Genomic DNA, 57,671 nt, shown 5'->3' with positions numbered 1-57,671 from the left:
GGCTGGAAAACCTGGCTCGTATGCGCAAACAAGATATTATCTTCTCTATCCTCAAACAGCATGCGAAGAGTGGAGAAGATATTTTCGGAGATGGTGTGCTGGAGATATTGCAGGATGGATTCGGTTTCCTCCGCTCAGCAGACAGCTCCTACCTTGCAGGTCCCGATGATATCTACGTTTCTCCTAGTCAAATTCGCCGTTTTAATCTCCGTACAGGTGACACTATTTCAGGTAAAATCCGCCCACCAAAAGAAGGTGAACGTTATTTTGCTTTGTTGAAAGTTAATGAAGTTAACTTCGATAAACCTGAAAATGCCCGTAGTAAGATCCTGTTTGAGAACTTGACTCCTCTCCATGCTAACAGCCGGTTACGTATGGAACGTGGTAATGGTTCTACCGAAGATTTGACTGCTCGAGTTCTGGATTTGGCAGCGCCTATTGGTCGTGGTCAGCGTGGTCTGATTGTTGCTCCACCAAAAGCGGGTAAGACCATGTTACTGCAAAACATCGCGGCTAATATTGCCCACAATTATCCAGATTGTGTGTTGATGGTGCTGCTGATCGATGAACGCCCAGAAGAAGTCACCGAAATGCAGCGTCTGGTAAAAGGTGAAGTTATCGCTTCTACTTTTGATGAGCCGGCTTCCCGCCACGTTCAAGTGGCTGAAATGGTGATCGAAAAAGCAAAACGTCTGGTTGAACACAAAAAAGACGTTATTATCCTGTTAGACTCTATAACCCGCCTGGCTCGTGCTTATAACACCGTTGTTCCGGCTTCCGGTAAGGTATTGACTGGTGGTGTGGATGCAAATGCGCTGCATCGTCCAAAACGCTTCTTCGGTGCAGCTCGTAATGTTGAAGAAGGTGGTAGCTTGACCATCATCGCGACAGCTCTGGTTGATACCGGTTCTAAGATGGATGAGGTTATTTACGAAGAATTTAAAGGTACAGGTAACATGGAGTTACACTTGTCCCGTAAGATTGCGGAAAAACGTGTTTTCCCTGCTATCGACTATAATCGCTCCGGTACACGTAAAGAAGAGTTACTCACTGCACAAGACGAATTACAGAAGATGTGGATATTGCGTAAAATTATTCATCCGATGGGTGAAATTGATGCAATGGAATTCCTTATCAACAAGCTGGCTATGACAAAAACAAACGAAGAATTCTTCGACTTTATGAAACGTTCGTAGTCTGTAAACAAAAATTCGCACTCCATAAATAAAAATAGTTAAGCGATCACTTCTTTAAAACGCCACTTTTTGTGGCGTTTTTTATTGATGGTTTAATTTAATCGCAAAGATGGCATGTATTTTGCTTTTCTTTTTTTAGATACGTGTTCCCTGACGGTGCTTCATAGATACTCCGCAAATAATGATTGATCACGATCTATGACTGTCTTTACTAATGTGTAAATTTCTTACATTGTAGGCATCTTTTTGTTGACTAGGTACTTATTGAGTGAGTTTGATATTAAAGGAAATATAAGAGTCAATGAATACTAGATGACCTACTGTTATTTTTGCAGAGAGTTATTATTGTGAATATTCCCAGTATAGCTGCTGAAATCTTATGCGTATTTATATTCTCATTTATATTTTTGTTTGTGGCGCGTAAGTTAGCACAGCGGATCGGTCTTGTTGATAAGCCTAATTATCGTAAATGTCATCATGGAGTAATACCTCTGGTAGGGGGAATATCTATCTTTTTTGGGATTTGTTTTGGTTTTGCTATAACAAAAGAATTTATCCCTCATAAGTGGGTGTACTTATCTTGTGCGGGGGCATTAGTTTTTGTTGGTGCATTGGATGATCGCTTTGATCTTAGTGTAAAAATCCGGGCAACAATCCAAGCTTTAGTAGGTATTAGTATGATGTATTTCTCTGGGCTTAAGTTAGAAAGTTTGGGGGATGCGTTTGGACCATGGGAGATGGTATTAGGCCCATTTAGCTATGTGGTTACACTGTTTGCGGTTTGGGCTGCCATTAATGCTTTTAACATGATGGATGGCATTGATGGTTTATTGGGGGGATTGTCTTGCATCTCTTTCGGTGCATTAGGTATTTTGCTTTATGAAAGCGGCAACACTGCTTTGGCATTTTGGTGCTTTGCATTTATAGCTGGGATATTGCCTTATATTTTTCTCAATCTGGGCCTGCTTGGTAAACGCTTCAAAGTCTTTATGGGGGACGCTGGAAGTACACTAATTGGTTTCACCATCATCTGGCTGTTGACTGAGGTGACTCAAGGGGAAAATCGTTCTATTAACCCTGTGACAGCATTATGGATCATTGCTATCCCATTGATGGATATGGTTGCGATTATGTACCGCCGACTGCGCAAGGGCATGAGTCCATTTTCACCGGATCGTCAGCATATTCATCACCTGATCATGCGCGCAGGTTTTACTTCCCGTCAGGCATTCGTCTTAATTACTGCGGCAGCAGCTTTGCTGGCTGGAGTGGGCATTATAGGTGAACGGTTAAGTTTTGTGCCTGAATGGGTAATGTTGGCATTGTTTTTGCTTGCATTTATATTGTATGGCTATTGCATCAAAAGAGCATGGCGGGTTGCTCGTTTTATCAAACGGTGTAAACGTCGGATGCGTCGGGTTGCAAGCCATCATTAAAAATAATCGGCTTATCAAAGAGGTTTGGCGCAGTGAAAAACTCAGAAACGAAATCTAATCAGGGTCAGGCAGCTATAGAGCATGAATTGGATATTCGTGCACTCTGTTATGCTCTGTGGCGTGGAAAGATATGGATTATCGCACTGGCAATTATTTTCGCTGCTGTCGCTCTGGCTGCATCGTATCTGATGCAGCAAAAATGGAGCGCAACCGCTATTGTAGATTTACCGACGACGAATAATCTGGGGAGTTATTATTCACAACAGCAATTTCTGCGCAATTTAGATACTCACATTAATGCTTCGCCGGAAGCCCAGTTACCGACTATTCCCGATGGTGCATATAAAGAGTTCATGACGCAAGTTGAAGCATATGATACCCGTCGTGAATTCTGGCTTCATTCCAATTATTACAAACAGCGCCGAGAGGGTAATAGTAAAGCGGATGCCGTGTTACTGGAAGAATTGATCAACAATATTCAGGTGACACGCCGTAATGAGAAAAATGCGCAGAATGAACACATTAAATTAACGGCAGAAACAGCAATAGATGCCAACCGACTGCTGCGGGAATATATTGCTTTTGCTAATCAACGCGCCAGTACCCACCTGAACAATGAAATTAAAGGTGCGTGGGCTACACGTACTCAATCAATGAAAGCGTTGGTCAAACGACAAGAAATGGTGGCCAAGGCAATGTATAACCGTGAGTTGAATGTCTTGCAGCAATCATTGAAGGTTGCTGAAAAACAGGGCATTCAACGTAATCAAACGAACATCCCTCTTGATGAACTGCCTGAATCTAAAATGTTCATGCTGGGAGTACCATTGCTGCAAGCACAACTCGAAACTTTGCAAGCTATCGGTCCCAATTACAGCATCGATTATGATCAAAATATAGCAATGTTGGCGACCCTAAATGTTGGCCCTACTTTGCAGAATATTTTTCAGACCTACCGTTATCTCAGAACACCTGAAGAACCTGTCAACAGAGATAGTCCTCGCCGTGCATTTATGATGATTCTGTGGGGAGCTATCGGTATGTTGGTTGGTGCTGGAGTCGCATTAGCGAGGCGTTCGCGCACATAATTTTATATATATGATAACTATGTAAATTTCATTTATCGCAAGAAAGTAACCGCAACAAATATCCCTTTGTGGAATTACCAGCAATGATTGACAAAATAAGAGAGTCACTGTGAAAGTGTTGACTGTGTTTGGTACTCGCCCGGAAGCCATCAAAATGGCACCATTGGTACATGCTTTGGCCAGGGATAATGCTTTTGAGGCAAAAGTTTGTGTCACTGCACAGCATAGGGAAATGTTGGATCAAGTACTGCACTTATTTGGGATCAAGCCTGATTTTGATCTCAATATTATGAAACAAGGACAGGATCTCACGGATATTACCTGCCGGATACTTGAATCCATGAAGCCTGTATTAAGTGAGTTCAAGCCAGATGTGGTGCTGGTGCATGGCGATACGACAACGACAATGGCAACCAGTCTGGCCGCTTTTTACCAACGTATTCCGGTAGGTCATGTTGAAGCCGGATTGAGAACTGGTGATCTGTACTCTCCGTGGCCGGAAGAGGCCAATCGTAAGATTGCTGGTCATCTGGCGACGTACCATTTCGCGCCGACGGAGAACTCTCGCAACAATCTCTTGCAAGAATCAATTGCAGATAACGCTATTTTTGTCACGGGAAATACGGTCATTGATGCTTTACTTTGGGTACGTGACCGCATTATGGATGATGCAGTGTTGAGCGAGCAATTTGCTGAGCTTTATCCTTTTATTGATCCCAATAAGAAAATGATCCTGGTGACAGGTCATCGTCGTGAGAATTTTGGTGGCGGGTTTGAACGGATTTGTGAAGCGTTGGCACAAATTGCCAGAATGCACCCTGATGTGCAGGTCGTTTATCCTGTTCACCTGAATCCTAATGTGTGTGAGCCAGTAAAACGCATTCTGCATGATATTGATAATGTTATTCTTATCAATCCACAAGACTATCTGCCATTTGTTTATTTGATGGATCATGCCTATCTGATACTCACCGACTCAGGCGGGATTCAGGAAGAAGCGCCTTCACTTGGAAAACCTGTTCTGGTCATGCGTAATACCACAGAGCGACCAGAAGCAGTTGATGCTGGTACAGTGCGATTGGTAGGAACAAAAACCCAAACTATCGTTGATGAAGTCACACGCTTGCTGACGGATGACTCTGCTTATCAACAGATGAGCCGGGCTCATAACCCTTACGGTGATGGCAAGGCTTGTCAGCGAATTCTGGAAGTATTGAAGAAAAATCAGGTGACATTATGAACTTTGAAACAATTTCTGTGATCGGTCTTGGTTATATTGGCTTACCTACTGCGGCAGCATTTGCGTCTCGCCAGAAAACGGTTATTGGTGTTGATGTTAATCAACATGCAGTGGAGACGATTAATCGTGGAGAGATCCATATTGTTGAACCTGATTTGGATAAAGTAGTCAAAACTGCTGTTGAAGATGGCTACCTGAAAGCAGTGTCTTCCCCGCAACCCGCCGATGCATTTTTAATCGCGGTTCCCACGCCTTTTAAGGGAGATCACGAGCCTGATATGGCTTATGTTCGCGCAGCGGCAGAATCTATTGCTCCTGTTTTGCAAAAAGGAAATTTGATTATTCTGGAATCAACATCACCTGTTGGCGCGACTGAACAAATGGCAGAGTGGCTGGCAGAAGTTCGTCCCGATCTTTCATTTCCACAGCAGGCAGGGGAAAATTCAGACATTGATATCGCGTATTGCCCTGAGCGAGTATTACCGGGACAAGTCATGGTGGAGCTGATCAAAAATGATCGCGTTGTGGGTGGTATGACACCAAAATCGTCTTCCAGAGCAAGTGAACTGTATAAAATTTTCCTTGAAGGCGAATGTGTTGTCACCAATGCCAGAACTGCGGAAATGTGTAAACTGACAGAGAACAGTTTTCGGGATGTTAACATTGCATTTGCTAATGAACTTTCGCTTATCTGTGCCGAACAGGGGATTAATGTCTGGGCATTAATCAGTCTGGCCAATCGGCATCCTCGCGTTAATATCCTGCAACCAGGCCCTGGGGTTGGTGGTCATTGTATCGCCGTCGATCCATGGTTTATTGTGTCACAAAATCCTGCACAATCCCGTTTGATCCACACTGCCCGCCTTGTGAATGATAGCAAGCCACTCTGGGTCGTTGATCAAGTAAAAGCTGCGGTGGCGGACTGTTTAGTTGAAAGCGGCAAACGGGCAAGTGAAGTTAAAATCGCCTGTTTTGGTCTGGCATTTAAATCAAATATTGATGATTTACGGGAAAGCCCGGCAGTTCATATCACCAAAATGGTCGCACAGTGGCATGCTGGCTCCACCCTCGCGGTTGAGCCGAATATTCATAGCTTGCCTTATTCACTGAAGGGCGTCGTGGAACTGGTAGATTTACAACAGGCACTGGAAGAGGCCGATGTTGTGTTAATGCTGGTGGATCATAGCCAGTTTAAGGCCATTAATGGCAAACAAATAAAACAAAAATGGGTTGTTGATACCAAAGGAGTTTGGCGTTGAAACGTATTCTGATTACTGGTGGTGCAGGTTTTATCGGCTCAGCGGTGGTTCGTCATATTATTAATCATACTGAAGACAGCGTCGTTGTTGTCGATAACCTAACTTATGCTGGCAATCTTGAGTCACTGGCTCCGGTTGCCGGGCATCCTCGTTATGCGTTTGAGCGGGTGGATATCTGTCATCGTGATGCTTTAGATCATATCTTTCAGCAATATCAACCTGATGCAGTGATGCACTTGGCGGCAGAAAGTCATGTTGATCGCTCCATTGATGGGCCAGCGGCTTTTATCGAAACCAATATTATTGGCACTTATACCTTATTAGAAGCTGCCCGGACTTTCTGGCAGCAATTGGATCAGGATAAGCAGGCTGCATTCCGTTTCCACCATATTTCAACCGATGAAGTATATGGTGATTTGCACGGTGATGAGGGCTTTTTCACAGAAACGACACCTTATGCACCGAGCAGCCCTTATTCTGCATCGAAAGCATCCAGTGATCATCTGGTCAGAGCGTGGCGTCGTACCTATGGTTTACCGACAGTGATCACTAACTGTTCGAATAACTATGGACCTTACCATTTCCCGGAAAAACTGATCCCTCTGATGATCCTGAATGCGTTGGCAGGTAAACCTTTGCCCGTTTACGGTAAGGGAGAGCAAATCCGTGATTGGCTGTATGTAGAAGATCATGCACGGGCACTACATTTGGTGGTTACCAGGGCAAGACCTGGTGAAACCTATAATATTGGCGGCCACAATGAGCGCCGGAATATTGATGTTGTGGAAACTATCTGCCAATTACTGGAAGAGTTGCGTCCGGAAAAGCCAGCAGGTATTGCCTTTTATCGTGAGCTTATCACTTATGTCACCGACCGTCCGGGGCACGATATGCGTTATGCCATTGATGCAGCGAAAATTGAGCGTGAGTTAGGATGGACACCACAGGAGACATTTGAATCTGGTATTCGTAAGACGGTGCAATGGTATCTGGAAAATGAGAGTTGGTGGCGTAGTGTTCAGGACGGCTCTTATGCAGGAGAACGTCTTGGTTTGGTTGATCACTGCGGGAATGAATAAACCCGTCTGGGGGATAGCATGAAAGGAATTATACTGGCAGGTGGCTCTGGTACTCGTCTCTATCCAATAACACGTGGTGTATCAAAGCAGTTACTGCCTATTTATGATAAACCAATGATCTACTATCCATTGTCAGTCTTAATGCTGGCAGGGATACGCGACATACTGATTATTTCTACTGCGGAAGATCTGCCTGCTTTCAAACGGTTATTGGGTGATGGTAATCGTTGTGGTATTCACCTGAGCTATGCAGTACAACCTTCACCGGATGGTTTGGCACAGGCATTTCTGATCGGCGAGGAGTTTATTGGCGATGATGCCTGCTGTCTGGTGCTTGGTGACAATATCTACTTTGGTCAGGCATTCAGTCCGAAACTGCAAAGTGTTGTGGCTCGCGGGCACGGAGCAACAGTATTCGGTTATCAGGTTATGGATCCTGAACGGTTTGGGGTTGTAGAATTTGATGAGCAGTACCGTGTACTTTCCATTGAAGAAAAGCCAGCGCAGCCAAAATCAAATTGGGCAGTCACCGGACTCTATTTTTATGACAACAAAGTCGTGGATTTTGCTAAACAGGTGAAACCTTCCGCCCGTGGTGAACTGGAAATTACCAGCATTAATCAAATGTATCTGGAGTGCGGAGAACTGAATGTTGAACTGTTGGGGCGTGGGTTTGCTTGGTTGGATACTGGCACGCACGATAGCCTGATTGAGGCCAGTATGTTTGTTCAGACAGTCGAAAAACGGCAAGGTTTCAAAATTGCCTGTCTGGAAGAGATCGCATGGCGCAATGGCTGGATGGATGAGGAACAAGTAAGAGCCTCTGCGACAGAGTTGGCAAAAACAGGTTACGGTCAATATTTGCTGGATTTACTCCATGTCTATTCATGTTGAACCTGTTTACGCTGATATTGAGCCTTTGGCATGGGATAGCCAGTTTTTTGGCTTATCTACTGCCCGTCTGAATTTCGTATCGGCGTTTTCGTCGACTAATAAGGGGCAAATAACGACAGCTCAGTTGGACGAATATGCGTTGGTACAGGCGAAAGTTCCCGCGCAACAACTCTATTTGGTTGATCAGTTATCTGCTCTGGGTTTCTCTCTGGTGGAAGGCGAAGCGGATTTACTGCTGTCTGTTAATTCATCATCTGTCAGTTCGTTACCTGCCAGTTCAGAAGAATGTAATAAATATCAGGCGTTGATAACCGCAACACCATTGGATATTCCGGTATTGAAAGCTGTAGCGTTGCGCGCGTTTGCAACCAGCCGCTTTCGTGCCCCTTGGTATCAACCAAATGACAGTGGCCGTTTTTACGCGACTTGGGTTGAAAACGCGGTTCTGGGAACTTTTGATCACGAATGTTTGCTCGTTAATGATGAGTGTGGTGGGCTTGCTGGCTTTGTCACTATGAGAAACATAGGTTGCCACGAAGCACGAATAGGTTTACTGGCGGCATTACCGGGAAAGCATCACCAGGGGATTGGAAAAAAATTGATGTCGGCGGCGCAGCAGTGGTGTCAGAACCATAGGATACAACGGCTGAGAATTGCAACACAGATCAGTAACATCACAGCCTTGCGCCTTTATACACGTCGTGGTGCGATAATCGAAAGCACTGCATATTGGTTATACAGAGGACGAAATGATTCCATTTAACAAACCACCGGTAGTTGGCACTGAACTGGAATATATGCAACAGGCGATGGCCAGTGGAAAATTGTGTGGTGATGGTGGTTTTACCAAACGTTGTGAAGAGTGGATGGAGAAGCGTTTTAATTATTCAGGCACTCTTCATAGTTTAAAAGTGCTGTTGACCCCCTCTTGTACCGCTGCATTAGAAATGGCGGCAATACTGCTGAATATTCAGCCGGGTGATGAAGTTATCATGCCCAGTTATACATTCGTTTCGACTTCCAATGCGTTTGTGCTGCGTGGAGCGACAATTGTATTCGTGGATATCCGTCCGGATACGATGAATATTGACGAAACCAAGATTGAAGCTGCTATCACGGATAAAACCCGTGCTATCGTGCCAGTGCATTATGCAGGGGTAGCATGTGAAATGGATACCATCTTGGCACTGGCAGAAAAATACAATCTGTATGTCGTGGAAGATGCTGCACAGGGTGTCATGTCCACTTATAAAGGCCGTGCGTTAGGAACCATTGGTCATATTGGCTGTTTCAGCTTTCATGAGACTAAAAATTACTCTTCGGGAGGTGAAGGCGGGGCAATATTGATCAACGATAAGTCCATGTTCTCCCGCGCAGAGATTGTTCGTGAAAAAGGGACTAACCGTACGCAGTTCTTCCGTGGGCAAGTGGACAAATACACATGGCGTGACATTGGCTCCAGCTATCTGTTGTCTGACTTACAGGCCGCTTTCCTGTGGGCACAATTGGAAGTTGCTGAAAAAATCAATCAGCACCGCCTGACCTTATGGGATAACTACTATCGGGCCTTGGAGCCATTGGCTGAGAAGGGGCTTTTAACTCTGCCGATTGTGCCAGAAAATGTAGAGCACAATGCGCATATGTTCTATATCAAACTGAGAGATGTGGAAGAGCGCAGCGAGTTTAATAGCCATATGAAAGCGGCGGATATTCTGACAGTGTTCCATTACGTAGCGTTACACACCAGCCCTGCCGGTGAGAAGTGTGGTCATTTTCATGGTGAAGACCACTTTACCACCAGCGAAAGTGAGCGTCTGGTGCGTTTGCCGATGTTTTATAATATTACTGATGAAGAACAGCAGGTAGTCATCAGCCGCATTAAGGAATTTTTTGCCTGATGTCACTTGCCAAAGCCTCAGTCTGGACGGCGGGCTCTACACTAATCAAGATTAGCGCCGGGTTACTGGTCGTAAAACTTCTGGCCGTCTCCTTTGGCCCGACAGGGGTGGGGCAGGCGGGCAATTTCCGCCAACTCATTACTGTTCTGGGTGTATTGTCTGGTGCGGGGATCTTTAACGGTGTTACCAAATACGTTGCGGAACACTATGTTGCGGAACATTATGCTGTAAAACACCATCAGCAATCGGCAAAGCTCAGAGCAGTATTGGGAACATCATCCTCAATCATTTTGGGGTCTTCTACTCTGCTGGCGATAGTTTTCTTCTTATTCAGCGACACCATCAGTATCAGTTTATTTGGTCATAACCATTACAAAATGGTTGTGCAGGCGCTCGCATTTATTCAAATGGGAATCGCTTATGCCAACTATTTTCTGGCTATTTTGAAGGGACTTCGCGATGCTCAGGGAAACGCATTGGCGATAATACTGGGTAGCTTGGTCGGTGTAATTGCCTATAGCCTTTGTTATTGGTTAGGGGATTATGAAGGCGCTCTGATAGGGTTGGCTTTAATGCCCGCTTTGGTAGTGTTGCCGGCAGTGGTTATCCTTCTGCGTCGTAAAGTTATTGCGTTTTCGGCATTGAAACCCATCTGGGATCGTGCCATTGCAAGCCATTTGGGGAAGTTTACTCTGATGGCGTTATTGACTTCTATCACACTGCCAGTTGCCTACATCATGATGCGAAACTTGATGGCAGAACGTTATAGCTGGGAAGAGGTTGGTATCTGGCAGGGAGTGAGCAGTATTTCAGATGCTTATTTACAATTTATCACGGCCTCTTTCACGGTTTATCTACTGCCGACCCTTTCCCGATTGGAAAATAAAAACGAGATTGCCAGTGAGATAGTGAAAGCGTTGAAATTTGTCTTACCGGCCGTGGCAGTTGCCAGCTTTTCAGTTTGGTTATTGCGTGATTTTGTTATTTGGCTACTGTTTTCTGATAAATTTACCGCAATGCGGGATCTATTTGCATGGCAGTTGGTAGGTGATGTTCTGAAAGTGGGTGCTTATGTTTTTGGTTATCTGGTGATAGCGAAAGCAGCATTGCGTTTTTATGTATTGGCTGAAGTCAGTCAATTTCTGTTGTTGACCAGTTTTTCTCATTGGCTGATCCCCGTTAATGGGGCGTTGGGAGCAGCTCAGTCATATATGGCTACTTATATTGTTTACTTTATTCTTTGTTGTAGCGTATTTATTATTTATCGCGGACGAGCATGACAACCTTAATCCACGTTTTGGGATCGGATATCCCACATCACAATCAAACGCTACTGCGTTTTTTTAATGACGTCTTGGCACAGGAAATAAATTTTCCAGCCAAACCGTGTTTTATGGTGGTGGCGAAAGAGCATTCATGGATAACAGCGAATTATCCTGCTTTAACCATCTCTATTTATGAGAGTAAAGCGGCACTGTCGAAGGCCGTCATAGCACAAGCGCAAGAAGACAGAGCCAGACGTTTCTTTTTTCATGGACAGTTCAATACAGGATTATGGATAGCTTTATTGATTGGAAAAATTAAAAGTCATCAATTCTGGTGGCATGTATGGGGAGCTGATCTTTATGAGGATTCCCGTCAGCTTAAATTTCGTTTTTTCTATCTGTTACGTCGTTTAGCACAGAAACGGGTAGGAAAGGTGTTTGCTACACGTGGCGATCTCAATCATTTCGCAGCATTCAACCCTAATGTACCGGCTTCTCTGCTGTATTTCCCAACGCGTATGGCACCTTCACTAGTGGTGAAGGAAAAATCCTTTTCATCTGAAGGGGTCACTATTCTGTTGGGAAATTCAGGAGATAAATCTAATCGTCATATTGAAGCATTGCACAAAATTCATCGTCAATTTGGCACAGAAGCCTGTCTCATTTTGCCAATGGGTTATCCTGGTAATAATCAAGCCTATATCCAACATGTAGAACAAACTGCATTGTCGTTATTCCGGGCTGAGAATATCCGGATATTGAAAACAAAACTGGCTTTTGACGATTACTTGTCATTGCTGCGTCAATGCGATTTGGGCTATTTCATTTTTAAGCGTCAGCAGGGAATAGGAACTCTTTGCCAGTTGATCCAGTCAGGTATTCCATTTGTTTTGAGTCGTCAGAATCCATTCTGGCAAGACTTAGCCGAGCAGCAAATCCCCATTCTGTTTGATGGTGACGAGCTGAATAAGCACTGGGTGCAGGAAGCACAGCGTCAGATGCTGTTTCTTGATAAAAAGGCGATAGCCTTTTTTGATCCTAATTTTGTAGAAGGGTGGAAAATTGCCTTGTTGGAAACATCTGGAGAGTTTCAATGACTTTGGCGCAATTCGGTGGGTTATTTGTTGTTTACACCATCTCGCTGATCTTCATTCTTACATTGATGTATCGGGAGTTTCGACGTGTTCAGTTTAACTTCAATATCTTTTTCTCATTGCTTTATTTGCTGACATTTTATTTTGGTTTTCCACTGACGAGCCTATTGGTTTTTCAGTTTGATGTACAGGTAGTGCCGGTAGATTCATTGCTACATGCAATGCTGGCGTCGGGCTGTTTTTATGCCATTTATTATGTCAGTTATAAAATACGGCTCAGGTATCGAATTCCTGACGATGATAAAACATCTATTAAGGTTGTATCTCGTAAGCCTTTGTTCACCATGAATCGGGTAGAAACCAATCTGACTTGGCTACTGTTGGCAGGTATTGCGATCTTCACTGTTGCCTCTTTCTTTCTGCAAAACGGTTTTCTGTTATTTAAGCTACAGTCTTATAGTCAGATATTCTCCAGTCAAGTTTCCGGGGTGGCACTTAAGCGCTTTTTCTATTTCTTCATCCCTGCCATGCTGGTAGTGTTTTTCCTGAAACCAACTAAGATCCGTTGGCTGTGCTTTTTAGTGGGAACGGTTGGGTTTGGTATTCTGACTTATGTCATCGTCGGAGGAACACGGGCCAATATTATTATTGCGTTTGCATTATTCCTGTTTATTGGCATTGTCCGGGGTTGGATCACCCTATGGATGTTGCTTGTGGCGGGAGTCATGGGGATCGTTGGTATGTTCTGGCTGGCATTGAAGCGCTATGGCCTTAATGTGAGTGGTGAGGAAGCCTTTTATACCTTCCTGTATCTGACCAGAGATACCTTTTCTCCGTGGGAGAATCTTGCTCTGTTATTGGATAACTACCGTAAAATTGATTTTCAGGGTTTGGCGCCGATAATCCGTGACTTCTATGTCTTTATTCCTGGCTGGGTTTGGCCGGACAGACCTAATCTGGTCTGGAATACAGCCAACTACTTTACGTGGGATGTACTGGATAATCACTCTGGTCTGGCGATTTCTCCGACGTTGATCGGTTCATTGGTCGTCATGGGCGGGGTGTTCTTTATACCACTTGGTGCAATTGTCGTTGGTATGATTATCAAGTGGTTTGACTGGATCTATGAAGCAGGAAAACAGGAAACAAACCGTTATAAGGCAGCCATTTTACAGGCATTCTGCTTTGGAGCGATCTTCAACATGATAGTCCTTGCCCGTGAAGGTGTGGATTCTTTTGTCTCCCGTGTTGTGTTCTTTGGTATCGTCTTTGGCCTGTGCCTGATAGCCGCGAAGTTACTGTTTTGGCTATTCGATAGTGCAGGTGTTGTCCGAAAGTTTGTCATCAATAATTTGTCTGCATCACAAAAAATACCTGTTCTGGTGAATGTAAGGAGAAAAAATGGTGATGAATAACATTCCTAAATATCGTATCCGCGGACTCAGTCTATGGGGATTTCGTGGAATACCACATTTTCTTGATCACCTTTTTCAGGATGGGCAGGTAAAAACAGGAACATTGGTGGCAATCAATGCAGAAAAAGTGCTCACTGCGGAGAAAGATAATGCGCTGAGCATGTTGTTGGATGAAGCAGAATATCTTTATGCGGATGGTATCAGTATCGTACGTGCTATCCGGCGTAAGTATCCTAATGCACAGGTGTCCCGCATTGCGGGAGCTGATTTATGGGAATCTTTGATGGAACGTGCTGGGCGCGAAGGTACACCCGTATTTCTGGTGGGTGGAAAACCAGAAATTCTTACCCAGACAGCAAATAAACTTCGCAAGCAGTGGGGCGTTAATATTGTTGGTAGTCAGGATGGTTATTTTACTGTTGAAGAACGTGATGCGGTATTTGCACGAATTCAGGCCAGTGGCGCGCAAATAGTCACGGTAGCAATGGGATCACCAAGACAGGAGATTTTCATGCGTGATTGTCGAAAAGTGTATCCTGGCTCACTGTATATGGGGGTTGGAGGGACGTATGATGTGTTCACCGGACATGTCAAACGTGCGCCGAAAATCTGGCAGAACTTAGGTTTGGAATGGCTCTATCGTCTGTTATCACAGCCCAGTCGTATCCACAGGCAAATCAAGTTATTGAAATTTCTTTGGTATTATTACAACGGTAAACTGTAAGTTACGATTTGATTGCTATAACCCACTGTATCCGGCTTAATATTGGTGCTTGATACGGTGGATTGCCTTATCTTGGACTATCTCTATTGACTCTATTTTACAATTTTTTATTTCACTGATGGGCAAAACGTGCTTTGATCCCTGCCTTTTTACGACTGATCTTCACAACCATTGATTATCAATTCCTGTATTTTTTCTATTTGCAAATATAGACATCATAAAAATGGATAGGGAGTTTTATGAGTGATTCAAAACAGAGTCTGCAAAGGGGACTTGAAGCGCGCCATATTGAGTTGATTGCACTAGGCGGCACAATCGGTGTTGGGCTGTTCATGGGGTCCGCCAGCACACTGAAATGGGCTGGCCCATCGGTATTACTGGCTTATATTATTGCTGGTCTTTTTGTCTTTTTCATTATGCGGTCAATGGGAGAAATGTTGTTCCTTGAACCTGTCACTGGCTCATTCGCGGCTTTTGGGCATAAATATCTTAGCCCTTACTGGGGATGCCTGACAGCCTGGGGCTACTGGTTTATGTGGGTTTCAGTAGGAATTTCAGAGATTACCGCAGTGGGGGTTTATGCTGAACTCTGGTTCCCTGATTTGCCCCAATGGGTTTCTGCACTGACCGCTGTTGGTCTGGTCGCGTTGGCTAATCTGGCTGCTGTGCGATTGTATGGAGAGTTGGAATTTTGGTTTGCTATGATCAAAGTCACCACGATTATTGTGATGATCTTGGTTGGTATCGGGCTGATATTTTTTGGGTTAGGTAATGATTGGCAAGCTATTGGTTTAGATAACTTGACTGCTCACGGTGGTTTTTTCTCTGGTGGCTGGCAAGGTTTCCTGTTTGCCCTGTGTATTGTGGTTGCTTCATACCAAGGGGTAGAGTTGGTTGGTATTACCGCAGGTGAAGCCAAAAATCCACAAATTACGCTGAAAAAAGCGATCAACAATATCCTGTGGCGGATTTTGATCTTTTATGTCGGAGCGATTTTCATTGTTGTAACCTTGTTCCCGTGGACAGAAGTGGGCACGCATGGCAGCCCGTTTGTGATGACTTTTGCTAAAGTTGGTATTACTTCTGCGGCGGCAGTCATCAACTTTGTTGTATTGACTGCGGCGCTTTCGGGATGCAACAGCGGAATGTACAGTGGGGGCAGGATGCTGTATGCCTTGGCTGCAAACCGTCAATTGCCGGCTTCATTGCTTAAGCTTTCGAAAAATGGTGTACCTGTAAGATGTATCGCGATCACCATTGGCTGCCTGATTGCAGGTTCCAGTTTGAATTATTTGATCCCGGAACCACAGGCTGTTTTTGTTTATGTTTATAGTGCCAGTGTACTGCCGGGAATGGTGCCGTGGTTTGTTATTCTGGTAAGCCAGTTGCGTTTCCGCCAACATCATCAGGAAGCGCTGAAACAGCATCGGTTTAAGTCGATACTTTTCCCTTACGTCAATTACCTGACATTGATTTTCCTGTCTTGTGTATTGATTGGCATGGCGATTAATCCGGATACCCGTTTTTCATTGATTGTTGGTGGTGTCTTTTTGCTGATCGTGTCACTCATTTATTGGTGGGCAAAGTTTATCCGGGGAAGAAAACCGATAGAAAATGTAGTTTGATTTTTCATTGATGAAACAATTTGCGGTGGAAAAACGCTGACTTTATCAACTAAATGAATAAAGCATAATCAAACACATCATTTCTTTTAAAAAAGCACTGGACAGTTGGAGATTAAATCCGTACTATCCTCCACCGCAACGGCGTTAAGCGCCCGTAGCTCAGCTGGATAGAGCGCTGCCCTCCGGAGGCAGAGGTCTCAGGTTCGAATCCTGTCGGGCGCGCCATTTAAAGCGTGCAAGAGCAGTGACGATGAGTTATCGTGGTCAGCGGCATTGTAGTAGTAAGAAAATTAGTAGAAAGAAAAGATAGTTGTTATGGTGGCTATAGCTCAGTTGGTAGAGCCCTGGATTGTGATTCCAGTCGTCGCGAGTTCGAGTCTCGTTAGCCACCCCATCTTTTTTATGACATGCGAGGGTGGCGGAATTGGTAGACGCGCTAGCTTCAGGTGTTAGTGTCCTTACGGACGTGGGGGTTCAAGTCCCCCCTTTCGCACCATAAAAAAGAGATAGATATATTAAGAGATAGATATATTAAAAGTATATTCGGCGAGTAGCGCAGCTTGGTAGCGCAACTGGTTTGGGACCAGTGGGTCGGAGGTTCGAATCCTCTCTCGCCGACCAGATTATGAAGAAATAGCCCTGTAAAAAACAGGGCTTTTCTCGTTGTATTCAACAGAAAATCTTCTCTTTTTTCTTGCCATTTCTTCCCTTTCTTATAATTAATTATTTTGAAATTAATTGTTTCTATATGTTTACAATTATATTAACTTTTTGTTTTTAAAGTTATTCGATGTTCAGTGTTGTATTTCAACGACAAACCATACCCTCTTGTGTCTCCAATTAGAGACATTTAACTAATTGATTGAATTTACCTATATCTAACTTCTGGAATGGACGTCTCAAATAAGAGACGGTATTTAGCATGTTTTATGAAAAGGTGACATATCAGTCTCATATTCCGGCCATATAATCTGGAAGAAATTTTCTTATGATTATTGTTGTATCTTGATAGTAGGTTAGGAGATTCGCGAGGTATAAGAAAATTGGCATGAAAAGTGCTTTATTAAATTTGTAGATACTCATCCGACTCCTTATGACAGCGTAGCTTCATAAACCTCAGGATGATGTAGAGCTAATTGCCAGTGCCTATGGTCCACGTTATAGATGAGTAAGCGTATGGTCTTTTCATCACAAACCGGACACAACGTTGAGTGAGGCACTATATCGTCTGTAGACCTGATTGTATTTATACACCTGTCTTATTTGACAGGTGTTTTTTTATCTTTATATGTATATGTACATGTGTATCGACATTTTTACCATGGTTAACAATTCAGATTAAGAATTATTGTTAACCATGGCTATTTTTAATTTAAAGGAAAATATTTATTCTTCTGTATCACTTTCACGTTTCAGTGTCAGCATAAAGCCTTTAGTGCGTATTTGAGCGGCTTCTTCACGTTTGTGTAATTTGTCCAGTGCATCGGCAAGCCAGGCGTAATCATGAGCATCAGGACGTTGTGCAAGAGCTGCCTTAAAGGCGGTTTCTGCTTTTGCCCATTCCCCATGACGCAATGCCACTTGCCCCAACGTACTGTTAAGTAAAGGTGTTGCACCATGTTGTTTCAACAAATGTGAAAGCGATTTTTGCACAGCCTCAGCATTATCTGCCTTTAAGTGAGGGAGTAACAGTAACAGCCGTTCATCGTATTGCTGTTTTAATCCATTGAGAATAAGCTGTTGTGCAGTTTCATGATCATTACATTCAATCAGGTGTTCAGCCATGGCAACCTGTAATGCAATGTCATTGCGAACTTTGCGACTTTGATCTTTCCACCATACTTTCAGTCCAGCACTGCCTTTTTCTGCCATGATTTGATTCATCAAGCCGATATAAGCTTGCTGACGCAATTGAGCCACATATTCTTCATCATGCAGACTAATTTTTGTTATCGAAGGTAAAATATCAATCAGGGATTGGTAGGCACCTGAACGTGTATATGCCTGCTCAGCCAGCCGCAACACTTCAGTATGTCGTGGGGCTTGATTGAGTAATTTATCCACACCGTTACGGGCTGCATGAATTTCTCCCTGCGCTAATTGGATACGCACACGGGTAATATCGACAGGGAGTTGATCTTTATCAGCCACTTCTGCGGCACGCTCGATATATTGATGGGTACGAAAATAATCGCCACGTTGTTGGGCAGCTTCCGCAGCAAGCAGATAGTTAACGACAGGGTTTTCTGCATGATCAACATTGCGGGTCAATAAGTGTTCTACCTGTTTAAAATCTCCTTCAGCCAGCTTAAGCAAAGCTTGCTTAGTCTGTAACCGAGCCCGGTTGCGCTTATATCCACCAAAGATCCAGCTATGAGTAAAAGTACCGGTACGTTTTAATCTGCGGTAACACCAACCAATGAGAATCAGCAGGAATTGCAGTAAGAGGAACATAATCACCAAACCAGTAACGCTGGTAGTGATATCGTAATTGTCTGTCTGAATAAGAACATATCCCTGATGCCCGGATAACAAAGGGCCAAGCACAACACCTATGATAAGGACGATGAACAGCAATAATATTTTTAGCATGTTCAGCCCTCCTTAGTGGATGTTTCAGCCTGATTAGAGCCTTCTTCAGATTTCGGCTGAGGCTGAATTTCTGGTTGAACTTGGGGCTGATAAAGCGGCTGGTGTGGCAAGTTATAAATACGCTTGCGCATTAAATCTGCTAGCACAGTCTGGCTATTTAATTGTTCCGGTATATCAATGGAAAGTGGTCGTTTTTCCAGTTTATCTACCTCATTCAGGAAAGTTACCGTATCTGGCATAGATGTATCAAAATAAGCTCTTACCCAGGTTGAAACAGATTTTAGTGATTCCTTATAAGTATCAATTTGTCGGCGAGGAGCTGCCTGGGCTGCTATCAACAGCTTGGAGCGGATATTTTCCCGTAGATAGATTTCCTGTTTTGGTGCCAACAGTGGCTCTTTAGAGCCATCACGCGGTTTGATGGTAATGAAATTATCCATAAAGCTGTGCCAGCTTTTGCTCAGATTTTCGCGCCAATCAGAGAGTGAAGCACTAATCCCTTTATCGTCTCCATCCATCGGTTTCCCTTGTTCCACACTATCAACCAGCGGCAAGTTATCTACCTGATTTGATAGCTGATTCAAGGTTAGAATAATGCCATCTATATCTACCTGATTGATTTTGGATAGCATGTCGATATCTTGCATAATCGTTGAGCGGGCATGCAATAAACTAGGATCATTCATTTCTGTAAGGCTGCTGTCTGCATCTTTTAGCAGAGCGATCGCGGTAGCAATATCCTGATCACTCCATATCTTGCGGCTTGCCATTTTTACGAGAAAATTTGCCTGTGCCAACCGCCAGTTTTCGATATCAGAATTTGTAATTGCGGACATTCGATCCTGAAGTTCTGCCATGCGGCTGTCTAATTGCTGTCTTTGCGTATTGGCTTGCTCCAGGGCATTTTTCATTGCTTCAATTTTGTCATCTGCATCTTGTTTATCCGCAGACTGTTGTTGCACGAAAGAAGCCACTTGCTGTTGTAGCGCGAGGTTTTCGGCTTCTAATTCTGCATTCTGTTGTTTACCATGATAAAAAAGATAAATTCCACCCGCACCTACTGCCAGCGTAATAGCAATTGAGAGTGTACTGCCCACCCACCCGTCACTTCTGGATTTACGAGGAGCCTTTTTAGGCTTCTGAGGGAGTGTTGTCTCAACCGCATCAGTGGATTTCTTTTGTTCCGTCATAATGGACATCCCATATTGGTTTATTCCAGCGCCTGCATTAAGGCGTCATTATCTGCACTCTTAGTGACTTTTATTTCTTGCCAGCCCAGTGTTCGGGCAATATTGGCGAGGCGTTCACTGACCACAATCAGCCGGCAACCTAATAACCACGCTTTGCCATTACCACTACTCTCAGTGCTACCATCTTCACTGTCATTACCTTCAGTAACTAAGTTATATAACAGTTGCAACATTTCGCCACTTGTAACAACGATGGTTCTTATACCACATTGTTGCCAATGATGATTGAACTCAGTTGTACGATATTTGACTGGCTGACGTGAATAACATTCACAGTAATCAATTGCTCCTCCCCGCATCTTTAAGGTTGAAGCAATCACCTCTCGGCCACCATTGCCGCGAAGTAATAAAATCTTTTTATTCTCCATTTTTTGTAAAGCAGGGAGTTGCAGGAGATCTTCACTTGTTTCTCCTTGCTCTGACCAGAGAATGTTTTTTCCCGTTTGTTGATGAAAGAGCAAGGACGTCGATTTGCCGATACCATAATAGGATAGCTTGTCAGGCCATGAGAGGCCTTCTTGTACAAGCTGTTCGTTGGCATAATGCACGGCATTTTTGGATAGCAGAAAAACGAAATCACCCGCTGATAGCTGTCGCAGTTTTTGTGTCAGTAAGGGCAGCTCAGTACCAGGGTAAATTGCAATAAGTGGCGCACTGAATGCTGTTTTACCGATAGATCTTAACTGATTGACCAACGCTTCTCCTGCGGGGGCAGGACGGGTGACTAAGATGCTCATGCAGGTGGGTTCCTTTGATATACGTCAGCCAGGATCTGGCGTGCACCTTTCTCTAATAACTCTTCTGCCAATGACACACCCGCCTGGCGGGCCTCTTCACTACGAATAAGTCTTTCGCCACGAATAATGGTACTGCCATCAGGTGCGCCAACAAGGGCACGTAACCAGATGTTACTGTCCTGCCAAATGGCATAGCTACCAATGGGAACCTGACATCCCCCTTCAAGGCGGGTGTTCATGGCACGTTCAGCGAGGACACAAATCTCTGTTCTTTGATGATTTAAGGGAGCAAGCAGCTCACGAGTCTGCATATCATTCAGGCGACATTCAATACCAACAGCGCCTTGACCGACAGCAGGAAGCAGCAATTCCGGTGCCAACGGCATTCGGATACGCTCTTCCAACCCTAGTCTTTTCAGGCCCGCAGTTGCAAGGATAATGGCGTCATAATCACCATTATCGAGTTTGCTCAAACGGGTGCCGACATTGCCACGTAAGTCGCGGATCACAAGATCAGGACGCAGATGGCGAAGCTGGCACTGGCGGCGTAAGCTGGATGTTCCAACAATACTGCCAGCGGGCAGTTCATCAATCGAGGCGTATTCTACTGAAACAAAAGCATCTCGTGGATCTTCCCTTTCACAGATTGTGACCAATCCCAAACCCTCAGGAAATTCGACAGGGACATCTTTCATGGAGTGAACAGCGATGTCTGCCCGATTTTCAAGCATCGCTAACTCTAGCTCTTTCACAAATAACCCTTTACCGCCAACCTTGGCGAGTGGCGTATCAAGGATGACATCACCGCGAGTGATCATTGGAACTAATACAACTTTCAATTCAGGATGGAAATGTTCTAGTTGCTTTTGAACGTATCGAGCTTGCCACATAGCTAAAGGGCTTTGGCGAGTCGCAATGCGAATGGTTTTCATTGTCATGGGTAATTATCTTGGATAATTGTATTAATTAACGGCAATTGGAGATTTTTATCTCCAAAGAGTGAAAAAATAGAACAGTAAAAATGGCTCAGTTTTAACACTTCAATAATTTTTTTTCCAGTTAAGAAAAAACCAGAATAGTATATAAATATACAGCTCGAAAAGATAAAGATAAAAATAATTTTAAACATTAAAATAATGTTTTAATTAAATGGAGTAAATAAACAAATAGATTGAATTAAAATCAAATTGCTATTTGAAATTTATCTTTTTCGAAAAAAGAGAAAGATATTTATCAATTAAAAGTAATATTAATGAAACAGTTATGCAAAATTCGGCGTTTACAATACCTTACAGCAACGATACAGAAAATGGTCAGCTATAATACCTATTTCAAAAAAACATATTTTAGTATCAAATTTGTGAGTAACTTAATACTTTACAATGAGTTAATTGATGTTTAGGTGTTGTATGGAAGGTGAAAAGATGATATTGCGGACTTTACGCCTTGACTGCAAGGTGTTAAATTGATCACGTTTCCGATAATAAGTTTGTAAAAAAATTCTAAAAAATAGTCTTGTAACACGACCTGTTAACGAGTATCAGACGTTAACGGTGGCTGAGCGTTAGCGGAAACTGGCGATTGTAAGCACTGAAACTGAAGCAGGCGAAACTCTTGTATCTTTATATTGAAACGCTGAAGCAGCGACTGGATGCAATTAATCAGCTTAGGTTAGAGCGTGCGACTAACTCAATGAGCGCCGCATTTAAGCAGGTTTATAATTTAATTCCAGTATTATTACACTATCATCATCCAATGATGCCGGGTTATATCAAAGATGACGTTCCTCATGGTGTCTGTTTTTTTGTACCTGATGAAACTCAGCAATTTTGGATTAATGATCTGGAATACCAGTTTACTGGTGTTTTCTCCCCCTCCTTTAATGGTGAACTGCCAATTACGGGTATTTACTCGATGGGCAGTACTTCTTCTATCGGACAGAGCTATTTTTCTGATTTAGATATTTGGGTTTGTCATCAATCCTGGCTGGATAGTGGTGAAAAAGCGCTACTGGAACAGAAATGTATTTTAATAGAACAATGGGCTGCTTCACTGGGTATTGAAGTAACCTTCTTTTTGATTGATGAGAATCGCTTTCGCCATAACACCTGCGGCAGCCTGAATGGCGAAGATTGTGGCTCAACTCAGCATATCCTTCTGCTGGATGAATTTTATCGCACTGCGGTCTGCATGGCGGGTAAACGCCTGTTGTGGGCGATGGTTCCTGTGGAAGAGGAGGTAAATTACGATGAATATGTGCTTTCTTTATATGCACAGGGTGTTTTAACCCCGAATGAGTGGTTGGATCTGGGCGGCTTAGGTGAGTTGTCAGCAGAAGAATATTTTGGTGCCAGCCTGTGGCAACTTTATAAGAGTGTAGATTCTCCTTATAAGTCCGTATTGAAGAGCCTGTTGCTGGAAGCCTATTCGTGGGAATACCCGAATGGCAAGTTGCTGGCAATGGAGATGAAACAGCATTTCCATGATGGCTCGATTGTTTCTTTTGGCCTTGATGCTTACAGCATGATGCTTGATCGTGTTACCCGATACCTTACTGATACTAATGACACGACGCGTTTGGATTTGGCGCGCCGCTGTTTTTACCTGAAGGTTTGCGAAAAAATTCAGGAAAGCGGTGATGATAAAGGGTATTCAGGATGGCGACAGCAGATTATCTCTCAGTTAGCGCAGGAATGGGGCTGGAATAGCGATAAACTGGCCATGTTGAATAACCGTAACTCATGGAAAATCGAGCAGGTACGTGCAGCTCATAATGAACTGCTGGATACCATGATGCAGAGTTATCGCAATCTTATCCGTTTTGCCCGGCGTAACAATTTAAGTGTGAGTGCGAGTCCACAAGACATTGGTGTATTGACCCGTAAATTGTATGCTGCATTTGAGGCCCTGCCCGGCAAAATCACGTTGGTAAACCCGCAAATTTCGCTGGATTTGTCAGAACAAGATTTGACATTTATTTATGTTCCACCAGGGCGGGCAAATCGTAGTGGCTGGTATCTTTATAATCGAGCGCCCGCAATAGAATCCATCATTGGTCATCAACCGCTGGAGTATAATCGTTATTTGAATAAATTGGTGGCATGGACATATTTCAACGGGTTGCTGGCGGAAAAAACCCGTATTCATATTCATCATGGAGAATCTCAAACTGACAAAAAGAAGCTACGCGATTTGGTGAGTGATATTTCTACTCATTTCCCTATCCGCTTGCCCGCTCCAACACCAAAGGCATTATACAGCCCTTGTGAAATCCGCCATCTGGCAATTATTGTGAATTTGGAAACTGATCCAACCATAAATTTTTCCGATCAAATTGTACATTTTGATTTCAGAAATTTAGATGTGTTCAGTTTCGGTGAATCGCAGCAATGTCTGGTGGATAGTATCGACTTGCTTTACCGTAATTCATGGAATGAAGTGAGGACACTGCATTTCAGCGGTGAACAATCCATGCTGGAAGCATTGAAAACAATACTGGGAAAAATGCACAGAGATGCAGCACCGCCAGCGAGTGTTGAAGTTTTTTGTTATAGCAAGCATTTGTGTGGATTGATTCGCACCCGCATCCAGCAATTGGTTTCAGAGTGTATCGGGTTGCGTCTCTCCAGTAACCGGCAGGATCCTAACCGCTTCAAAGCATTGCGCATTTCTGGTCAAACCTGGGGGCTATTTTTTGAACGGCTCAACGTTTCAGTGCAAAAACTGGAAAATGCGGTGGAATTCTATGGTGCAATTTCAAATACCAAGCTACATGGTCTGCCAGTTAAAATTGATACTAAAGAAAAACATCTGCCCCCTGTCATTGATGGATTTGCCTGTGAAGGGATCATTCAGTTTTTCTTTGAAGATATTGAAGGTAACCAAGGGTTCAATATCTATATTCTGGATGAATCAAACCGGGTAGAAATTTATTTCCATTGTGAAGGAAGTAAAGAAGAATTGGTGCGTGATGTCAGCCGTTTTTATTCTTCATCGCATGACCGTTTTACCTATGGCTCCAGTTTTATCAATTTTAATTTGCCACAGTTCTATCAAATCGTTAAGAAAGGCGAACGTACTCATGTAGCGCCATTTATGGATGGTAAATCGCCGTTAGATAATGAGACAAGGAATATTATTGATCTGGAACTGGATGAGGCGTTCAGGGCAAATAGCGACCCGTTTCATTCTTTGTACCACTATTGAGAATGGGTCATAGTTAGGTCATCGCTGTAGTCAGTAGCTGTAGTCAGTAAAAGTGCCGTATTTTGGATACGGCACAAGATGTCAGTTGTTTAAGTAAGGGGGATAAAAACTTCACTAAAACTGAAATGGCTCGTCACTCTGTTCTGTAATTGCTTGTGCCAGCATGGAAAGAAAATCGTTACCGCTACGGTCGCAAACCCACTTGTTATCCCGGTAATCGAAATGATAACCCCCATTTTTAGTTGCCAGCCAGATTTGGTGAAAAGGCTCCTGGCGATTGATAATGATTTTGCTGCCATTCTCAAAGCTAAGTGTCATTACGCCACCATTGGTTTCACAGTCAATATCGGCATCACCTTCATAGTTATCCAGTTGTTCTTCAAGATAAAGCATCAATTGATCAGCTAATTGATGAAATTCGCTATCGTTCATATTTATTTCCTATTTGCTTTTCAGGGCCTAACTGCGATTATAGAGAGTATTGGCGTATGAATCACAGGCATTAATCATGATGAACAAACAATTCCGTTGGTCACTTGCTATCATAACACTACTCTCTATTGCGGGCTGTGGCTTGAAAGGCCCTCTTTATTTCCCGCCAGCAGAGTCTGTTGCACCTCAAACTTCATTGAATAAGGCGCAGCCGACGGGAAATTTTTCTCAAAATAACCTCTCTAAAAACGATATCATTAAAAACAATACCTCGGCGGATGCTTGATAAGCGTAAGCAGGTGATGGAATTTCACTTGGAGTAGTATATGCAATTCTCCAAAATGCATGGTCTTGGCAATGATTTTATGGTCGTTGATGCAGTGACCCAGAATGTTTATTTTTCGCCGGAATTAATCTGCCGGTTATCAAATAGACATACTGGTGTAGGGTTTGATCAACTGCTGGTTGTTGAAGCGCCCTATGATCCTGACCTAGACTTTCACTATCGTATTTTTAATGCGGATGGCAGTGAAGTTTCTCAATGTGGTAATGGGGCTCGTTGTTTTGCTCGTTTTGTCCGTTTAAGAGGGTTGACGAATAAACGTGAGATTAAGGTTAGTACACGGTCTGGTCATATGACGCTGAGCGTGACATACGATGATCAGGTCTGTGTCAATATGGGCGAGCCGGTCTTTGAACCACAGTCCGTCCCTTTCCGCGCTAACAAAGCAGAAAAAACTTATATTATCAGGGTCATGGATCGTACGGTGCTCTGTGGTGTTGTCTCAATGGGGAATCCTCACTGTGTTATTCAGGTTGAGAATGTGGACACCGCAGAGGTTGAGGTGCTTGGCCCCATTTTAGAACGCCATGAACGTTTTCCTGAGAGAGCGAATATTGGCTTTATGCAGGTCGTGAATCGTAGCCATATCCGATTGCGTGTCTTTGAGCGAGGTGCCGGAGAAACGCGGGCATGTGGTAGTGGCGCTTGTGCCGCTGTTGCTGTTGGTATCCAGCAAAATCTATTAGATAAGCAGGTTCGCGTTGATTTGCCAGGCGGTTCCCTGAATATTCGTTGGGATGGGCCAAGGCAGCCACTTTATATGACCGGGCCGGCAACTCATGTTTATGACGGCACAATTCAGGTGTAATTGATTCATGTGTCATTGATTCCGTGTGGCAGGAGTTATTTTTGAAATATGGGGCATTGGAAAATGGGTAAAGAAAACAAACCATTGCACACCGAAAATGAATTGGATGATCAGATCGTGGTGGATTATCTGCTGAATAACCCCAATTTTTTTATCCGCAATGCTAATGCGGTCGATAGGATAGAGGTTCCTCATCCAGTACGTGAGTGTGTTTCTCTGATGGAATGGCATATGAACCGTCAAAGAAAACGAATCCGCTACCTGGAAGAAGACTTGATACATCTGGTGGAACAGGCAAAACAAAATGAAATATTGTTTAATCGCTTGTTGCAATTGCTTACTGAACTTTCTGCTGTCGAAAGTTTGCAGGATTTTCTTTCCCGTTTAAGCTCATGGTCAAAAACACTGGGTCTGAGCAACTGTTATATCCGGTTGTTTTCTGACAAGTGGTTTCTTGGTGCCCCATTGAATGCGCCGGATTTAGCGATATCCCGCAATGCTTTTGAGCCAATTCGGATCCAACGATTCGGTGACAATAACCATTATCTTGGTATGTTACACGGCCCGGAAATTTTATTGTTGATGCCTCAGGCTCGTCATGTCGGCTCAGTGGCTGTGTCTCTTTTAGGAGGACAAGGAGAGTTGGGCATGGTGATCTTCAATAGCCATGATAAACGACACTATCACGAAGGAATGGGAACTGACCTGTTAGATCAGTTAGTGAAACTGCTGCCAAGGTTATTGTCCCGTTGGATTAAACGAGTATGAACCAGCCAATCGATTTACTCCTTGAGCCAGTAGAAGCCTTTTTGCACCATCTGCGAGTTGAGCGTCGTCTAAGTCTGATGACAATAACCAATTATCGTCGTCATCTCACGGTATTGGCAGAAATGTCACTGGAAATGGGGGTAACAGAGTGGCAATCGCTTGATGCGACTAAAGTCAGAATGTTCGCTACCCGTAGCCGTCGGGTTGGGTTACAGTCTGCCAGCCTTGCACTGCGTCTTTCTTCCTTGCGTAGTTTTCTGGATTGGATGGTGACACAGGAAAAAATAGAAGCTAATCCTGCTAAAATTGTCAGTACACCACGCAAAAAGCACCATTTACCCAAAAACATAGATGTGGACGAAGCTAACCAACTACTCAATATTAACCTGAATGATCCTCTGTCTGTGCGTGACAGAACAATGATGGAAGTCATGTATGGTGTGGGCTTACGCCTATCTGAGCTGGTTGGCCTGGATTGCCAGCATCTGGATTTGAAAAATGGTGACATTTGGGTGCAGGGTAAAGGCAGTAAAGAACGTAAAGTTCCGGTCGGGAGAATTGCATTGCAATGGCTGCAACGTTGGCTGGAAATGCGGGAACTATTTGAACCGGAAGGTAATGCTGTTTTCATTTCCACCCGAAGCGGGAAACGGATCTCAACCCGCAATGTACAAAAACGATTTGAGCAGTGGGGGATTCGGCAGGGGATAAACAATCATATTCATCCCCATAAACTGCGCCATTCGTTTGCTACACATATTCTGGAATCCAGTGGTGATCTCCGGGCTGTGCAAGAATTGTTAGGCCATACAAGTTTATCGTCTACCCAGGTCTACACCCATCTGGATTTTCAACACTTATCCAAAGTTTATGATGTGGCTCACCCTAGAGCAAAAAGAGGGAAATCATAATGCGTTTTTATCGGCCTCTCGCGCCATTTGCTGCGATGACATTCGATCTGGATGATACACTTTACGATAATCATCCAGTCATCGATAAAACCGAAAAAGAAGTATTGTGTTTTATCAGGCAGTACGATGCCAAATTCAGCCATTTTGACAGCGAAGATCTGCATGTATACCGTCAGGCTGTTCTTGAGATGGAACCAGAAATTTACCATGATCTGACAGCATGGCGACGGCATTCCGCAGAACTGATGTTCAGCTACCACGGTTTTAACCGTGAGGCAGCCATACGTGGCGCGGATGAGATTATGTCTTGTTTCACCTATTGGCGTAATCAGATCATCATACCAGAATCGACACATAACACTTTATCGGTGCTGGCAGAAAAGATGCCGCTGGTGGCGATCACCAATGGGAATGTTGAACCTGCTGAATGTGGTCTTGCCCGTTATTTTAAATTTGTTCTTAAAGCAGGAGTGGATGGACGTTCCAAGCCATGTCCAGACATGTATCATCTGGCGGCTAAACAATTGGGGCTGCCAGCAAATCAAATTCTGCATGTTGGTGATAATTTGAAGACCGATGTCGAAGGAGCCCTTTGCAGCGGTATGCAGGCTTGTTGGATGAATGTTGAAAATAAAAATCTGATGCAAAAGCCTGAAGGGCGGCGGGTTCCACATATTGAGATTTCTGACTTGGATTCTTTGATCGCACTGATATAATTTCAGACTGTAATTCTGTATAAAAAAACAGTGACAAAAGTCATTGTTAACAACTGATGGTAATTATGGACGTCTCTTATCTGCTCGAAAGCTTGAATGATAAACAACGTGAAGCTGTTGCTGTACCCCGTACCAATATGCTGGTACTGGCAGGTGCTGGCAGCGGTAAGACTCGCGTATTGGTGCACCGTATCGCCTGGTTACTGTCAGTTGAACATGCCTCACCTTTCTCTGTTATGGCAGTAACATTTACCAATAAAGCAGCAGCAGAGATGCGCCACCGCATTGAAAATCTGATTGGTACTAGTCAGGGGGGCATGTGGATTGGAACATTTCATAGTCTGGCTCATCGTTTACTGCGTGCCCATCATCTTGATGCCAACTTACCGCAGGATTTCCAGATCCTGGACAGTGAAGATCAGCACCGTCTGATTAAACGTATCGTCAAGGCGATGAATCTGGATGACAAACAGTGGCCTGCACGTCAGGGTATGTGGTACATCAACGGCAAAAAAGATGAAGGATTACGCCCTCAGCATATTGAAAGTTACGGCAATCCGGTGGAAGCAACATGGCTGAGAATTTATCAGGCCTATCAGGAAGCTTGTGATCGTGCCGGATTGGTGGATTTTGCTGAGTTATTGTTGCGTGCTCATGAACTGTGGTTGAACAAACCGCAAATATTGCAACATTATCGTGATCGTTTTACTAATATTTTGGTAGATGAGTTTCAGGATACCAACAGCATTCAATATGCTTGGATCCGCTTGTTAGCCGGCGATTCCGGTAAGGTGATGATTGTCGGGGACGATGATCAATCTATTTACGGTTGGCGGGGAGCGCAAGTAGAAAACATTCAGCGTTTCCTCAAAGATTTCCCGGCTGCGAAGACGATTCGTCTGGAACAGAATTACCGTTCCACCAGCAATATCCTTAAGGCAGCTAATGCCCTGATTGCTCATAACAATGACCGGTTGGGCAAAAACTTATGGACAGAAGGCAGCGAAGGAGAACCGATCTCACTTTACTCTGCTTTTAATGAATTGGATGAAGCACGTTATGTTGTTAGCCGCATCAAGCATTGGCTGGACAATGGCGGAGCATTAAAAGAGTGTGCGATCCTGTACCGCAGTAATGCCCAGTCCCGCGTATTGGAAGAAGCCTTGTTGCAGGCTTCCATACCTTACCGTATTTATGGCGGCCAACGCTTCTTTGAACGTCAGGAAATCAAAGACGCTTTATCTTATCTGCGTCTGGTCGCAAACCGTAATGATGATTCTGCCTTTGAACGCGTGGTCAATACACCTACGCGGGGAATTGGAGACAGAACATTAGATGTTGTGCGTCAGATGGCGCGAGATCAACAGAAAACACTGTGGGAAAGCAGTCTGATGCTGATCCAGGAAAAAGTGCTGGCAGGGCGGGCCGCATCTGCCTTACAGCGTTTTATTGAGTTAATTGATGCACTAGAAACTGAAACACAAGAGATGCCACTCCATATACAGACGGATCGGATTATCCGTGATTCTGGCTTGTGGGCGATGTATCAGCAGGAAAAAGGCGAAAAAGCGCAGGCGCGTATCGAAAACCTTGAGGAATTAGTCACGGCGACCCGCCAATTCAGCTATCAGGATGAAGACGAAGATTTGATGCCATTGCAGGCTTTCTTATCTCATGCTGCGCTTGAAGCGGGTGAAGGGCAGGCCGATGCCTATCAGGATTCTGCCCAGTTGATGACTCTGCATGCGGCGAAAGGGTTGGAATTCCCGCAAGTTTTTATTGTCGGTATGGAAGAGGGGATGTTCCCAAGCCAAATGTCCATTGAGGAAGGGGGGCGTTTGGAAGAAGAGCGCCGGCTGGCTTATGTGGGGGTGACAAGGGCGATGGAAAAACTGACCCTGACCTATGCCGAAAGTCGTCGCCTGTATGGGAAAGAAGTGTATCATCGCCCGTCTCGTTTTATCGGGGAGTTACCGGAAGAATGTGTCACTGAGGTGCGTCTGCGGGCAACAGTGTCCCGTCCGGTGAATCATAAACGACTGGGAACACCGATCAGCACTAATGATAGCGGTTATGCCCTGGGACAACGTGTCCGCCATCCTAAATTTGGTGAGGGGACAATTATCAATATTGAAGGCAGTGGGGAACATTGCCGTTTGCAAATCGCGTTTCAGGGTGAAGGCATCAAGTGGCTGGTGGCTGCTTATGCCAGGCTTGAAACCGGCCAATAATAATCCGGTCGAATGTTGACAGGCTTTTTCTTCTAAGCGTAACATTCGCGCCTTACGATAAACGTAGGGAGTATAAGGAGACTTATGGTACATGCTGAACGCATTTAAATTAGAGAATAATCGCCTGCTCCGTCTCGAACTTGAAGAAGGTGATAAGTTATCCGACTCGATGTGGGTAGATTTGGTTGGACTGGGAGATAATGATCGGCTCCGAGTCCAGAACGAATTAGGACAAGCTCTGGCGACCCGCACTGAATTGGATGATATCGAGGCTTCGGCCCGTTTTTTTGAAGATGAAGATGGTATGCACGTCCACTCATTCTTCTATTTTGAAGACGCTGAAGACCATGCTGGCAACTCGACAGTCGCCTTTACCATTCGTGACGGTCGTCTCTACACATTGCGTGAGCGTGAACTCCCTGCATTTCGATTATACCGAATGCGCGCCCGTAACCAGACGATGGTTGATGGGAATGCCTATGAGCTGCTGATGGATTTGTTCGAAACCAAGATCGAACAGTTGGCAGATGTGATTGAAAATATCTATAGCGTACTGGAATCCCTGAGCCGGGTGATTATGAACGGTAAACAAGGGGATGAATTCGATTCCGCTCTATCGAATCTTGCTGAGCAGGAAGATATTGGCTGGAAAGTGCGCCTTTGTTTAATGGATAGTCAGCGTGCCCTGAACTTTCTTGTGCGCCGTGCCCGTTTGCCTGCCAACCAGTTAGAACAGGCACGTGAGATCCTGCGGGATATCGAATCCTTGTTGCCACATAACGAATCCTTATTCCAGAAAGTTAACTTCCTGATGCAGGCGGCGATGGGTTTTATCAACATCGAACAGAGCCGGATTATCAAAATCTTCTCCGTTGTTTCCGTGGTATTTCTGCCGCCAACGCTGGTGGCTTCCAGCTATGGAATGAACTTCAAATTTATGCCGGAGCTGAATTGGACATTCGGCTACCCTGCGGCCATTGGGTTGATGATTGCCGCAGGATTGGCACCTTACCTCTACTTTAAGCGAAAGAACTGGCTGTAATCATTCCGATCTCCATGCTTTATAGCCGCTTTGCTGGCTATTTCTAAAGACCCTCCAGTTACATAGTCAGCTATATTTCTGGGGGCTGTCTCTCGTTATACTACAACCTGAAAAAGTATATTCTCGTACTCGCATTTGTTCGTATATTGACCTGCTTTGATTGTTAACATATGCTATGCATATGTTTTCCAGTGTAGGAGATTTCATATGAGAACTGTGGCTGTTTTTAAAAATGGTAATAATCGTGCTATCCGTTTACCTAAAGATCTGGATTTTGAGGGCGTTAATGAATTGGAAATTATCCGAGAAGGAGAGACCATTATATTACGCCCAGTAAAACCTAGCTGGCATTCATTTTTATCAGAGGATAAGGCGGACGAAGATTTTCTATCTGAACGACCGGATATTATTGAGGAAGGACGTTTTACGTTATGAAAAAGCTTTACATGTTGGATACTAACATTTGTTCATTCATTATGCGTGAGCAGCCTATTGCGGTGATAAACCAATTACAGAAATGTGTAATGAATAACTATCCAATTGTGGTATCTGCTATTACTTATTCGGAAATACGTTTCGGGGCAATTGGGAAAAAAGCTTCTCCGAAACATGGTGTATTAGTGGACGAATTTTGTAAACGTTTGGATGGGATCTTACCGTGGGATAAATCTGCGGTGGACGCAACAACAAAAGTAAAAGTTGCTTTGACTTCTGCGGGCACATCAATCGGACATAATGATACCGCCATTGCAGGGCACGCCCTGTCTGTGGGAGCTATATTAGTCACAAATAATACCCGTGAATTTTCGCGTGTAATTGGATTGCCATTAGAAGATTGGACTGAAATATATCAATAAAATTGTGGATAAATTAATCAAAAAACTGACCCGAATTTTCGATAAGGTATTGGGTCAGTTCTAAAATGATTGAAGATAATGGACTACTTCCGCAAACGACGTTGCGTATAAAGCGCATCCAGCGTAAATAGAATCAATGCAGCCCAGATAAAACCAAAAGTGATCAAACGATCTGGCCCAATCTTCTCACCATAAACCAGTGTTGCTAACAAGAACATTATGGTTGGACCAAGATACTGAAAGAATCCTAGCGTGGACAAACGTAGATGTGCCGCCGCTGCGGTAAAAAGCAACAGTGGCACCGTCGTAATAATACCGGCGGCAATCAGCATCAGATTCAAGGAATAGGTATTATCCAACATATTGCTGGTCGGGCTGTCGGTGAAGAACAGCAGGTAACTCAGCGCGACAGGAAATACCCAGACTGTCTCAATTAACATGCCTGTTTGTGCATCCACCCCTAGCTTTTTGCGGATCAAACTGTAGACGGCAAATGTTGTCGCTAAGTACAGGCCAATCACAGGTACAGAGCCAAACTGCACGACTTGAATGAGTACGCCTGTAAAGGCTAAAGCCACGGCAACCCACTGCATACGCCGGAACCGCTCACCGAGGAATAGCATACCAAGTAACACACTCACCAAAGGGTTAATGAAATACCCCAGACTTGCTTCAATGAGATGGTTATTATTGACGGCCCAGATATAAGTCAGCCAGTTACTGGTAATCGTGAAGGCAGTAAAACCTAACAGTAGCAAGATATTGGGTTGACGGACAACGACCCAGGCCTGACGCCAGTGACGAGTTACGGTTAACATCAGCACCATAAAAAATACAGACCATATAACACGGTGCGATACGATTTCATCGGGGGGAACATATTGTATGCTTTTGAAGTAGATAGGAGCTAACCCCCAAATCAGGTAGGCACCTAAGGCATACAGGATACCTTTGGCTGTCTGTGGTTTGTTCATAATATCCTTGAATGTTCAGAGAGTGTTCAGAAAAAATGAGAAGAGCTTGTTAGATGTTAGCCCATAGAGCCGTACAATGTGTCACTGGGTTAAGTAATTTACAAGAAATTAATGACGTAAATAAGAAAGAAAAACTTTCCGCCTGCATTGTTGGTTTTATATGCTATATCGGTGTTTGTTTTTAAAATAATATCCTGCATTTAGCCTGGTGATGTGTTTATTACATAAATAATTTGGACGTCAGATAGGATATAAAAATGTTCTAAGCTGGTAAGTGAAGTTTACACATTTACATCATCAAATTATCTGAATCCCATCATCGTTCTAATTGGTAATTCAGATTTATCAGGGCAATCCAGTCCTCGTATTTTGACCGCAAGATCGTTATTTCTCAACTCATTACATAGTTGTGCAATGTCTTTCGGAGTCCAATAAATGTTTTTTCCATATCCTATTCTCTGAATTGGGTTTAATAAACTTTCCACACCACCTGCTTTTAATATTCTGGCAACTATTGTGGCGCAATTTTTACTGAAAGTACTATAACTATGGCTCACATGATAGTTGCCATATGTTTTTCCAATATAGATTTCATCCTTTTTTTTCTGCATCTTTTCAACATCTAAGTTGATAAGCAAATATTCCAGATGGGGTTGTAAGATAAAATCTTCCTGAATCTTACCGAAGGTTCCTGCAAATGATAAACCTCCTCGAGGCTTGTTGGGGTCACAATAGAAACTGACATAATTATTATCTGTTGGAGATGGTGGATGCTGTATGGATATTGAAGGGCTTGTTTCATGTCTTGAAAAAATGGAAGAAGTTGAACGTCTCCTTTCATTTGGAGGTAAGGGGCTTGCTGGTGTGGAATTGGTCGGTGTTGAGGGTTCCGTAACCCCAATTGGCCAGGGGCATTTTGGCATTCCACCGATATAAACAGAGGCATGCCCTGCAACAAAACTGTGGCAGGGATACCAAATATAGACAACGGCAGAGACAGGGGTTCCTGCGAGTATTTTTTGTTCTGCTTTGGTTCTTGGGGTCATGGTTGGTTCTCTGGCTGGTTTATTGATTAATGATTCAATTAATAACTTTATAAGACAATTTGTTGCGACTTTTTGGTATTGCCGAAATTGGTGGTTGTTAAGATGAGCTCGGTGTAATGACTGATACAGTACAGTTTGTTTATTAAGTAAAGGTATCATATACCCAGAGTGGTGGTATGTTAATAGGTGATTTTGGCTATTTGGGGGAGTATTTTAAATAAAACAATCAAAACAGAACGTTATTACACCGTGGGATACGTACCGCAAAATAACAAGGCTACTGCCCCGCCTGCTATCCATCTAAAGGCCAGTGGCTTAAGGCGGCCGGATTCGATAAAGGTTGCACCCTGACCGTCAAGATTATGGCGGGCTGTTTGGTGCTCATTCCTGACAGCAATGATACCTGCGCTATCAAGCAACAGTACCAGCGCCAGCAAGATCAGCTCAGGATGCGTGAACTGATCGGCGAATACACAAAATCGTAAACAAGGTCATATTTCCCGGCTTTTATTTAACTTTATACTATAAGTTAATAGTTATCCTTCATTAACTTAACTTCCCATGAAGTACTATCTGATATAGTTATTAAAGCCAGACAATATGATAAATCACCATTGTCTAATATACTATATTGTACAGGCTTCAACAATGCAGCTAAAAAGCAAGTTTTTATATCATCCAATGAATTAGAAAAAGATTTCACCTCATCCCATGATAATTTAAATCCGGTATCACTGGATAAAACTTGTTGCTCAAAGTCAGGCATTGACATATCTCGTGGCGCAACACCAACTGCTTCTATTTCATATAGATACCAATCCCATTTATTAGCCGGTATTTTTTCTAATAAATTAGATAAATGGATCTTTTCTCCATTATTCCACATCGACCCTTTACTCACATTCATTATGGGATCTCCAAATCTTTTGCAGGACCATGTTGCGGTGTTCCTCCCGTAGGGTTAGGAATATAATCATGCTGATGGGGATTTGGATGTTCATTAGGCCTTCCATGATCTGTAAAGTCAATATCCCTTTTCGGTACTAAATTACCATTCTCATTATATCCCCATTCTCTGGCCTGAGTATAATCTCCTTTTCTACCTGACTTGGTACCTAATTGAGTATGTGGCGCATTAACATCAGGGATTGGATTCCCATTTTTGTCACGAGGTAATGGTCGATCAGGTCGATAAGTGCCATAAGGGTTTTTATTTTCAACATTCGTTTTGCACAACCCAAGCGGATCAATATATTTCAGTGGATTAGGCGCATACGAATATAAATTAATGCCCCCACGTAGCCCTATCGGATCTGGCGATATGTACTGTGCGGTTTCAGGTAAGTAATACCGATAGCGATTGTAGTAAAGCCCGCTTTCTTCATCCAGCCACTGCCCGGCAAATTGCAGTCCCGGATTCAGTTCGGCATTTTCCCCCAACACCCCCAGACGCAGTCCGTACAGGCTCTGCGGTGGCTGACGCCAGACCCGGTGCCCCGCGGCATCAAACAACGCCAGTGGCTCCCCCGTTGGGGCACAGACTGCATAGTGAGTCTGGATTGCTCCCGCAATCAATTCATCACGGTTTTCTGGATCAGGCGTGAAAAACTGAACCTGCTGCGCCAGTAACTGCCAGCCGTCGAACACCAGATGGCGGATGCAGTGCAGGCGGTTGTGCCGATACTCGCGGATTTCCGCCGGCACATCGCCATCCCACAAATATGTTGTGCGCATTCCGGCTTGCTGGCAAATTTTCTCAGTACGCCGCCCAAAGGCATCATAGCGATAGTCCCATTGCTGACCACCCGGTGTTAGTACGCCAATTAACTGATTTTGGCTGTTCCAGCGGAATTTGGTGAGCTGCGGGCGATGGCCTTCTTGCCATAACTGCATCGCCGTCATTCGGCCAGCATCGTCATATTCAAATAGATGCTGACCCAAGTGTCTCAATCGATGTCCTTTTTGATAAAGCCGTTCTCCGTCAATGTCATTGATGCCGTCGAAACGGCGGGATGGATAACCGCAGGAGTCATATTGATAATGTTCCCGCAGCCGATCACCATCACTGACTGAGGTCACTTGTCCATTACCATTGACTACATAACGTAGCCACTGCCGTTCATCATTCGCCGCTACTAAATTAAGTGCATCGTCATAACGATATTCACGATCTAATCCTGCTAATGTCGGTTGCGGGAGATCCGCCACTTCATGGGCGGCAAAAAACTCAGTATTACGTCCGGCACGCTGGGAAGTGAGCAGCCCCATTAACGAGTGCTCCTGACGCAGGATAAAGCCCTTATCAGACTGGCGATGCCATTCGTTACCATCCTTATCCCGCTCGAAGGTCAGAGAATGATCACCATTGATTGCCAGTAAATTCAGTTCTCCAACCTTATTAACAGCGGTTTTTGCCTGCCAGAGTCGGCCATCGGGTGTATGAAGCTGCCTTACTGTTGTGGTGTTATCAGGATATTCGCGGTGAATTTCCCCGTGTGACTGGGTTTCCCGGATAATACGGCCTTGTTCATCGTATTCGAATATTAAAGAAATGGTGTCTGGTGCGGTGATTTCCAGCAAACGTCCGATGAGGTCATAGCTGTAGTTGGTGGTTCCTTCCGGTGTATGTACGGCTGTCAGTCGTTGTGCGGCATCGTATTCGTAGCGAGTGATATTGCCTGGTGCATCATGCTTTTCAATGCAATTTCCGTTAAGGTCATAAGCGTAATGCCATTGGGTATCCGCATAGTCGGTTTCAGTAATCACCTGCCCGTCTGCATCCAGTGTATAGCGGTAGCTTTCCCCTTGTGGCGTGATCACTTCCAGCAATTGCAGACTGTCAGAGTCATAACGGTACTGCCAGCGGTTTCCTTCCCCATCCACACGTGCGAAAGGTAAATCAAATGGCCCGTATTCAATCTGCCATTTTACGCCATGAGCATCTGTCCATTCGGTCAGATTGCCGTGACGATCATGGCGGAAACGCTCAATACTGTTATTGGGTCGGTCACTTAAAGAAATGCGGTGATGACGATCATAATCCCAACGCCAAAGGGCACCACCGCCAGTCGTCATTCGGCGCAGACGATCCTGGCTGTCATAACCCAGTTGCAGGCTGCGGTTTTCTTCATCAAACAACTTAGTCAGGCGTTGATGACGGTCATATTCCCAACTGCGCTTATTGCCATCACTGTCTTCTACGGCGGTGATCAAGCCAAACTCGTTACGGGTCAGAGTGGTCTTATGCCCATCTGGTGCGATAAAACATTCAGGATTACCTTTATTGTCGAATTGTTGCCACCAAACTCGTCCGAGTGGGTCTGTCATGCTGATAAGGCGATCGGCATCATCATAGTGATAACGCCATGTTGCCCCGATGGCATTAGTAAAAGCGGTCACTAATCCGGTATCTGCGAGGTAATCAAGGGTAATAATTTCGCCTTTTGGTAAAATCTGGCGGCGCAAATTTCCCCATTCATCGTATTCATAGCGCGTGACACTACCACATGGCGTTTCCACCTGCGTGACTTGTTGCTCATCATTGTAATGCCAGGTCGTCGTATGGCCTTGTGGCGTGGTTGAATGGGTGATGCCTGGTTCATAGGAGAGATGAACCGGATAGAACCCCCCAGATCCGACGCTATAGATACAGCGCCCCTGTTCATCATAAACGTAATCCACCGCAGTTTGATCATGATCAGACCACTGACTTATTAAGCCTTGTTCGTTGTATTCATAAAACAGGTGATAGGTTTGTGTACTGTCTGCATCAGCCAGCCAGTCGTTATCGTGATAACCGTAACGCGCCAGCATTTCATTCAGGCCATTATCGGTACGACGGATCTCTTCCAGTAATCCATTTGCGCGGTATAGCAACACTAATTCTGGGCCATCGCTATGGGTAACCTTAACCAGTTGCTGCTGTTCACTGTAATGAAACTGGATGGTGTTATCGTTATTGTCGCGGTATTCGGTCAGCCACAAACGTTGGGTGCTCTCTTTGTCTGGGTCAGCCTCCGTGGTTGTAGGGAAGACCGTTGTAGGAAAGACAGTCGCGGGGAAGGTAAAATATTTACTGATTAAACTGTCGCGATCACTCAGGATAAGGCCTTGCTTATACCGGCTCAGTCTGAAATTGGGGTGTTCAGGGTTGATGCTGTGATCGTAACTGGCTGGCAGGGCGAAAAAGAGTGAGGCACCTTCGGTTGTCAGAATTTCTATTCGATCCCCTGTAACAAGGACACATTCGGAGAAGTTATCCAGCCAGTTTTCCCCTAGCAATCCGCGATGACCGGGTGACCAACTACGGATAAATTGCAGTGGTATCGTCTGCCCTAACTCGATATCGATACGCTGATCAAACAGAGCGCCGGTGGTAACGTCTATCGGGTCTCCCGTAAAGAATCTTTTGACACTTTCCGTATAACGCTTCAGGCCTTTATTATGTTTGAAAGCGTGTTTGGCACAACTGATGGTTTTGAGTGTGACGATTTCTTTGATTTTTCCGGGGACATTTTTGATTTTTTTAGCGGCCGTTTCGGCACCTTTTTTAGCTCCGTTGATAGCAGCTTTCCGGCCTGCTTTGGTAGTTAGTTTTGCAATGCCTTTTACGGCTCCTCGTGATGGCGGGACGAGAAACTCCACGGCAACGAGCAATGCCCGCTGCCAGGCTGAAAACTCTTCCTGTATCTCAAGATAGGTTTCTTGACCTGAGCCGATAAAGACTTTGCTGGCACCGCCTTTGATAGTTGAGCCACACTCCAGTTTATCCTTAATCCGCGCGGCGGGCTTTTCGTTGATAAAGACGCTTTCACTGCCCTGAGCGATGCGTGGCGCGGGATGATTTTTGCAAGCTGCTGTGTCTAACTCCACCCGCGCGGCGGGCTTGCCTTCGATAAAGACATTAGGTGAACCCGTGGCGATCACACCGGCTGGCGGGTTACAGCTATCAATGGCGTCCGTAACCGCTGAGCTGGCTTTACTTATCACATCACCTAGCGCCATAGTCCACATCGTGCCGACAGCCATAATTGCAAACGTAGCCAGCCCCCCGGTTGCACCTATCAGAAGTGCAGCCGCGCCAAATACTGCTGCACCGAGCAATGCACCTACAACTGCCCCCGCAAGTGCCCCTAAAAAACTTTTATGCTGAATGGGGTCTCCTTTACGTGCCGCCGCCGGGCCTGGCTCTCGTGCTGCCGGTTGGGGCTGTTGGCTTGCATGAGTTGCGCCCACTCTTGCAGTACGAAGGACAATTTCATCCATTAATCCCATAACTGACCTCCTGTCAGGTCGCCTGAAAACTACTGACGATTGCCAGCAGAGCGTTACGCTGCCCTTCCTCAAACGGCTGTGGAGAAGTCAGGTTAAAAGCCAACAGCAAATTCCCCCATATTTGCAGCACAACAGTCTGGTGCATCTCACCTTCCGGGCTTTGCCATTGGTAGTCCAGCCGCCAGGCGGGTGCACCGCTCAGTTCTATCTCCAGCCTTTGGTGCTCTTTATAACCGGGGAGATGGGTTTCAAACTGAGTTAATGTTTGGGCGTAGTAGGCGGTATGGTCGGAACCCATCGGTACGGGTGTACGGTTAATCACCAAATTAACGCCACTGTCATCCGGCAGGACAAATACCTGCATCGATTCATCACGCCAGTCAGATGGAATAGTTAAGGTTCCTTCATTCATTTGATAGGGTTGTTTATTCATGGGTGTCTTCCTTTATCACTCTTTTTTGGTCTATGTAGCTATCGTGTTCCACGTGTGTTTTGATTGGCTCGGCTAGTTCAGTTGAACCTGTTCCTTGCCGTTGATGATGATATTTCTGCCGGAAATATGGATATTGCCCTCTTTGTCCAGTGTGATACTGGCACCGCCTACGCTGATTTGGATGCCACCGTTGACAGACTGGATAGCAATGTCTTCTTTGGCGCTGAGCTTACTTTTTTTCTCCACTGTAACTTGCCGATTACCGTGAATAGTACTGCTCTCCTCGCCGGTCACTTCTTTGATGCGATCTTTACGGACGGATATCACCTGATTGTTGCCGATGTTTTCGGTGTGGTCGTGCATCACCTGTGTGGTACGGTCTTTGAGGACAGTGGTGTTCATATCATTCAGAACGGTGGTATTCATATCTTTCTGGGCATGAAGAGCGAGTTGTTCACTGCCTTTCGCATCCTCAAACAACATTTGGTTATAGCCTTCTCCCTTATGGGTTTTGGAACGAAACGCCATTTGGGTTTTGCTGCCCGGCAAGCCGCCGGGAGGAATGTTGCTGGCGTGATAGGTTCTGCCGATAACGATGGGTTGATCTGGATCGCCATGTAAGAAGTCAACTACAACCTCTTGGCCGACACGGGGAATAGCGAGCATTCCCCAGCCTTGTCCCGCCCACGGATGAGTAACCCGTATCCAGCAAGAGCTTTGATCGTCACTGCGGCCATAGCGATCCCACGGAAACTGGAGTCGAACACGACCATATTGGTCACAAAAAATTTCTTCTCCGGCAGGGCCGACGACTTTGGCAATTTGTGGCCCATCAACGATCGGTTTAGGCAATGGAGAAGGACGCCAGGTCTGGGTTTGGCGAATAAAGCTAAATTGGCTGTTTAGTGTCGTACCGCTGCCACTGATTTCCTGTTCTAACGCTTGTGGTTGATAACCCGTATGGCTGGCGGAAATCACCTGCCACGGTTGATTCCACTCTTCACGCGGATGGTTGGTCAGGGTGAATAGCCGCCCCGGTTGGATGGCGATGGCATAACCGTTGCCATGTCCTGTCAGCGCATCATTACGCAGTGCTTCGAGCCGGTAGCGGGTAAAAGCAGTACCATGTTGTTCATCTTTGAAACGTCCGGGATAATCGTAATGCTCGTAATAGAGCTTTTGGAGATTGTCCTCTTTCATTTGCTGGCTGAATTCTGCTGCCCAGGCCGGATTCTTAAAAGTGTAATCCTTAAGTTGTACCTGTGCCGGCCGGACCTGTGCGCGGTTGGTGATGTGACTAACAGAAACATCACCTGTAGGACTTTGTTCACTGGGTTGGTAAGGAAGTTTGATACCCAACGGTACTGAACCAGCATCATCGGCAAAGACCAGCGTATTACGCCCGTTGCCACACTCAAAAAAATAGAAAATGCCTTCTTCTGCGGTCAAACGCTGGATGAAAGTGAAGTCACTTTCCTGATATTGCACACAAAATTCACGTTCTGGATGTGGCTGACGCAAACTAAATACCACATCACGAATGCCATGTTCCTTTAAAATGGTGGTGATAATGGTAACGATATCCCGCTGTTGGAAGATGCGTGAATTTTGGCGTAGTGTTGTACGCCACAAGTCAGGACGGATAGTCATCTGGTAGGTGGTTTGATGTAGTCCGGTATTCCCTTGTTCAAAGCTGGATACCATACCACTGATGCTTCGTTGTTCGGTTTCTCCCTGCAAAATCGTGAGTGTGGCAGTGTGATCGAGCACAGTAGAAAAATCGATAGAGGGATTAGCACTTACCAACCCAATATCAAGTTGAAAAGGCTGTGAAAAACCTTCTGTCAGTGCGAAATCAGTGACAACAAAAGTTTGGGGCGGCAGGCTGCCTGCTGTCAGAGTAAATAAAAGTCCGCCGGATGAATGACCGCCAGTTTTACGGCTATTCTGAGAAATAATGTTCTTTTTCAGTGACATAATTATTCGTCCTTATTTAATGTCGCTATTAGTGCGATATTTGGGTAGCTGTTATCCTTAATTTCTCTTTTAACCAACGATTCGCCGGGAATATTTAATGTGGGAATATTAAGGGCGATCAGGAATGGTATTGTTTAAATTTTTTTCGCTCAGATAATAATCGACAAGATATAATAGGTTTTTATTTAGTATAAAAAACAGTCATTATAATGTGATTGTAATCACTCAATAATTTATATAAATCAAATGATTAAAAACAAAACATGGGGTTAAAAATCAAGATGCTTGTCTGTGGGTAGCGAATGAAACGAGTATCTAAATAAAATAATCATTTACTTCAGTTAGCTATTTTCACAAGATGGAAGTACGCGTAAAAGATATATTAAAATAACAGAAATAAAAGTACAGCGACCCCCATTTCAATGGAAATACTTCCCCAAAAATAATAAATAGTCTTATTTTAAAATGAGTTAACAATAAATAAAAAACCTATCCAATTAATTACCTTAGCTTTTCTCAATTGGTCATTAATCATGATATCCATCAATCAAAAATAATTATTTTAGTAGTTATCAGATTCACTGTTCTTCCATAGATTTATTACTTTTCTATATGTAATAGTGGCTATCAATACATTGTAAAAATAACATCCATTTCATCTGTTTGATTGGTATAGCAATAATAAATATTTTATTTTTATAATCGTCAGCCAAAGAGGATACAATATGTTACGTAAAACAGGTTTTTTCTTTGATGAAAGCTGTTTCTGGCACACTACCGGATTACAACATGTCGTAACGCTTCCAGTTGGCGGATGGGTACAACCACCATCCGGACCAGGTCATGCCGAATCACCAGAAACTAAGCGCAGAATGAAAAATTTAATGGATGTTTCTGGCTTAAGCCACTCATTACAACTGTTAGGGGCTGATCCTATTGATGAAACAACCTTAAGGCTTATCCATCCAGAACCGTATTTACAGAATTTTAAGTCGCTGAGCGACTATGGTACAGGTATGCTTGGTTCTGAAGCCTCTGTAGGACCAGGCAGTTATGAAATCGCCAAATTATCTGCCGGATTAGCCTGTGCGGCAGTGGAAGCCGTCCTGCACGGTGAACTGGACAACGCTTATAGTCTGTCCCGCCCGCCCGGACACCATTGTCTACCAGATAAAGCCATGGGATTTTGTTACCTTGCCAATATCTCCCTTGCCATTGAGCGGGCCAAAAAGCAGTTTGGGCTTGGCCGGGTCGCAGTCGTTGACTGGGATGTTCATCACGGTAACGGAACACAACATATCTTTTGGGAACGTGCTGATGTTTTGACAATTTCATTGCATCAGGATGGTTGTTACCCCGAAGGGTACAGTGGTGAAGATGATATCGGGGCAGGTAAAGGAGAAGGCTTCAATATCAATATTCCACTCATGGCAGGAGCCGGGCACAATAGTTACATGTATGCTATGGATCAAATCGTTCTTCCCGCATTACAGCATTATCAACCCGAATTGATTATTGTCGCCTGTGGATATGATGCCAACTCCTTCGATCCACTTGCCAGAATGCAGCTCCATAGTGAGAGTTTCCGGGAAATGACGCGTAAAATACAGCAGGCAGCAGATGCATTATGCGATGGAAAACTGGTTGTCGTACATGAAGGTGGTTATTCCGAACTCTATGTGCCGTTCTGTGGCTTGGCCGTACTGGAAGAATTGAGCGGTGTCCGCACTAAAGTTCAGGATCCTTTACTGAATATGATTAAGGCTCAACAACCGAGAGAGCATTTTGATACATTCCAGCGCCAGGAAATTGATGAACTGAAGCAAAGATTTAACCTGTAACTGAAATTATGCCCGATACACAATATATCGGGCATACAATAGATTGGCATTATCCGCCGACAGCAATACGTTTCATATCTGTCATATAACCACGTAAAGTCCGGCCTACAACCTCAATTGGGTGGTTACGAATAGCGTCATTAACATCGCGTAATTGGGCATTATCGATACCTTTATCGACAGCGGCCTTGCCTAAATCCCCGGTCTGTAGGGTTGGCATGAATTTTTCCTGCAATAATGGCACCGCAACATAAGAGAACAAGTAGTTACCATATTCTGCCGTATCAGAAATCACTACGTTCATTTCATAGAGACGCTTCCGGGCAATGGTATTCGCAATTAATGGCAGTTCATGTAGTGATTCATAATAAGCGGACTCTTCAATAATGCCTGAATCGACCATTGTGTCAAATGCCAGTTCTACCCCGGCTTTAACCATAGCAACCATCAGGACGCCATGATCAAAGTATTCTTGCTCGCTAATATGACCGTTGTAATCAGGATAGTTCTCGAATGGCGTTTGACCTGTTTCTGCACGCCAGGTCAGCAGATCTTTGTCATCATTCGCCCAGTCAGTCATCATAGTGGAAGAGAATTTACCAGAAATAATGTCATCCATATGTTTTTGGAACAGTGGAGTTAAAATGGTTTTCAACTGTTCAGAAAGGGCATAAGCACGCAGTTTTGCTGGATTAGAGAGCCTGTCCATCATCAAGGTAATGCCACCTTGTTTCAGGGCTTCTGTGATAGTTTCCCAACCAAACTGGATCAATTTACCCGCATAACCCGGATCTGCGCCATCAGCCACCAGCTTGTCATAACACAACAGGGAACCTGCCTGTAACATCCCACACAGAATCGTTTGCTCACCCATCAAATCAGATTTCACTTCTGCCACAAAAGAGGATTCCAGAACTCCTGCACGATGACCTCCAGTTGCGGCTGCCCATGCTTTCGCAATTGCCATGCCTTCGCCTTTTGCATCGTTTTCCGGATGGATAGCAATCAGAGTTGGAACACCAAAGCCACGCTTATATTCTTCACGCACTTCCGTTCCTGGGCACTTCGGAGCAACCATCACAACCGTGATGTCTTTACGGATCTGTTCCCCCACTTCGACAATATTAAAACCATGAGAATACCCCAAAGCCGCACCGGCTTTCATTAACGGCTGAACGGCCTGTACAACCGCAGAGTGCTGTTTGTCTGGGGTCAGGTTAATGACCAAATCAGCTTGTGGGATCAATTCCTCATATGTACCAACGTTGAAACCATTTTCAGTTGCCTTACGCCATGATGCACGTTTCTCTGTAATGGCTTCTTTACGCAGAGCATACGCAATATCCAGGCCAGAATCACGCATATTCAGCCCCTGATTCAACCCTTGAGCACCACAGCCGACAATCACCACTTTCTTGCCTTTTAAATACCCTGCCTCGTCAGCAAATTCTTCCCGTGTCATAAAACGACATTTGCCTAACTGCGCCAATTTCTGGCGTAAGTTCAATGTATCAAAATAATTAGCCATGGTGACTCCGATATAATGAGGTGTGATGTTATTTGCATAAAGTCAATATATGACATGAAATCCATTGCTTAAATTGATATATTGACAACACTATATTGCAATTTATGCAACATGTCTTTTTTGTAACAATCTTCCACCATACGACGAATATATAGCGAAAAAACCCAGAAAAAGGCAAAAGAACGATGGACTTACGTGATCTAAAACTGTTTTTGCATCTTACAGAAAGTTGTCATTTTGGTCGTACAGCCAAAGCTATGCATGTCAGTCCATCCACGCTTTCACGCCAAGTTCAGCGTATTGAAGAACAATTGGGGCACTCACTATTTCTGCGAGATAATCGGACAGTAAAACTGACCTTCGCAGGCGAGCAATTAAAGCAATTTGCCCAACAAACTCTGCTGCAATATCAGCAATTACTCCATTCACTGAATCACCAAAGCCCATCTTTAACGGGAGAATTACGCCTTTTCTGTTCGGTCACTGCCGCTTATAGCCATCTGCCACAAGTTCTGGATAAATTTCGGGCCGAACATCCTTTGGTGGAAATTAAACTGACAACGGGGGATGCCGCAGACGCTGTTTATAAGGTGCAATCTGAAGAAGCAGATTTGGGCATTGCAGGTAAACCAGAAAAACTGCCTGATAATGTCCGCTTTACCAAGATTGGTGAAATTCCGCTAGCACTGATCGCACCTTCTTTGCCTTGTGCAGTACGAACGTTTGCTACACAAGAGCAACCAAACTGGAATGCAATCCCATTTATTTTGCCGGAACACGGCCCTTCCCGTAAGCGTATTGAGCTTTGGTTCCGCCGGCACAAAATTAACCATCCACAGATTTATGCTACAGTTTCTGGTCATGAAGCGATTGTTTCTATGGTTGCTTTAGGTTGTGGTATTGCGTTAATCCCTGCGGTTGTCGTTGAAAATAGCCCGGAGCCGGTACGCAACCGTATATTATTGTTGGAAAATATTTCGTTGGTGGAACCATTCGAATTAGGGGTTTGTGCTCTTGGCAAGCGGCTACATGAACCACTGATAAAGGCATTTTGGGGATTATTATCTTATGAAATAACGTGATCCCATGAAAAAAATAGCACTCTAAAAGGTGCTATTTCTCATAATATTAACTGTTTCTATTTCAACAACAGATTAAACGAAGGATTATCAGTCTCATCATGGTATTCATAACCCAACTCATCTAAATGGCGATCAAAACAGATTTCCGAACCTGACAATTCAAAAGCGGCCAGTACACGTCCGTAATCTGTGCCATGACTACGGTAATGAAATAGTGTGATATTCCAGTGTGCTCCTAATGTTTGCAAAAATTTCAACAATGCTCCCGGTGATTCGGGAAAAGCAAAGCTAAATAACCGCTCCTGCAATAGTCTGGGTGGTCTTCCACCGATCATATAACGAACATGCAGTTTCGCCATTTCATCATCAGTAAAATCAGATACCTGATATCCCGCAGTTTTTAGTTCTTCAATGATTTCAATACGTTCAGCATTTCCACGTCCCAATCGTATCCCAACAAAAATACAGGCTTTATCTGGGGCGGTAGCATCTGAATAACGGTAACTGAATTCTGTCACAAAGCGGGCACCCAGTATCTGGCAGAAATTCAGGAAACTGCCTTTTTGCTCAGGAATAGTTACCGCCAGCAAAGCTTCACGCTGCTCCCCTAGCTCACAACGTTCGGAGACATAACGTAAACCATGAAAATTCACATTAGCGCCAGAAAGAATATGTGCGAGTCGCTCCCCCTTAATCTGGTGCTGCTGGACATATTTCTTCAACCCCGCCAGCGCCAAAGCTCCGGAAGGCTCTGCAATCGCTCTGACATCTTCGAAAATATCTTTCATGGCTGCACAAATGGCATCACTATCTACCGTAATCACATCATCAACATATTGCTGACATAAACGGAATGTTTCATTACCAATACGTTTAACGGCAACACCTTCCGCAAATAACCCGACCCTCGATAAATCAACGGGATATCCGGCATCCAGCGCGGCTTTCAAACAGGCAGAATCCTCAGCCTCCACACCAATGACTTTCATTTCTGGTACGAGTTGTTTGATGAGCACTGCAATACCAGCAATCAATCCACCCCCACCAACAGGAACAAAAATGCGATCAAGATGAACATCTTGCTGTAAAAGCTCCATCGCCAAAGTTGCCTGACCAGCAATCACAGCAGGGTGATCAAAGGGTGGTACGAAGGTGTAACTATGTTCTTTTGACATCTCAATCGCTTTTGCTTTCGCTTCATCGAAATTTGCACCATGTAATAGCACTTCACCACCAAAACTGCGTACTGCATCAACTTTAATATCTGCTGTAGCTATCGGCATCACTATAGTGGCTTTAACGCCAACCTTACTGGCCGATAATGCAACACCTTGTGCATGATTGCCCGCAGATGCGGTGATCACACCCTTAGCTCTTTGCTCTTCCGTTAAGCGGGCAATCATCGCGTATGCACCACGCAATTTGAAGCTGTGTACCAACTGACGATCTTCTCGTTTAACCAAGATAGTGTTCTCTAAACGAGCAGAGATTTTTTTCATTTCCTGTAATGGGGTGACTTGAGCAACATCATAAACTGGTGCACTCAGTGCGGCTTTGAGATATTCCGCTCCGTTAGGTTCAGTATTAAGAGGATAAACCGCCACAATCAACTCCCCAACTTAGTCTTATCACGTACAGCTCCTTTATCAGCACTGGTCGCTAATGAAGCATAAGCTCGCAATGCAAAAGAGACCTGACGCTTTCGGGATTTAGGTGTCCACATATTATCGCCACGCGATAATTCAGCTTGTTCCCGTTCAGTCAGCTCTTTTTCGCTGACATCCAACTGGATTTTACGGTTTGGAATATCAATATTGATGATATCGCCGTCATGAACCAATCCAATCAAGCCACCATTAGCTGCTTCAGGAGAAACATGTCCAATCGATAACCCAGATGTACCTCCTGAAAAACGTCCATCAGTGATCAAAGCGCAACTTTTCCCCAATCCCATTGATTTTAGGTAAGTGGTTGGATAGAGCATTTCCTGCATACCAGGACCACCTTTCGGGCCTTCATAACGAATAACCACAACGTCCCCCGCAACAACTTTTCCGCCCAAAATCGCGTCTACTGCCTCCTCCTGACTTTCATAAACTTTAGCAGGGCCACGGAAAGTGAGAATACTTTCATCCACTCCTGCGGTTTTCACGATACAACCATCCGCGGCAACGTTACCATACAAAACAGCCAGTCCCCCATCTTGGCTGTAAGCATGCGCACGTTCACGAATACACCCTTCTTTCCGGTCTGTGTCCAAAGATGGCCAACGACAATCCTGCGAGAAAGCTTGGGTAGTACGAATTCCTGCTGGCCCCGCCGCGTACATGCTCTTAACATCGTCATCTCCTGTCAGCATGATGTCGTACTGAGCCAACGTTTGTGGCAAGTCCAAACCCAGAATGTTTTTCACATTTCGCTGCAACAATCCAGCACGATCCAGTTCACCAAGAATACCAATTACTCCACCTGCTCGATGTACGTCTTCCATATGGTATTTTTGAGTACTTGGCGCCACCTTGCATAAATGGGGCACTTGACGAGACAGACGATCAATATCTGCCATAGTGAAATCAACTTCTCCCTCCTGAGCGGCTGCCAATAAGTGCAGAACAGTGTTTGTCGACCCTCCCATCGCAATATCCAATGTCATGGCATTCTCAAATGCAGCTTTGGTCGCAATATTACGTGGCAAAGCGCTGCCATCATTTTGTTCATAGTAACGTTTGGTTAATTCAACAATGCGCTTACCCGCATTGATAAATAGGGTCTTACGATCTGCATGTGTAGCAAGTAGCGATCCATTACCCGGTTGCGAAAGCCCCAGTGCTTCTGTCAGACAGTTCATTGAATTCGCGGTAAACATGCCGGAACAAGAACCACAGGTCGGGCAGGCAGAACGTTCGATTTGCTCACTTTGTTCATCACTGATATTCGGATTAGCCCCCTGGATCATCGCATCAACCAGATCCAACTTGATGATCTGATCGGATAACCGCGTTTTACCCGCTTCCATCGGGCCTCCTGAAACAAAAATAACCGGAATATTCAAACGCAGTGATGCCATCAACATGCCCGGTGTGATCTTGTCACAGTTGGAAATACATACCATCGCATCCGCACAGTGTGCATTCACCATATATTCGACCGAATCGGCAATCAGCTCACGAGAAGGCAGAGAATAAAGCATTCCTCCATGCCCCATTGCGATGCCATCATCAACTGCGATGGTGTTAAATTCTTTTGCAACTCCACCAGATGCCTCAATCTGTTCAGCCACCAGCTTGCCCAAATCCCGCAAATGAACATGCCCGGGCACGAATTGAGTAAATGAGTTCACAACGGCGATAATAGGCTTACCAAAGTCCGCATCAGTCATCCCCGTAGCACGCCATAAAGCACGAGCCCCTGCCATATTGCGGCCATGAGTTGTCGTGGCAGAACGATATTTAGGCATTATTTTTTACTCCCATGTCTATCTAATCAGCATCAGAAAACAGGCGGGGAACGAGCCGCCTGTTAAATTTTATCTTCGTTATAAAGGAATCAGGTTATTAAGGATTCACTGGATCTAACCAGCCCCATTTATCTTCTGTCGAACCATCAAATAGGCCGAAGAATGCACTCTGAATTTTTTTGGTGACAGGCCCACATTTACCAATTCCAACCTGAATACCATCTACACTACGGACTGGAGTAATTTCTGCTGCTGTTCCGGTCATAAAGACTTCATCAGCCAGATAGAGTGATTCGCGGGAAAGGGTCTGCTCACGAACTTCCAGACCGAGATCCTGTGCCAACTTGATAATGGCATCTCGAGTGATCCCCGGTAACGCAGCAGAAGTGAATGGCGGGGTGAACAAAACACCATTTTTGACTTCAAATAGGTTTTCACCCGCACCTTCTGAAATATAGCCATGAACATCCAAAGCAATCCCTTCCTGATAACCATGGCGCCGGGCTTCACTCCCCACCAGCAAAGAAGATAAGTAATTACCCCCCGCTTTTGCCGCTGTTGGAATTGTGTTTGCCGCAGCACGGTTCCATGAAGAAACCATCGCATCAATGCCTTGTTCTAGTGCTTCCTCTCCAAGATACGCTCCCCACGGAAAAGCGGCAATAATGACATCTGTTTCATAACCCACAGGAGGATTTACCCCCATTCCCACATCACCAATAAAAACCAATGGGCGAATGTAAGCGCTGATTAATTTGTTCTTGCGGAGTGTTTCACGACAAGCTTCCATTAATTCATCGACACTCTGGCTCACGGGCATACGGTAAATCTTGGCTGAGTCATGCAAGCGCTGCATGTGTTCACGATGACGAAAAATAACAGGCCCTTTGTGCGAGTTGTAACAACGGACACCTTCAAATACTGACGTTCCGTAATGCAGGGCATGGGACATAACGTGTATTTTTGCATCAGCCCAAGGAACCATTTCCCCATTGAACCAAATATAATCAGCTTGCTTTGTCATTCTTTTGTTTCCTTCAAATGCGCACTATGCGCTTATCAATTGTGATTTTTTGTGTTGTATCTCAACATCAGCAACATCAACCAGCTTCATCAACTGAGAAAAAAGCAAATTCACAGGACGCTGACTGGCGACAGTGAGTTCAATACTTACATTATCACTATCTATTGTATGATCCATATTCAATGCGCATATCTGAAAACCACGATGGCGGGTAACCCTCAGAATTCTTTCAAGAATTTCAGGACAAAATCGTGCCTGAATAGCAAGTTGATGCTGCATCATAATGATCTCTCCAACATATTTGCGTTACTTGCGCCAGGTGGAACCAATGGCCAAACATTTTCTAATTCATTAATGGATACATGTAGTAAATAGGGACCTTCACTGTTGAAAAGGGCATCTAGCGCTGTATTAATTTGCGACTTGTCTGTAATGTGTTGGCCTGGAATATCAAAGGATTTTGCCAAGGTAATAAAATCAGGATTATCGGTTAAGATAGTTTCGCTATAGCGTTTATCAAAAAATAATTCCTGCCATTGCTTAACCATCCCCAGACGCTGGTTATCCAGCAAGACCATCTTGATAGGTAATTTTTTGCGTCTGATAGTGCCTAATTCCTGAACATTCATCATGAAAGAGCCATCACCGGATATACAAATGACCATATCCTCTGGACGAACCATTTGTGCACCAATCGCTGCCGGGATACCAAATCCCATCGTGCCCAACCCACTGGAAGTAATGAAATTCTCAGGCCCATCGAATGTCATATGTTGGGCAGTCCACATCTGATGCTGTCCCACATCGGTGGTCACAACAGTATTGGTTGGCTTGCGCTCAGATATCTGTTTTAACAATGCGGGAGCATAAATACTGTCCCCCTGATGGTCATAGCGCCATGCATATTCATTTTTTAACTGTTTCACTTCTTGTTGCCATGCCTTGATCGACAAAGGTTGCTGTAAATGAGGCAATAACGTTTTTAAATTTCCCAATAATGAAACATGTGCCTGACGCAACTTGTTTAATTCAACAGGGTCGATATCTAAATGGATGACTTTGGCGTACGGAGCAAAGGTGTTCAGTTTCCCGGTTACCCGGTCATCAAAACGAGCTCCGGCAGCAATAAGCAAATCACAGGATTGAACCGCGAAATTGGCAGCCTTTGTGCCATGCATTCCCAACATTCCCAAATAACATTCATGCTCAGCATCCGCAGCCCCCAATCCTTTGAGTGTAGAGACAACAGGCAGCCCCGTTTCTGTCACTAAACGGCGTAATTCAGGCACCGCATCTGACATTCCAACGCCTCCCCCGATATACAAAATAGGTTTTTTGGAACAAGCCATCATATGGCGAGCTTGTTCCAATTCACGCTCAGGCAGAGAAGATAGGGCAACGACAGGCATTAAGTAAGGTGCGAATTCGCCTTGTTTTAACTGAATATCTTTCGGTAAATCCACCAAAACGGGGCCAGGACGGCCTTCCGTGGCAATGGCAAAGGCTTCGGCCATAACTTGAGGCAATTTTTCCAGCGATTCCACCAGAAAACTGTGTTTGGTACAGGCAAGAGAAAGTCCCAACATATCGATTTCTTGAAAAGCATCTGTACCAATAACTTCAGAACTTACTTGACCAGTAATAGCAACGACGGGAACAGAATCCAACAAAGCATCAGCTAACCCGGTAATCAAATTTGTTGCGCCAGGCCCTGATGTCGCGATACAAACTCCAGGCTTACCACTTGCCCTTGCATAGCCAATGGCAGCCATAACCGCTCCTTGTTCATGGCGGCACAACAAATGTTCAATACCGCCATCATACAAAGCATCATACACAGGCATAATAGCTCCGCCTGGATAACCGAAAACTTTCTCAACTCCCTGCTTTCGTAATGCTTGTACGACCCATTGAGCCCCGTTCATACCATCCTCCTATTGCGTTTACTCTGTCAGTACCAGTGTTGTGATGTTGTTTTATGTTCGTTTTTTGGTATGTGTAAAAAAAAGCCCCCGCTCCTTTTCGGTGCGGGGGCTTCTTCGTGAAATCTGGCTATCTTTCTGTCTACGCCTTCCTTCGTTCAAGTGCAGCCCCGCACGGTAGAATAATCACTACCACGCTAATAATTAGGCTAATCACTAGAACAAATTTACTCATAATTCTTTTCGTTCTCATTCATATGTTCGATGTATATTTTACAAGTATCACTTTCTATAATTGTTGACAATCATTATTTTAATTTTTTATTTGAAAAATAATTTTATTCATATTTTTCATGTGGATAACTAAAAGTCCAGCAAAGTTAACAGCGCTCATTCCTTTAATGAAGATAAAAAATTACTATCTATATGTTTCATAAAATAATTAATAAGATAAATTACACAAATACAATTTAATCAGCTAATTGCAAAACATAAGCGTCAAAAGAGACATTTTTATGCGACAGTATCATTATAAACAAAAAATAAAAACAACTAATTAGTTCATCTAATGAATAAAATAATCAACTAAATGATAATACCTTATGAACTTATTTCACATATCCCACAAAGATCATTTCCAAACAAAAAACCATAAATAACAATATATTGAGAATAAGTAAGTTTAAAGAAACAATAAAAAATAAATATATTTTCGAGTACCTTCGCAAAATAACAAAAGGAGACTTTTTATTATTTTTTATCAATTCATGATAATTACTTTCTTGCTAAGGAGAGCACATGACACTCGCAATCATCTATACACGGGCAACAATAGGTATTGATTCTCCCATCGTCACAATAGAAGCACACATCAGTAACGGTTTACCTGGTTTAACACTGGTTGGTTTGCCGGAAACGACAGTTAAAGAAGCCAGAGATCGTGTCAGAAGTGCTTTGATCAATAGCGGTTTTACCTATCCGCCAAAAAGAATCACAGTTAACCTGGCTCCGGCAGACCTTCCCAAAGAAGGAGGGAGATATGATTTACCTATTGCTATTGCAATTTTGGCCGCTTCTGAGCAAATTCCGCCAAATGAATTGCATAATTATGAGTTTTTGGGAGAGTTAGCGCTTTCAGGTGAGATACGTAGAGTTATGGGAGCCATTCCCGCAGCACTCAGTGCCAAAAATGCAGGTAGACAATTGATTTTATCCACAGAAAATCAAACAGAATTAGCTATCTTATCCCAAAGTGAAACGTTATTAGCCAATCACTTACTACAAGTTTGCCATTTTTTACATGGCGAAAAAGCAATATTATCTTCTCCCTCCCCTGTTGCTCCACAAAATGAGCCACCACTGTTAGATCTACGAGACATTATTGGACAAGAGCAAGCCAAGCGTGCTCTGGAGATCACTGCCGCAGGTGGCCACAATCTTCTGCTACTTGGTCCCCCCGGTACAGGTAAAACAATGCTAGCCAGTCGGTTATGCGACCTATTACCGTCTCTAACGCATCAGGAAGCACTGGAAGTCGCGGCTATCAATAGTCTGGTCGGTCAGTCAATTAATCCCAAAAAATGGCATATACGACCGTTTAGAGCGCCTCATCATAGTTCATCAATGGCCGCTCTCGTTGGTGGAGGCTCAATCCCTAAACCCGGAGAAATTTCACTTGCACACAATGGCGTTTTATTCTTGGATGAATTGCCTGAGTTTAACCGGAGTGTCCTTGATGCATTACGTGAGCCACTAGAATCTGGCGAAATTATCATATCTCGTGCAAAGGCAAAAGTTTGTTTTCCTGCCCAAGTCCAATTGATTGCGGCCATGAATCCAAGCCCGACAGGATATCATCAGGGATTACACAATCGCAGTAGTCCACAACAAATATTGCGCTATCTTTCCAAGCTTTCAGGTCCTTTTTTAGATCGTTTTGACCTCTCCATTGAAGTTCCTCTACTCCCGCCGGGTATCTTGAGTCAATCATCAACAAAACATGGTGAAAGTAGCCATGAAGTCAAAAAGAGAGTACAAAATGCCAGAAACATACAAATAGAGCGGTGTGAGCATGTAAATGCACATCTTAATCGTCAACAAACTGAATGTGTTTGTAAACTAAAAATGGAAGATGCCGTTTTTCTGGAAAACACTTTACTAAAGTTAGGACTGTCTGTACGTGCCTGGCACCGGATATTAAAGGTTTCACGTACGATTGCAGATTTGAAAGAGCAAAAGAGGATAGAAAGGCCGGATATTATGGAAGCTCTTAGTTACCGAAGTATGGATAGGTTACTTATTCAGTTGCAAAAGCAGATTGGATGACGTAGAAGAGGGGCTAATTCGCCCCTCTTGATGGACCCATCATCCCAATGATGATATTAATCATCAGAATCAGTATAGTCCTCAGAAGGATCTAACTGTGGTTTTCCACCGGAAAGAGTATGGAAACGTTTTGGGCGGCTAATTTTCGCCAAATACTTAGCCCATACTTTTTCCTCTGTTGTTACAGGGAGACGCTCACCACGGCAAACGGCGACAAACAATTTTTCTTCGTCTGTTTGTGGTTCACGTTTGCCAAGATCCAATTCATTGAACGCATGACCATGACGTTCTAACAATTGGGCCTCTTTGATGGTGAAATCCCCGTGACGAGAAAACCCGCGTGGATAATTTTTATTATCAAAAAAACGATTAGTCGTGATGAAGCTTTCAGCCATCTGACACACTCCTAACTCTACAGTCATACTAATTATGGCGCGGAGTATTAGGGAGGCTTGACATTCTGTAAAACAAAATATTTAAATCTTAACGACAAAAACTATTGGAGATGCATGTGGACACCGAATTACTGAAAACCTTTTTGGAAGTCAGTAAGACTCGTCACTTTGGTCGGGCAGCTGAATCACTCTATCTAACACAATCCGCCGTTAGCTTTCGGATCCGACAACTAGAAAATCAGTTAGGTGCTAATTTATTCACACGACATCGCAATAATATTCGCCTGACTGCGGCTGGCGAGCGCCTTGTCCCCTATGCAGAATCGTTAATGAATACTTGGCAGTTAGCAAAGAAAGAGATCAACTACGTCTCACAACATACAAAGCTCTCTATCGGTGCTACAGCATCCCTATGGGAAGCCTACCTAACTCCTTGGTTAAATATGTTTTATCGGGATAACCAAGGAATGAGAATCGAATCAAGAGTCTCTACACGTCAGTCTCTGGTCAAACAACTGCACTCGCGTGAATTAGATCTTTTAATCACGACAGAACCCCCAAAAATGGACGAATTCCAAAGTCAGGTGATCGGTAGTATTCAACTTGTTTTATTAACAACACAACATAATCTCGAACAAGGCATAGAAAATTACATCAAACTCGAGTGGGGAGCTGATTTTCACCAGCAAGAACAACAGATTTTGAAAAATGATCATCCACCAATCATTACAACCACTTCGGCCCATATCGCCAGAGAATTATTAGATAGTGTAAATGCTGCCACATTCTTGCCCATACACTGGCTTGATGATTACCCTAATCTCATCACGGCTCCCAATAATGAGCCAATCAAACGGCCTCTATATGCCGTCTGGCTGCAAAATAGTGACCAGCATGCATTCATCCAACAGTTATTAAAAATACCTGTTGAAAAAGCACCTGCAACAAGCTGATAGCGTTCTACGAAAAGTCTTAAGGATAGTGTGTACCGAAGATCTAAGCGGATGTGTATGGCGATCTGATTTTGATAATGCGACGAATAAAAAAGAAAAACCCAGCTAAAATTAGCTGGGCTATTAATCTTAAAACTATTCAATTATTACTAGTTATTAACTGGCAGGGGCGGAGAGGCTCGAACTCCCAACACCCGGTTTTGGAGACCGGTGCTCTACCAATTGAACTACGCCCCTAAATACGGTGGCGGTGCGGACGGGACTCGAACCCGCGACCCCCGGCGTGACAGGCCGGTATTCTAACCAACTGAACTACCGCACCACCGAATTGCTT

47 protein-coding genes, 6 tRNA genes and 1 pseudogene (1 of these 54 cut by a window edge) are annotated in these 57,671 nt (G+C 44.2%); 33 read left to right on the top strand and 21 right to left on the bottom strand.

All coding sequences use genetic code 11. The features are described 5' to 3' along the window. The 18 genes from rho to Xind_RS04075 all read left to right on the top strand — a co-directional run. On the top strand, positions 1-1,196 hold the 3' portion of the coding sequence (gene rho, locus Xind_RS04160) for a transcription termination factor Rho (RefSeq protein ID WP_047680026.1). It extends 64 nt beyond the left edge of the window; the window shows 1,196 of its 1,260 coding nt (coding positions 65-1,260); the start codon falls outside the window, past its left edge; the stop codon is at positions 1,194-1,196. Positions 1,197-1,543: 347 nt separating this feature from the next. Continuing rightward, positions 1,544-2,632, top strand: a complete 1,089-nt coding sequence (wecA, locus tag Xind_RS04155) for a UDP-N-acetylglucosamine--undecaprenyl-phosphate N-acetylglucosaminephosphotransferase (protein ID WP_047680028.1) — start codon at positions 1,544-1,546, stop codon at positions 2,630-2,632. 32 nt (positions 2,633-2,664) lie between these two features. Continuing rightward, entirely contained in the window at positions 2,665-3,720 is a 1,056-nt protein-coding gene (gene wzzE / locus Xind_RS04150; RefSeq protein ID WP_187649532.1) for an ECA polysaccharide chain length modulation protein, read from the top strand. 109 nt (positions 3,721-3,829) lie between these two features. Then, positions 3,830-4,960, top strand: a complete 1,131-nt coding sequence (gene wecB / locus Xind_RS04145; RefSeq protein ID WP_047680032.1) for a non-hydrolyzing UDP-N-acetylglucosamine 2-epimerase — start codon at positions 3,830-3,832, stop codon at positions 4,958-4,960. After that, positions 4,957-6,219 carry a UDP-N-acetyl-D-mannosamine dehydrogenase gene (gene wecC, locus Xind_RS04140; RefSeq protein ID WP_047680034.1) on the top strand — a complete coding sequence of 421 codons (1,263 nt, stop codon included), beginning with the start codon at positions 4,957-4,959 and terminating at the stop codon, positions 6,217-6,219. Before wecB ends, wecC begins: the two co-directional genes overlap by 4 nt. After that, positions 6,216-7,298, top strand: coding sequence for a dTDP-glucose 4,6-dehydratase (gene rffG, locus Xind_RS04135; RefSeq protein ID WP_047680036.1), 1,083 nt, complete (start codon positions 6,216-6,218; stop codon positions 7,296-7,298). Before wecC ends, rffG begins: the two co-directional genes overlap by 4 nt. An 18-nt stretch (positions 7,299-7,316) precedes the next feature. Further along, complete coding sequence (gene rfbA, locus Xind_RS04130; protein ID WP_047680038.1) at positions 7,317-8,192, top strand: glucose-1-phosphate thymidylyltransferase RfbA; 876 nt, start codon at positions 7,317-7,319, stop codon at positions 8,190-8,192. Continuing rightward, positions 8,176-8,955 carry a dTDP-4-amino-4,6-dideoxy-D-galactose acyltransferase gene (gene rffC / locus Xind_RS04125; protein WP_187649531.1) on the top strand — a complete coding sequence of 260 codons (780 nt, stop codon included), beginning with the start codon at positions 8,176-8,178 and terminating at the stop codon, positions 8,953-8,955. Before rfbA ends, rffC begins: the two co-directional genes overlap by 17 nt. Next, positions 8,942-10,090 (top strand): dTDP-4-amino-4,6-dideoxygalactose transaminase, encoded by a 1,149-nt coding sequence (gene rffA, locus Xind_RS04120; RefSeq protein ID WP_187649530.1) that lies wholly within the window; start codon positions 8,942-8,944, stop codon positions 10,088-10,090. The genes rffC and rffA overlap by 14 nt, the downstream gene beginning before the upstream one ends. Next, the gene (wzxE, locus tag Xind_RS04115; RefSeq protein ID WP_187649529.1) at positions 10,090-11,370 is read left to right on the top strand and encodes a lipid III flippase WzxE; all 1,281 of its coding nucleotides are present in this window, start codon (positions 10,090-10,092) and stop codon (positions 11,368-11,370) included. Before rffA ends, wzxE begins: the two co-directional genes overlap by 1 nt. Beyond that, a complete protein-coding gene (locus Xind_RS04110) occupies positions 11,367-12,452 on the top strand; it encodes a TDP-N-acetylfucosamine:lipid II N-acetylfucosaminyltransferase (RefSeq protein ID WP_187649528.1) in 1,086 nt (361 codons plus the stop codon). Before wzxE ends, Xind_RS04110 begins: the two co-directional genes overlap by 4 nt. Further along, entirely contained in the window at positions 12,449-13,864 is a 1,416-nt protein-coding gene (gene wzyE / locus Xind_RS04105; RefSeq protein ID WP_187649527.1) for an ECA oligosaccharide polymerase, read from the top strand. The genes Xind_RS04110 and wzyE overlap by 4 nt, the downstream gene beginning before the upstream one ends. Beyond that, a complete protein-coding gene (wecG, locus tag Xind_RS04100) occupies positions 13,851-14,588 on the top strand; it encodes a lipopolysaccharide N-acetylmannosaminouronosyltransferase (RefSeq protein ID WP_187649526.1) in 738 nt (245 codons plus the stop codon). Before wzyE ends, wecG begins: the two co-directional genes overlap by 14 nt. A 239-nt stretch (positions 14,589-14,827) precedes the next feature. Beyond that, on the top strand, positions 14,828-16,213 hold the full coding sequence (gene thrP / locus Xind_RS04095; RefSeq protein WP_047680052.1) for a bifunctional threonine/serine APC transporter ThrP: 1,386 nt from the start codon (positions 14,828-14,830) through the stop codon (positions 16,211-16,213). Positions 16,214-16,361: 148 nt separating this feature from the next. Beyond that, a tRNA-Arg gene (locus Xind_RS04090) sits at positions 16,362-16,438 on the top strand. A gap of 93 nt (positions 16,439-16,531) precedes the next feature. Continuing rightward, positions 16,532-16,607: transfer RNA gene (locus Xind_RS04085), tRNA-His, on the top strand. A gap of 15 nt (positions 16,608-16,622) precedes the next feature. Then, positions 16,623-16,709: transfer RNA gene (locus Xind_RS04080), tRNA-Leu, on the top strand. Positions 16,710-16,757: 48 nt separating this feature from the next. Next, a tRNA-Pro gene (locus Xind_RS04075) sits at positions 16,758-16,834 on the top strand. A gap of 765 nt (positions 16,835-17,599) precedes the next feature. Here Xind_RS04075 and hemY read toward each other — a convergent pair. From hemY to hemC, 4 genes are read right to left on the bottom strand one after another with little or no spacing between them, the layout of a single operon-like run. Next, positions 17,600-18,805, bottom strand: coding sequence for a protoheme IX biogenesis protein HemY (gene hemY / locus Xind_RS04070; RefSeq protein WP_187649525.1), 1,206 nt, complete (start codon positions 18,803-18,805; stop codon positions 17,600-17,602). Between the two features lie 2 nt (positions 18,806-18,807). Further along, positions 18,808-19,995: a uroporphyrinogen-III C-methyltransferase gene (hemX, locus tag Xind_RS04065; protein WP_187649524.1), complete on the bottom strand. Its 1,188-nt coding sequence runs from the start codon at positions 19,993-19,995 to the stop codon at positions 18,808-18,810. A 20-nt stretch (positions 19,996-20,015) separates the two neighbouring features. Continuing rightward, a complete protein-coding gene (hemD, locus tag Xind_RS04060) occupies positions 20,016-20,792 on the bottom strand; it encodes a uroporphyrinogen-III synthase (protein WP_187649523.1) in 777 nt (258 codons plus the stop codon). Beyond that, the gene (hemC, locus tag Xind_RS04055; protein WP_187649522.1) at positions 20,789-21,730 is read right to left on the bottom strand and encodes a hydroxymethylbilane synthase; all 942 of its coding nucleotides are present in this window, start codon (positions 21,728-21,730) and stop codon (positions 20,789-20,791) included. The genes hemD and hemC overlap by 4 nt, the downstream gene beginning before the upstream one ends. Before the next feature lie 676 nt (positions 21,731-22,406). Here hemC and Xind_RS04050 point away from each other — a divergent pair. Further along, positions 22,407-24,998, top strand: a complete 2,592-nt coding sequence (locus tag Xind_RS04050; RefSeq protein WP_047683273.1) for a class I adenylate cyclase — start codon at positions 22,407-22,409, stop codon at positions 24,996-24,998. A gap of 114 nt (positions 24,999-25,112) precedes the next feature. Here Xind_RS04050 and cyaY read toward each other — a convergent pair whose 3' ends face one another. Then, a complete protein-coding gene (cyaY, locus tag Xind_RS04045; RefSeq protein ID WP_047683271.1) occupies positions 25,113-25,430 on the bottom strand; it encodes an iron donor protein CyaY in 318 nt (105 codons plus the stop codon). A 76-nt stretch (positions 25,431-25,506) separates the two neighbouring features. Between cyaY and lptM the strand changes: the two genes are divergently transcribed. The 9 genes from lptM (at position 25,507) to Xind_RS04000 (ending at position 33,106) form a co-directional block, all read left to right on the top strand. Then, entirely contained in the window at positions 25,507-25,716 is a 210-nt protein-coding gene (lptM, locus tag Xind_RS04040) for an LPS translocon maturation chaperone LptM (RefSeq protein ID WP_072032533.1), read from the top strand. 40 nt (positions 25,717-25,756) lie between these two features. Beyond that, entirely contained in the window at positions 25,757-26,581 is an 825-nt protein-coding gene (gene dapF, locus Xind_RS04035) for a diaminopimelate epimerase (protein ID WP_047683269.1), read from the top strand. Between the two features lie 63 nt (positions 26,582-26,644). After that, positions 26,645-27,349 carry a DUF484 domain-containing protein gene (locus Xind_RS04030; protein WP_047683293.1) on the top strand — a complete coding sequence of 235 codons (705 nt, stop codon included), beginning with the start codon at positions 26,645-26,647 and terminating at the stop codon, positions 27,347-27,349. Further along, complete coding sequence (xerC, locus tag Xind_RS04025) at positions 27,346-28,260, top strand: tyrosine recombinase XerC (RefSeq protein WP_047683267.1); 915 nt, start codon at positions 27,346-27,348, stop codon at positions 28,258-28,260. The genes Xind_RS04030 and xerC overlap by 4 nt, the downstream gene beginning before the upstream one ends. Further along, the gene (gene yigB / locus Xind_RS04020; protein ID WP_187649521.1) at positions 28,260-28,976 is read left to right on the top strand and encodes a 5-amino-6-(5-phospho-D-ribitylamino)uracil phosphatase YigB; all 717 of its coding nucleotides are present in this window, start codon (positions 28,260-28,262) and stop codon (positions 28,974-28,976) included. The genes xerC and yigB overlap by 1 nt, the downstream gene beginning before the upstream one ends. Before the next feature lie 65 nt (positions 28,977-29,041). Then, positions 29,042-31,207 (top strand): DNA helicase II, encoded by a 2,166-nt coding sequence (gene uvrD / locus Xind_RS04015; protein ID WP_047683263.1) that lies wholly within the window; start codon positions 29,042-29,044, stop codon positions 31,205-31,207. A gap of 91 nt (positions 31,208-31,298) precedes the next feature. Continuing rightward, the gene (gene corA / locus Xind_RS04010) at positions 31,299-32,249 is read left to right on the top strand and encodes a magnesium/cobalt transporter CorA (protein ID WP_047683261.1); all 951 of its coding nucleotides are present in this window, start codon (positions 31,299-31,301) and stop codon (positions 32,247-32,249) included. 207 nt (positions 32,250-32,456) lie between these two features. Continuing rightward, positions 32,457-32,684, top strand: a complete 228-nt coding sequence (gene vapB, locus Xind_RS04005) for a type II toxin-antitoxin system VapB family antitoxin (RefSeq protein ID WP_047683259.1) — start codon at positions 32,457-32,459, stop codon at positions 32,682-32,684. Beyond that, complete coding sequence (locus Xind_RS04000) at positions 32,681-33,106, top strand: type II toxin-antitoxin system VapC family toxin (protein ID WP_047683257.1); 426 nt, start codon at positions 32,681-32,683, stop codon at positions 33,104-33,106. The genes vapB and Xind_RS04000 overlap by 4 nt, the downstream gene beginning before the upstream one ends. An 83-nt stretch (positions 33,107-33,189) precedes the next feature. Here Xind_RS04000 and rarD read toward each other — a convergent pair whose 3' ends face one another. Next, complete coding sequence (gene rarD / locus Xind_RS03995; protein ID WP_187649520.1) at positions 33,190-34,080, bottom strand: EamA family transporter RarD; 891 nt, start codon at positions 34,078-34,080, stop codon at positions 33,190-33,192. A 302-nt stretch (positions 34,081-34,382) separates the two neighbouring features. Further along, on the bottom strand, positions 34,383-35,126 hold the full coding sequence (locus Xind_RS03990) for a hypothetical protein (RefSeq protein ID WP_187649519.1): 744 nt from the start codon (positions 35,124-35,126) through the stop codon (positions 34,383-34,385). Positions 35,127-35,467: 341 nt separating this feature from the next. Between Xind_RS03990 and Xind_RS21070 the strand changes: the two are divergent. Continuing rightward, positions 35,468-35,611, top strand: a pseudogene (locus Xind_RS21070) (SymE family type I addiction module toxin); the annotation flags it as partial. 44 nt (positions 35,612-35,655) lie between these two features. On the opposite strand, the gene Xind_RS03980 reads toward Xind_RS21070, so the two are convergent. From Xind_RS03980 to Xind_RS03965, 4 genes are all read right to left on the bottom strand, one after another. Then, positions 35,656-36,033, bottom strand: a complete 378-nt coding sequence (locus Xind_RS03980; protein ID WP_187649518.1) for a hypothetical protein — start codon at positions 36,031-36,033, stop codon at positions 35,656-35,658. Continuing rightward, the gene (locus tag Xind_RS03975) at positions 36,033-40,400 is read right to left on the bottom strand and encodes an RHS repeat-associated core domain-containing protein (protein WP_187649517.1); all 4,368 of its coding nucleotides are present in this window, start codon (positions 40,398-40,400) and stop codon (positions 36,033-36,035) included. The genes Xind_RS03980 and Xind_RS03975 overlap by 1 nt, the downstream gene beginning before the upstream one ends. A 13-nt stretch (positions 40,401-40,413) precedes the next feature. Next, positions 40,414-40,833, bottom strand: coding sequence for a DUF1795 domain-containing protein (locus Xind_RS03970; RefSeq protein WP_187649516.1), 420 nt, complete (start codon positions 40,831-40,833; stop codon positions 40,414-40,416). Between the two features lie 72 nt (positions 40,834-40,905). Then, complete coding sequence (locus Xind_RS03965; RefSeq protein ID WP_187649515.1) at positions 40,906-42,810, bottom strand: type VI secretion system Vgr family protein; 1,905 nt, start codon at positions 42,808-42,810, stop codon at positions 40,906-40,908. A 725-nt stretch (positions 42,811-43,535) separates the two neighbouring features. On the opposite strand from Xind_RS03965, the gene Xind_RS03960 reads away from it, so the two are divergent. Then, entirely contained in the window at positions 43,536-44,651 is a 1,116-nt protein-coding gene (locus tag Xind_RS03960) for a class II histone deacetylase (RefSeq protein WP_187649514.1), read from the top strand. A gap of 49 nt (positions 44,652-44,700) precedes the next feature. On the opposite strand, the gene ilvC is transcribed toward Xind_RS03960, so the two are convergent. Beyond that, on the bottom strand, positions 44,701-46,179 hold the full coding sequence (gene ilvC, locus Xind_RS03955) for a ketol-acid reductoisomerase (RefSeq protein ID WP_047683242.1): 1,479 nt from the start codon (positions 46,177-46,179) through the stop codon (positions 44,701-44,703). Positions 46,180-46,364: 185 nt separating this feature from the next. Here ilvC and ilvY point away from each other — a divergent pair, with 185 nt between their 5' ends. After that, entirely contained in the window at positions 46,365-47,261 is an 897-nt protein-coding gene (gene ilvY, locus Xind_RS03950) for an HTH-type transcriptional activator IlvY (protein ID WP_187649513.1), read from the top strand. A 56-nt stretch (positions 47,262-47,317) separates the two neighbouring features. Here the strand turns inward: ilvY and ilvA are convergent, their stop codons facing one another. The 6 genes from ilvA to Xind_RS24010 all read right to left on the bottom strand — a co-directional run bounded on the left by ilvA (position 47,318) and on the right by Xind_RS24010 (position 53,899). Then, positions 47,318-48,865, bottom strand: a complete 1,548-nt coding sequence (gene ilvA / locus Xind_RS03945; RefSeq protein ID WP_420856060.1) for a threonine ammonia-lyase, biosynthetic — start codon at positions 48,863-48,865, stop codon at positions 47,318-47,320. 2 nt (positions 48,866-48,867) lie between these two features. Further along, complete coding sequence (ilvD, locus tag Xind_RS03940; protein WP_047683238.1) at positions 48,868-50,718, bottom strand: dihydroxy-acid dehydratase; 1,851 nt, start codon at positions 50,716-50,718, stop codon at positions 48,868-48,870. A 97-nt stretch (positions 50,719-50,815) separates the two neighbouring features. Beyond that, a complete protein-coding gene (locus Xind_RS03935) occupies positions 50,816-51,742 on the bottom strand; it encodes a branched-chain amino acid transaminase (RefSeq protein ID WP_187649512.1) in 927 nt (308 codons plus the stop codon). A gap of 24 nt (positions 51,743-51,766) precedes the next feature. Beyond that, positions 51,767-52,024, bottom strand: coding sequence for an acetolactate synthase 2 small subunit (gene ilvM, locus Xind_RS03930; protein ID WP_038268543.1), 258 nt, complete (start codon positions 52,022-52,024; stop codon positions 51,767-51,769). Then, positions 52,021-53,667 carry an acetolactate synthase 2 catalytic subunit gene (gene ilvG / locus Xind_RS03925; RefSeq protein WP_187649511.1) on the bottom strand — a complete coding sequence of 549 codons (1,647 nt, stop codon included), beginning with the start codon at positions 53,665-53,667 and terminating at the stop codon, positions 52,021-52,023. The genes ilvM and ilvG overlap by 4 nt, the downstream gene beginning before the upstream one ends. A gap of 139 nt (positions 53,668-53,806) precedes the next feature. Then, the gene (locus tag Xind_RS24010) at positions 53,807-53,899 is read right to left on the bottom strand and encodes an IlvGEDA operon leader peptide (protein ID WP_145956602.1); all 93 of its coding nucleotides are present in this window, start codon (positions 53,897-53,899) and stop codon (positions 53,807-53,809) included. 563 nt (positions 53,900-54,462) lie between these two features. Between Xind_RS24010 and Xind_RS03915 the strand changes: the two genes are divergently transcribed. Beyond that, positions 54,463-55,989, top strand: coding sequence for a YifB family Mg chelatase-like AAA ATPase (locus Xind_RS03915; protein ID WP_047683232.1), 1,527 nt, complete (start codon positions 54,463-54,465; stop codon positions 55,987-55,989). Positions 55,990-56,045: 56 nt separating this feature from the next. Here Xind_RS03915 and Xind_RS03910 read toward each other — a convergent pair whose 3' ends face one another. Continuing rightward, positions 56,046-56,384 carry a MaoP family protein gene (locus tag Xind_RS03910; protein ID WP_047683230.1) on the bottom strand — a complete coding sequence of 113 codons (339 nt, stop codon included), beginning with the start codon at positions 56,382-56,384 and terminating at the stop codon, positions 56,046-56,048. A gap of 116 nt (positions 56,385-56,500) precedes the next feature. Here Xind_RS03910 and hdfR point away from each other — a divergent pair, with 116 nt between their 5' ends. After that, positions 56,501-57,337, top strand: coding sequence for an HTH-type transcriptional regulator HdfR (gene hdfR / locus Xind_RS03905; RefSeq protein WP_047683228.1), 837 nt, complete (start codon positions 56,501-56,503; stop codon positions 57,335-57,337). 161 nt (positions 57,338-57,498) lie between these two features. Here hdfR and Xind_RS03900 read toward each other — a convergent pair. Then, a tRNA-Trp gene (locus tag Xind_RS03900) sits at positions 57,499-57,574 on the bottom strand. An 8-nt stretch (positions 57,575-57,582) separates the two neighbouring features. Further along, positions 57,583-57,659: transfer RNA gene (locus tag Xind_RS03895), tRNA-Asp, on the bottom strand. Positions 57,660-57,671 lie beyond the last annotated feature (12 nt).

Source organism: Xenorhabdus indica (assembly GCF_014467235.1).
GTDB lineage: Bacteria > Pseudomonadota > Gammaproteobacteria > Enterobacterales > Enterobacteriaceae > Xenorhabdus > Xenorhabdus indica.
Note: the sequence above shows the minus strand (reverse complement) of the source record. Positions and strands in the feature narration are given on the sequence as shown.

Excerpts from the sequence above, each read along its gene's own strand:
- Xind_RS03970 (WP_187649516.1), bottom strand. The coding sequence starts at position 40,833 with ATGAATAAACAACCCTATCAAATGAATGAAGGAACCTTAACTATTCCA.
- ilvD (WP_047683238.1), bottom strand. The coding sequence starts at position 50,718 with ATGCCTAAATATCGTTCTGCCACGACAACTCATGGCCGCAATATGGCA.
- dapF (WP_047683269.1), top strand. The coding sequence starts at position 25,757 with ATGCAATTCTCCAAAATGCATGGTCTTGGCAATGATTTTATGGTCGTT.
- Xind_RS24010 (WP_145956602.1), bottom strand. The coding sequence starts at position 53,899 with ATGAGTAAATTTGTTCTAGTGATTAGCCTAATTATTAGCGTGGTAGTG.
- ilvY (WP_187649513.1), top strand. The coding sequence starts at position 46,365 with ATGGACTTACGTGATCTAAAACTGTTTTTGCATCTTACAGAAAGTTGT.
- Xind_RS04030 (WP_047683293.1), top strand. The coding sequence starts at position 26,645 with ATGGGTAAAGAAAACAAACCATTGCACACCGAAAATGAATTGGATGAT.
- ilvM (WP_038268543.1), bottom strand. The coding sequence starts at position 52,024 with ATGATGCAGCATCAACTTGCTATTCAGGCACGATTTTGTCCTGAAATT.
- Xind_RS04110 (WP_187649528.1), top strand. The coding sequence starts at position 11,367 with ATGACAACCTTAATCCACGTTTTGGGATCGGATATCCCACATCACAAT.
- Xind_RS03965 (WP_187649515.1), bottom strand. The coding sequence starts at position 42,810 with ATGTCACTGAAAAAGAACATTATTTCTCAGAATAGCCGTAAAACTGGC.
- Xind_RS03910 (WP_047683230.1), bottom strand. The coding sequence starts at position 56,384 with ATGGCTGAAAGCTTCATCACGACTAATCGTTTTTTTGATAATAAAAAT.
- Xind_RS03975 (WP_187649517.1), bottom strand. The coding sequence starts at position 40,400 with ATGGGATTAATGGATGAAATTGTCCTTCGTACTGCAAGAGTGGGCGCA.
- ilvG (WP_187649511.1), bottom strand. The coding sequence starts at position 53,667 with ATGAACGGGGCTCAATGGGTCGTACAAGCATTACGAAAGCAGGGAGTT.
- rffA (WP_187649530.1), top strand. The coding sequence starts at position 8,942 with ATGATTCCATTTAACAAACCACCGGTAGTTGGCACTGAACTGGAATAT.
- Xind_RS04000 (WP_047683257.1), top strand. The coding sequence starts at position 32,681 with ATGAAAAAGCTTTACATGTTGGATACTAACATTTGTTCATTCATTATG.
- rfbA (WP_047680038.1), top strand. The coding sequence starts at position 7,317 with ATGAAAGGAATTATACTGGCAGGTGGCTCTGGTACTCGTCTCTATCCA.
- rffC (WP_187649531.1), top strand. The coding sequence starts at position 8,176 with ATGTCTATTCATGTTGAACCTGTTTACGCTGATATTGAGCCTTTGGCA.
- yigB (WP_187649521.1), top strand. The coding sequence starts at position 28,260 with ATGCGTTTTTATCGGCCTCTCGCGCCATTTGCTGCGATGACATTCGAT.
- uvrD (WP_047683263.1), top strand. The coding sequence starts at position 29,042 with ATGGACGTCTCTTATCTGCTCGAAAGCTTGAATGATAAACAACGTGAA.
- wzyE (WP_187649527.1), top strand. The coding sequence starts at position 12,449 with ATGACTTTGGCGCAATTCGGTGGGTTATTTGTTGTTTACACCATCTCG.
- hemD (WP_187649523.1), bottom strand. The coding sequence starts at position 20,792 with ATGAGCATCTTAGTCACCCGTCCTGCCCCCGCAGGAGAAGCGTTGGTC.
- lptM (WP_072032533.1), top strand. The coding sequence starts at position 25,507 with ATGATGAACAAACAATTCCGTTGGTCACTTGCTATCATAACACTACTC.
- cyaY (WP_047683271.1), bottom strand. The coding sequence starts at position 25,430 with ATGAACGATAGCGAATTTCATCAATTAGCTGATCAATTGATGCTTTAT.
- Xind_RS03935 (WP_187649512.1), bottom strand. The coding sequence starts at position 51,742 with ATGACAAAGCAAGCTGATTATATTTGGTTCAATGGGGAAATGGTTCCT.
- hemY (WP_187649525.1), bottom strand. The coding sequence starts at position 18,805 with ATGCTAAAAATATTATTGCTGTTCATCGTCCTTATCATAGGTGTTGTG.
- Xind_RS03960 (WP_187649514.1), top strand. The coding sequence starts at position 43,536 with ATGTTACGTAAAACAGGTTTTTTCTTTGATGAAAGCTGTTTCTGGCAC.
- corA (WP_047683261.1), top strand. The coding sequence starts at position 31,299 with ATGCTGAACGCATTTAAATTAGAGAATAATCGCCTGCTCCGTCTCGAA.
- ilvC (WP_047683242.1), bottom strand. The coding sequence starts at position 46,179 with ATGGCTAATTATTTTGATACATTGAACTTACGCCAGAAATTGGCGCAG.
- Xind_RS03990 (WP_187649519.1), bottom strand. The coding sequence starts at position 35,126 with ATGACCCCAAGAACCAAAGCAGAACAAAAAATACTCGCAGGAACCCCT.
- xerC (WP_047683267.1), top strand. The coding sequence starts at position 27,346 with ATGAACCAGCCAATCGATTTACTCCTTGAGCCAGTAGAAGCCTTTTTG.
- hemX (WP_187649524.1), bottom strand. The coding sequence starts at position 19,995 with ATGACGGAACAAAAGAAATCCACTGATGCGGTTGAGACAACACTCCCT.
- hemC (WP_187649522.1), bottom strand. The coding sequence starts at position 21,730 with ATGACAATGAAAACCATTCGCATTGCGACTCGCCAAAGCCCTTTAGCT.
- Xind_RS03980 (WP_187649518.1), bottom strand. The coding sequence starts at position 36,033 with ATGAATGTGAGTAAAGGGTCGATGTGGAATAATGGAGAAAAGATCCAT.
- wecG (WP_187649526.1), top strand. The coding sequence starts at position 13,851 with ATGGTGATGAATAACATTCCTAAATATCGTATCCGCGGACTCAGTCTA.
- wecC (WP_047680034.1), top strand. The coding sequence starts at position 4,957 with ATGAACTTTGAAACAATTTCTGTGATCGGTCTTGGTTATATTGGCTTA.
- thrP (WP_047680052.1), top strand. The coding sequence starts at position 14,828 with ATGAGTGATTCAAAACAGAGTCTGCAAAGGGGACTTGAAGCGCGCCAT.
- Xind_RS03915 (WP_047683232.1), top strand. The coding sequence starts at position 54,463 with ATGACACTCGCAATCATCTATACACGGGCAACAATAGGTATTGATTCT.
- wzxE (WP_187649529.1), top strand. The coding sequence starts at position 10,090 with ATGTCACTTGCCAAAGCCTCAGTCTGGACGGCGGGCTCTACACTAATC.
- vapB (WP_047683259.1), top strand. The coding sequence starts at position 32,457 with ATGAGAACTGTGGCTGTTTTTAAAAATGGTAATAATCGTGCTATCCGT.
- rarD (WP_187649520.1), bottom strand. The coding sequence starts at position 34,080 with ATGAACAAACCACAGACAGCCAAAGGTATCCTGTATGCCTTAGGTGCC.